This window comes from Streptomyces sp. NPDC041968 (assembly GCF_055589025.1).
Genome location: NZ_JBVJCB010000019.1, coordinates 53,821 through 108,075, shown reverse-complemented (window position 1 = coordinate 108,075; position 54,255 = coordinate 53,821). Strand labels below are relative to the sequence as shown.

The 54,255-nt window shown below is 73.0% G+C and carries 58 protein-coding genes, 1 pseudogene and 1 riboswitch (2 of these 60 cut by a window edge); of the genes and pseudogenes, 36 read left to right on the top strand and 23 right to left on the bottom strand.

Going from position 1 to position 54,255, the window contains the following annotated elements:
- From ACZ6EG_RS33260 to ACZ6EG_RS33225, 8 genes are all read left to right on the top strand, one after another.
- On the top strand, positions 1-360 hold the final stretch of the coding sequence (locus ACZ6EG_RS33260) for a DUF881 domain-containing protein (protein WP_391969479.1). It extends 477 nt beyond the left edge of the window; 360 of the gene's 837 nt are visible here — the last part of the coding sequence; its start codon lies off the left edge, out of view; the stop codon is at positions 358-360.
- A complete protein-coding gene (locus tag ACZ6EG_RS33255; protein ID WP_003977440.1) occupies positions 357-689 on the top strand; it encodes a small basic family protein in 333 nt (110 codons plus the stop codon). Before ACZ6EG_RS33260 ends, ACZ6EG_RS33255 begins: the two co-directional genes overlap by 4 nt.
- 5 nt (positions 690-694) lie before the next feature.
- Positions 695-1,564, top strand: a complete 870-nt coding sequence (locus ACZ6EG_RS33250; protein WP_391969478.1) for a DUF881 domain-containing protein — start codon at positions 695-697, stop codon at positions 1,562-1,564.
- A 481-nt stretch (positions 1,565-2,045) separates the two neighbouring features.
- Positions 2,046-2,582, top strand: a complete 537-nt coding sequence (locus ACZ6EG_RS33245; RefSeq protein ID WP_053127846.1) for an FHA domain-containing protein — start codon at positions 2,046-2,048, stop codon at positions 2,580-2,582.
- A 43-nt stretch (positions 2,583-2,625) separates the two neighbouring features.
- Positions 2,626-3,363, top strand: coding sequence for a transcriptional regulator FtsR (gene ftsR / locus ACZ6EG_RS33240; RefSeq protein ID WP_391969477.1), 738 nt, complete (start codon positions 2,626-2,628; stop codon positions 3,361-3,363).
- Positions 3,364-3,447: 84 nt separating this feature from the next.
- A complete protein-coding gene (locus tag ACZ6EG_RS33235; protein ID WP_356606246.1) occupies positions 3,448-3,921 on the top strand; it encodes a bifunctional nuclease family protein in 474 nt (157 codons plus the stop codon).
- Positions 3,922-4,114: 193 nt separating this feature from the next.
- Entirely contained in the window at positions 4,115-4,798 is a 684-nt protein-coding gene (locus ACZ6EG_RS33230) for a MerR family transcriptional regulator (protein ID WP_391969476.1), read from the top strand.
- Between the two features lie 52 nt (positions 4,799-4,850).
- Positions 4,851-6,329, top strand: coding sequence for a DNA polymerase IV (locus tag ACZ6EG_RS33225; RefSeq protein WP_469610221.1), 1,479 nt, complete (start codon positions 4,851-4,853; stop codon positions 6,327-6,329).
- Between the two features lie 25 nt (positions 6,330-6,354).
- Here the strand turns inward: ACZ6EG_RS33225 and ACZ6EG_RS33220 are convergent, their stop codons facing one another.
- A complete protein-coding gene (locus ACZ6EG_RS33220) occupies positions 6,355-6,738 on the bottom strand; it encodes a PRC-barrel domain-containing protein (RefSeq protein WP_383637457.1) in 384 nt (127 codons plus the stop codon).
- Between the two features lie 138 nt (positions 6,739-6,876).
- Positions 6,877-6,972, top strand: a riboswitch (glycine riboswitch).
- 178 nt (positions 6,973-7,150) lie between these two features.
- Here ACZ6EG_RS33220 and gcvP point away from each other — a divergent pair.
- Positions 7,151-10,036 (top strand): aminomethyl-transferring glycine dehydrogenase, encoded by a 2,886-nt coding sequence (gene gcvP, locus ACZ6EG_RS33215; RefSeq protein WP_469610218.1) that lies wholly within the window; start codon positions 7,151-7,153, stop codon positions 10,034-10,036.
- A gap of 59 nt (positions 10,037-10,095) precedes the next feature.
- Here gcvP and ACZ6EG_RS33210 read toward each other — a convergent pair whose 3' ends face one another.
- The 7 genes from ACZ6EG_RS33210 to ACZ6EG_RS33180 form a co-directional block, all read right to left on the bottom strand.
- Positions 10,096-10,515, bottom strand: coding sequence for a TOBE domain-containing protein (locus ACZ6EG_RS33210; RefSeq protein ID WP_391969473.1), 420 nt, complete (start codon positions 10,513-10,515; stop codon positions 10,096-10,098).
- A 27-nt stretch (positions 10,516-10,542) separates the two neighbouring features.
- Entirely contained in the window at positions 10,543-11,637 is a 1,095-nt protein-coding gene (locus ACZ6EG_RS33205) for an ABC transporter ATP-binding protein (protein WP_391969472.1), read from the bottom strand.
- Entirely contained in the window at positions 11,634-12,521 is an 888-nt protein-coding gene (locus ACZ6EG_RS33200; RefSeq protein WP_391969471.1) for an ABC transporter permease, read from the bottom strand. Before ACZ6EG_RS33200 ends, ACZ6EG_RS33205 begins: the two co-directional genes overlap by 4 nt.
- Complete coding sequence (gene modA, locus ACZ6EG_RS33195) at positions 12,518-13,306, bottom strand: molybdate ABC transporter substrate-binding protein (protein ID WP_469610244.1); 789 nt, start codon at positions 13,304-13,306, stop codon at positions 12,518-12,520. Before modA ends, ACZ6EG_RS33200 begins: the two co-directional genes overlap by 4 nt.
- 254 nt (positions 13,307-13,560) lie before the next feature.
- The gene (locus ACZ6EG_RS33190; protein WP_469610214.1) at positions 13,561-13,956 is read right to left on the bottom strand and encodes a TOBE domain-containing protein; all 396 of its coding nucleotides are present in this window, start codon (positions 13,954-13,956) and stop codon (positions 13,561-13,563) included.
- 336 nt (positions 13,957-14,292) lie between these two features.
- On the bottom strand, positions 14,293-14,496 hold the full coding sequence (locus ACZ6EG_RS33185; protein ID WP_053127824.1) for a DUF5999 family protein: 204 nt from the start codon (positions 14,494-14,496) through the stop codon (positions 14,293-14,295).
- Positions 14,497-14,782: 286 nt separating this feature from the next.
- Positions 14,783-15,367, bottom strand: a complete 585-nt coding sequence (locus ACZ6EG_RS33180) for a hypothetical protein (protein ID WP_469610210.1) — start codon at positions 15,365-15,367, stop codon at positions 14,783-14,785.
- 567 nt (positions 15,368-15,934) lie between these two features.
- Between ACZ6EG_RS33180 and ACZ6EG_RS33175 the strand changes: the two genes are divergently transcribed.
- Together ACZ6EG_RS33175 and ACZ6EG_RS33170 are read left to right on the top strand one after the other, a co-directional pair.
- Positions 15,935-17,452: a glutamate-cysteine ligase family protein gene (locus ACZ6EG_RS33175; protein WP_356606266.1), complete on the top strand. Its 1,518-nt coding sequence runs from the start codon at positions 15,935-15,937 to the stop codon at positions 17,450-17,452.
- A 112-nt stretch (positions 17,453-17,564) separates the two neighbouring features.
- Positions 17,565-18,392 (top strand): CPBP family intramembrane glutamic endopeptidase, encoded by an 828-nt coding sequence (locus ACZ6EG_RS33170; protein ID WP_391969468.1) that lies wholly within the window; start codon positions 17,565-17,567, stop codon positions 18,390-18,392.
- A gap of 57 nt (positions 18,393-18,449) precedes the next feature.
- Here ACZ6EG_RS33170 and ACZ6EG_RS33165 read toward each other — a convergent pair whose 3' ends face one another.
- Positions 18,450-19,259, bottom strand: coding sequence for a PhzF family phenazine biosynthesis protein (locus ACZ6EG_RS33165; RefSeq protein WP_391969467.1), 810 nt, complete (start codon positions 19,257-19,259; stop codon positions 18,450-18,452).
- 195 nt (positions 19,260-19,454) lie between these two features.
- On the opposite strand from ACZ6EG_RS33165, the gene ACZ6EG_RS33160 reads away from it, so the two are divergent.
- The 4 genes from ACZ6EG_RS33160 (at position 19,455) to ACZ6EG_RS33145 (ending at position 23,226) form a co-directional block, all read left to right on the top strand.
- Complete coding sequence (locus tag ACZ6EG_RS33160) at positions 19,455-20,120, top strand: PadR family transcriptional regulator (RefSeq protein WP_391969466.1); 666 nt, start codon at positions 19,455-19,457, stop codon at positions 20,118-20,120.
- Positions 20,121-20,424: 304 nt separating this feature from the next.
- The gene (locus ACZ6EG_RS33155) at positions 20,425-20,964 is read left to right on the top strand and encodes a Clp protease N-terminal domain-containing protein (protein WP_391969465.1); all 540 of its coding nucleotides are present in this window, start codon (positions 20,425-20,427) and stop codon (positions 20,962-20,964) included.
- A gap of 106 nt (positions 20,965-21,070) precedes the next feature.
- Positions 21,071-22,075: an EamA family transporter gene (locus ACZ6EG_RS33150; protein ID WP_391969464.1), complete on the top strand. Its 1,005-nt coding sequence runs from the start codon at positions 21,071-21,073 to the stop codon at positions 22,073-22,075.
- Positions 22,076-22,263: 188 nt separating this feature from the next.
- Complete coding sequence (locus ACZ6EG_RS33145) at positions 22,264-23,226, top strand: DMT family transporter (protein ID WP_391969463.1); 963 nt, start codon at positions 22,264-22,266, stop codon at positions 23,224-23,226.
- Positions 23,227-23,373: 147 nt separating this feature from the next.
- Here the strand turns inward: ACZ6EG_RS33145 and ACZ6EG_RS33140 are convergent, their stop codons facing one another.
- Positions 23,374-24,060: a pyridoxamine 5'-phosphate oxidase family protein gene (locus tag ACZ6EG_RS33140; protein ID WP_469610202.1), complete on the bottom strand. Its 687-nt coding sequence runs from the start codon at positions 24,058-24,060 to the stop codon at positions 23,374-23,376.
- A gap of 35 nt (positions 24,061-24,095) precedes the next feature.
- On the opposite strand from ACZ6EG_RS33140, the gene ACZ6EG_RS33135 reads away from it, so the two are divergent.
- Positions 24,096-25,433 carry an aminotransferase class I/II-fold pyridoxal phosphate-dependent enzyme gene (locus tag ACZ6EG_RS33135; RefSeq protein WP_469610199.1) on the top strand — a complete coding sequence of 446 codons (1,338 nt, stop codon included), beginning with the start codon at positions 24,096-24,098 and terminating at the stop codon, positions 25,431-25,433.
- Between the two features lie 143 nt (positions 25,434-25,576).
- Here ACZ6EG_RS33135 and ACZ6EG_RS33130 read toward each other — a convergent pair whose 3' ends face one another.
- Positions 25,577-26,548 (bottom strand): DMT family transporter, encoded by a 972-nt coding sequence (locus ACZ6EG_RS33130; RefSeq protein ID WP_391969460.1) that lies wholly within the window; start codon positions 26,546-26,548, stop codon positions 25,577-25,579.
- A gap of 75 nt (positions 26,549-26,623) precedes the next feature.
- On the opposite strand from ACZ6EG_RS33130, the gene ACZ6EG_RS33125 reads away from it, so the two are divergent.
- Positions 26,624-27,526: a LysR family transcriptional regulator gene (locus tag ACZ6EG_RS33125; RefSeq protein WP_391969459.1), complete on the top strand. Its 903-nt coding sequence runs from the start codon at positions 26,624-26,626 to the stop codon at positions 27,524-27,526.
- Positions 27,527-27,561: 35 nt separating this feature from the next.
- Here ACZ6EG_RS33125 and ACZ6EG_RS33120 read toward each other — a convergent pair whose 3' ends face one another.
- Together ACZ6EG_RS33120 and ACZ6EG_RS33115 are read right to left on the bottom strand one after the other, a co-directional pair.
- Positions 27,562-28,029 carry a pyridoxamine 5'-phosphate oxidase family protein gene (locus tag ACZ6EG_RS33120; RefSeq protein WP_391969458.1) on the bottom strand — a complete coding sequence of 156 codons (468 nt, stop codon included), beginning with the start codon at positions 28,027-28,029 and terminating at the stop codon, positions 27,562-27,564.
- On the bottom strand, positions 28,026-28,520 hold the full coding sequence (locus tag ACZ6EG_RS33115) for a Rieske (2Fe-2S) protein (RefSeq protein WP_469610194.1): 495 nt from the start codon (positions 28,518-28,520) through the stop codon (positions 28,026-28,028). The genes ACZ6EG_RS33120 and ACZ6EG_RS33115 overlap by 4 nt, the downstream gene beginning before the upstream one ends.
- A 191-nt stretch (positions 28,521-28,711) precedes the next feature.
- On the opposite strand from ACZ6EG_RS33115, the gene ACZ6EG_RS33110 reads away from it, so the two are divergent.
- Together ACZ6EG_RS33110 and ACZ6EG_RS33105 are read left to right on the top strand one after the other, a co-directional pair.
- Positions 28,712-29,473 (top strand): HipA family kinase, encoded by a 762-nt coding sequence (locus ACZ6EG_RS33110; RefSeq protein ID WP_391969456.1) that lies wholly within the window; start codon positions 28,712-28,714, stop codon positions 29,471-29,473.
- Positions 29,470-29,853: a DUF3037 domain-containing protein gene (locus tag ACZ6EG_RS33105; protein WP_383637393.1), complete on the top strand. Its 384-nt coding sequence runs from the start codon at positions 29,470-29,472 to the stop codon at positions 29,851-29,853. Before ACZ6EG_RS33110 ends, ACZ6EG_RS33105 begins: the two co-directional genes overlap by 4 nt.
- Before the next feature lie 28 nt (positions 29,854-29,881).
- Here ACZ6EG_RS33105 and ACZ6EG_RS33100 read toward each other — a convergent pair whose 3' ends face one another.
- Complete coding sequence (locus ACZ6EG_RS33100; protein WP_391969455.1) at positions 29,882-30,667, bottom strand: hypothetical protein; 786 nt, start codon at positions 30,665-30,667, stop codon at positions 29,882-29,884.
- A 271-nt stretch (positions 30,668-30,938) separates the two neighbouring features.
- On the opposite strand from ACZ6EG_RS33100, the gene fabG reads away from it, so the two are divergent.
- The 5 genes from fabG (at position 30,939) to ACZ6EG_RS33075 (ending at position 35,735) form a co-directional block, all read left to right on the top strand.
- Positions 30,939-31,700, top strand: a complete 762-nt coding sequence (gene fabG, locus ACZ6EG_RS33095; RefSeq protein WP_391969454.1) for a 3-oxoacyl-ACP reductase FabG — start codon at positions 30,939-30,941, stop codon at positions 31,698-31,700.
- Between the two features lie 36 nt (positions 31,701-31,736).
- Positions 31,737-32,498 carry an SDR family oxidoreductase gene (locus ACZ6EG_RS33090; protein ID WP_053127785.1) on the top strand — a complete coding sequence of 254 codons (762 nt, stop codon included), beginning with the start codon at positions 31,737-31,739 and terminating at the stop codon, positions 32,496-32,498.
- A gap of 208 nt (positions 32,499-32,706) precedes the next feature.
- Complete coding sequence (locus ACZ6EG_RS33085; RefSeq protein WP_469610187.1) at positions 32,707-34,293, top strand: ABC transporter substrate-binding protein; 1,587 nt, start codon at positions 32,707-32,709, stop codon at positions 34,291-34,293.
- Positions 34,294-34,377: 84 nt separating this feature from the next.
- Positions 34,378-35,061 carry a uracil-DNA glycosylase gene (ung, locus tag ACZ6EG_RS33080; protein WP_366767574.1) on the top strand — a complete coding sequence of 228 codons (684 nt, stop codon included), beginning with the start codon at positions 34,378-34,380 and terminating at the stop codon, positions 35,059-35,061.
- 131 nt (positions 35,062-35,192) lie between these two features.
- Positions 35,193-35,735, top strand: a complete 543-nt coding sequence (locus ACZ6EG_RS33075) for a hypothetical protein (RefSeq protein WP_391969452.1) — start codon at positions 35,193-35,195, stop codon at positions 35,733-35,735.
- A gap of 682 nt (positions 35,736-36,417) precedes the next feature.
- Here ACZ6EG_RS33075 and ACZ6EG_RS33070 read toward each other — a convergent pair.
- On the bottom strand, positions 36,418-36,930 hold the full coding sequence (locus tag ACZ6EG_RS33070; protein ID WP_391969451.1) for a DinB family protein: 513 nt from the start codon (positions 36,928-36,930) through the stop codon (positions 36,418-36,420).
- Positions 36,931-37,174: 244 nt separating this feature from the next.
- On the opposite strand from ACZ6EG_RS33070, the gene ACZ6EG_RS33065 reads away from it, so the two are divergent.
- The gene (locus ACZ6EG_RS33065) at positions 37,175-38,080 is read left to right on the top strand and encodes a Gfo/Idh/MocA family protein (protein ID WP_391969450.1); all 906 of its coding nucleotides are present in this window, start codon (positions 37,175-37,177) and stop codon (positions 38,078-38,080) included.
- Here ACZ6EG_RS33065 and lnt read toward each other — a convergent pair.
- A complete protein-coding gene (gene lnt, locus ACZ6EG_RS33060) occupies positions 38,004-39,578 on the bottom strand; it encodes an apolipoprotein N-acyltransferase (RefSeq protein ID WP_391969449.1) in 1,575 nt (524 codons plus the stop codon). The two genes, ACZ6EG_RS33065 and lnt, sit on opposite strands and share 77 nt — an antisense overlap.
- 182 nt (positions 39,579-39,760) lie before the next feature.
- Between lnt and ACZ6EG_RS33055 the strand changes: the two genes are divergently transcribed.
- Positions 39,761-40,510 carry an SDR family NAD(P)-dependent oxidoreductase gene (locus ACZ6EG_RS33055; protein WP_391969448.1) on the top strand — a complete coding sequence of 250 codons (750 nt, stop codon included), beginning with the start codon at positions 39,761-39,763 and terminating at the stop codon, positions 40,508-40,510.
- Positions 40,511-40,582: 72 nt separating this feature from the next.
- Here the strand turns inward: ACZ6EG_RS33055 and ACZ6EG_RS33050 are convergent, their stop codons facing one another.
- The 3 genes from ACZ6EG_RS33050 to ACZ6EG_RS33040 form a co-directional block, all read right to left on the bottom strand.
- Positions 40,583-40,762 carry a hypothetical protein gene (locus ACZ6EG_RS33050; RefSeq protein ID WP_391969447.1) on the bottom strand — a complete coding sequence of 60 codons (180 nt, stop codon included), beginning with the start codon at positions 40,760-40,762 and terminating at the stop codon, positions 40,583-40,585.
- Positions 40,763-40,825: 63 nt separating this feature from the next.
- Positions 40,826-41,701 (bottom strand): undecaprenyl-diphosphate phosphatase, encoded by an 876-nt coding sequence (locus ACZ6EG_RS33045; RefSeq protein WP_391969446.1) that lies wholly within the window; start codon positions 41,699-41,701, stop codon positions 40,826-40,828.
- Between the two features lie 243 nt (positions 41,702-41,944).
- Positions 41,945-42,724 (bottom strand): TVP38/TMEM64 family protein, encoded by a 780-nt coding sequence (locus tag ACZ6EG_RS33040; protein WP_356606320.1) that lies wholly within the window; start codon positions 42,722-42,724, stop codon positions 41,945-41,947.
- Between the two features lie 49 nt (positions 42,725-42,773).
- On the opposite strand from ACZ6EG_RS33040, the gene ACZ6EG_RS33035 reads away from it, so the two are divergent.
- From ACZ6EG_RS33035 to ACZ6EG_RS33025, 3 genes are all read left to right on the top strand, one after another.
- Positions 42,774-43,496 (top strand): DNA alkylation repair protein, encoded by a 723-nt coding sequence (locus ACZ6EG_RS33035; protein ID WP_391969445.1) that lies wholly within the window; start codon positions 42,774-42,776, stop codon positions 43,494-43,496.
- A 270-nt stretch (positions 43,497-43,766) separates the two neighbouring features.
- The gene (gene tuf, locus ACZ6EG_RS33030; RefSeq protein ID WP_361010085.1) at positions 43,767-44,957 is read left to right on the top strand and encodes an elongation factor Tu; all 1,191 of its coding nucleotides are present in this window, start codon (positions 43,767-43,769) and stop codon (positions 44,955-44,957) included.
- Between the two features lie 228 nt (positions 44,958-45,185).
- Complete coding sequence (locus tag ACZ6EG_RS33025; protein ID WP_469610240.1) at positions 45,186-45,977, top strand: spermidine synthase; 792 nt, start codon at positions 45,186-45,188, stop codon at positions 45,975-45,977.
- A gap of 39 nt (positions 45,978-46,016) precedes the next feature.
- Here ACZ6EG_RS33025 and ACZ6EG_RS33020 read toward each other — a convergent pair whose 3' ends face one another.
- Positions 46,017-47,042 carry a DUF8017 domain-containing protein gene (locus ACZ6EG_RS33020; protein WP_469610177.1) on the bottom strand — a complete coding sequence of 342 codons (1,026 nt, stop codon included), beginning with the start codon at positions 47,040-47,042 and terminating at the stop codon, positions 46,017-46,019.
- A gap of 148 nt (positions 47,043-47,190) precedes the next feature.
- Between ACZ6EG_RS33020 and ACZ6EG_RS33015 the strand changes: the two genes are divergently transcribed.
- On the top strand, positions 47,191-47,628 hold the full coding sequence (locus ACZ6EG_RS33015; RefSeq protein ID WP_356606913.1) for a DUF4442 domain-containing protein: 438 nt from the start codon (positions 47,191-47,193) through the stop codon (positions 47,626-47,628).
- A 107-nt stretch (positions 47,629-47,735) separates the two neighbouring features.
- Positions 47,736-48,359 carry a DedA family protein gene (locus tag ACZ6EG_RS33010; RefSeq protein ID WP_469610236.1) on the top strand — a complete coding sequence of 208 codons (624 nt, stop codon included), beginning with the start codon at positions 47,736-47,738 and terminating at the stop codon, positions 48,357-48,359.
- Positions 48,360-48,453: 94 nt separating this feature from the next.
- On the opposite strand, the gene ACZ6EG_RS33005 is transcribed toward ACZ6EG_RS33010, so the two are convergent.
- A complete protein-coding gene (locus ACZ6EG_RS33005) occupies positions 48,454-48,990 on the bottom strand; it encodes a gamma carbonic anhydrase family protein (RefSeq protein WP_391969498.1) in 537 nt (178 codons plus the stop codon).
- Between the two features lie 107 nt (positions 48,991-49,097).
- Between ACZ6EG_RS33005 and ACZ6EG_RS33000 the strand changes: the two genes are divergently transcribed.
- From ACZ6EG_RS33000 to ACZ6EG_RS32990, 3 genes are all read left to right on the top strand, one after another.
- Positions 49,098-49,901 carry an acyltransferase gene (locus ACZ6EG_RS33000; protein WP_391969442.1) on the top strand — a complete coding sequence of 268 codons (804 nt, stop codon included), beginning with the start codon at positions 49,098-49,100 and terminating at the stop codon, positions 49,899-49,901.
- Between the two features lie 127 nt (positions 49,902-50,028).
- On the top strand, positions 50,029-50,601 hold the full coding sequence (locus tag ACZ6EG_RS32995; RefSeq protein WP_391969441.1) for a helix-turn-helix domain-containing protein: 573 nt from the start codon (positions 50,029-50,031) through the stop codon (positions 50,599-50,601).
- Between the two features lie 43 nt (positions 50,602-50,644).
- A complete protein-coding gene (locus ACZ6EG_RS32990; RefSeq protein ID WP_356606353.1) occupies positions 50,645-51,202 on the top strand; it encodes a YbaK/EbsC family protein in 558 nt (185 codons plus the stop codon).
- 35 nt (positions 51,203-51,237) lie between these two features.
- On the opposite strand, the pseudogene ACZ6EG_RS32985 reads toward ACZ6EG_RS32990, so the two are convergent.
- A pseudogene (locus tag ACZ6EG_RS32985) lies at positions 51,238-52,457 on the bottom strand (4-hydroxybenzoate 3-monooxygenase).
- 170 nt (positions 52,458-52,627) lie between these two features.
- Positions 52,628-53,035: a CoA-binding protein gene (locus tag ACZ6EG_RS32980; protein ID WP_356606357.1), complete on the bottom strand. Its 408-nt coding sequence runs from the start codon at positions 53,033-53,035 to the stop codon at positions 52,628-52,630.
- A gap of 250 nt (positions 53,036-53,285) precedes the next feature.
- Between ACZ6EG_RS32980 and ACZ6EG_RS32975 the strand changes: the two genes are divergently transcribed.
- On the top strand, positions 53,286-54,023 hold the full coding sequence (locus ACZ6EG_RS32975) for a hypothetical protein (RefSeq protein WP_469610171.1): 738 nt from the start codon (positions 53,286-53,288) through the stop codon (positions 54,021-54,023).
- A gap of 67 nt (positions 54,024-54,090) precedes the next feature.
- Positions 54,091-54,255 carry the 5' portion of a YigZ family protein gene (locus ACZ6EG_RS32970; RefSeq protein WP_391969438.1) on the top strand. Its footprint extends 462 nt past the window's final position, so only the first 165 of its 627 coding nucleotides appear in the window; its start codon is at positions 54,091-54,093; its stop codon lies beyond the right edge, outside the window.

Here is a 54,255-nt window from a genome sequence, read left to right as displayed (position 1 = left end):
GGCCGGGTGCGGGACCGGGACATGCAGCGCGTCGTCAACGGGCTCTGGGAGTCGGGAGCCGAGGCCGTCTCCATCAACGGGCAGCGCCTGACCGCGCTGTCGGCGATCAGGGCCGCCGGTGACGCGATACTGGTCGACAACAGGCCGCTGGTGCCGCCGTACACGGTGCTCGCCGTGGGGGACGGGGAGCGGCTCGCCAGCCGGTTCCAGGACAGCGCCGACGGGCTCTACCTGCACGCCCTGCAGGAGAACTACGGCATCCGGACGGCCATCTCCGCCGCGGACGACCTCAAGCTGCCCGGCGCACCGAGCGTGATCGTACGTACAGCACAGCCGATAACCGAGAAGGGCACATCGTGATCGCCGTACTGGGCCTCGTCGTGGGAGTCGTGGCCGGCCTGTTGGTCCGGCCGGAGGTGCCGGCGGCCGTCGAGCCCTACCTGCCGATCGCCGTCGTGGCGGCGCTGGACGCCGTCTTCGGTGGTCTGCGGGCCATGCTCGACGGCATCTTCGACGACAAGGTCTTCGTGGTGTCGTTCCTGTCGAACGTGGTGGTGGCCGCGCTGATCGTGTTCCTCGGTGACAAGCTGGGCGTGGGGGCCCAGCTGTCCACCGGTGTCGTCGTCGTCCTCGGTATCCGCATCTTCTCCAACGCCGCGGCCATCCGCCGCCACGTCTTCCGGGCGTGAGGCCGATGAGCGACCAGGACGAGCAGAACACGAACCGGCTGCGCAGAGAGCTGCCCGACGAGGTACCGCCGGCGCGGAACGCCGAGGAGGCGCCGGCCGGTGACGCGTCGGACGGTCCGCGGGCGGAACGGCAGCATGGGCCCCGGGCGGGGCTGACCGGCAGGCAGCGACTGGTGAAGGGGCTGTGGCCGCCGCGCCTCACCCGAGCCCAACTCATCGTCGCGCTGCTGCTGTTCGGGCTGGGCTTCGGCCTGGCCGTGCAGGTGGCGTCGAACAGCGACGGCGACAGCGCGCTGAGAGGAGCGCGTCAGGAGGATCTGGTCCGCATCCTCGATGAACTGGACGACCGTACTCAGCGTCTTGAAGACGAGAAGCAGGGTCTCGAGCAGCAGCGCGACGAGCTGGAGAACAGCTCCGACCAGGCCGAGGAGGCCCGGAAGCAGACGCTCGAGAAGGAGCGGCAACTCGGCGTCCTCGCGGGCACCGTGGCCGCGCAGGGGCCCGGCATCACGGTGACGATCGAGGACACGAAGGGGACGGTCGAGGCGGACATGCTGCTCGACGCGGTGCAGGAGTTGCGTGCGGCGGGCGCGGAGGCGATCCAGGTGAACGGTGTGCGGGTCGTCGCCGGAACGTACCTCACGGACGCCGACAAGTCCGTGACCGTCGACGGGAACAAGATCAACGCGCCCTATCGTTTCCAGGTCATCGGCAAGCCGCAGGACCTCGAACCGGCTCTCAACATTCCTGGAGGAGTGGTGCAGACTCTGGAGAAGGAACAGGCCACCGTCACCGTCGAGCGGTCGGACAAGATCGTCGTGGACGCCTTGCGAGCAGCGAAGCGGCCTGACTACGCTCGGTCGTCCTCCCGGTGAACCAGTGGTGCATGGGGGACGTCCGGCCAGGGCATGAGGTTGCGGGGGGTCGGCGCACCGATTGGGTGGTGCGTGGTGGAAACTGTCTGGTGCAGACGGACGTTGTGAAGGTGTCCGGGTCGGTCAGTAGGTTCAGTCAGGGTTCGTCCTGCCCCACGGGCGGGTCTGTTTCGGTCAAGGGGAATCGCCCGTGAAGTTGTTTGCGAAGTTGTTCGGCAAGAGCGCGCGAGAGGGCAGCGACAACGCGACCGCGCGCCATCGCGCACAGCCCGACGCGGAGGGCCGACGCCCGATGTTCCGGGACCAGGTGGGTCCGGGTGGGGACATTTCGGGTGGTCAGGGCGCGGCGTCTGTTGACCCTGCACAGTCCGGCGGCATAGGTTTCGGGCAACCGTCAACCTCAGGTACGGGTGGAGGGTTTCCCCCCGGCCCGTACGCGTCGAACGCCCCGGCGGGGCAGCCGCGGCAGGAGGATCCGTCCATGTCGGCCCTGGTGTGCACGAGGTGCGGTAACCGCAACGCGGAGAACAGCCGCTTCTGCTCCAACTGCGGTGCGCCGCTGCGTGCCGGGGCGGTCCCGGAGCGTGCGTCCGAGACGACCTCCACGATCTCCATCTCCGGCCTGGAGGCGTACGACGCCGAGGTCACCGGCCAGACCGCGGTCCCGGCGCTCTCTCCCGAGGCGCAGGCGGCCGTCGACGCGCTGCCGCTGGGCTCCGCGCTCCTGGTGGTGCGCCGTGGGCCGAACTCGGGCAGCCGCTTCCTGCTGGACGGCGAGCTGACCACCGCCGGACGTCATCCGCAGAGCGACATCTTCCTGGACGACGTGACGGTCTCCCGCCGGCACGTCGAGTTCCGCCGCAGTCCGGACGGATCGTTCACGGTGGCCGACGTCGGCAGCCTGAACGGTACGTACGTCAACCGCGAGCGCATCGACCAGGTCGCCCTGTCGAACGGCGACGAGGTGCAGATCGGCAAGTACCGGCTGGTCTTCTACGCGAGCCAGCGGGGTTACTGACCCGCCCCCGGGCCCCGGCCCGGGGAACCTCCAGGGAAGGTCCATGCTTCATACACCGAGCGGCGGTGCCGGGCACGGCGCCGCCGCCGCGGACAGTGGGCTGATGAGCATCGGCACGGTGCTGAACGCGCTGCGTGACGAGTTCCCCGACATCACCATCTCCAAGATCCGGTTCCTGGAGTCGGAAGGGCTCGTCGAGCCGCGGCGGACGCCGGCCGGGTACCGCAAGTTCAGCGCCCACGACGTCGAGCGCCTGGGCCAGGTGCTGCGCATGCAGCGCGACCACTACCTGCCGCTGAAGGTGATCCGCGAGCATCTGGACGCCATGGAGCGCGGCGAGGCCGTGCCCCTCCCCTCCCTGGGCAGGCAGCGGGACCCGGAGACCGCACCTGAGCAGACCGACGGACCCACGGCCGCCAGGATCGGGCGGGACGAGCTGCTCGTCGCGGCCGGCATCGGCGACCAGGAACTGAAGGAATGGGAGTCCTACGGGCTCGTCGCTCCACTGGCCGACGGGGCCTACGACGCCGAGGCGGCCACCGTCGCCTCGCTGGTGGTCGAACTGGGACGGTTCGGGATCGAGCCGCGTCACCTGCGGGTCATGAAGGCCGCCGCCGACCGGGAGGCGGGCCTCGTCGACCAGGTGGTCGCGCCGCTCAGACGCCACCGCAACCCCCAGACCAGGGCACATGCGGAAGCCCGTACCAAGGAGCTGGCGGGGCTGGCGGTGAGGCTGCACGCGGCGCTGGTGCAGAGCGCCCTGGGCGTGCGGCTGCCCTGAAACGGACGTGCTCCGAGAGCCGGATCACCCGCTCGATCCCGGCCCGACTACCCAAAGGTCCCGGGCACGGCCTAGGGTTGCTGTGTGAACGAGCTCGATGTCGTAGGTGTCCGGGTCGAGATGCCCTCCAACCAACCGATCGTGCTGCTGCGCGAGGTGGGCGGCGACCGCTACCTTCCCATCTGGATCGGGCCGGGGGAGGCGACGGCGATCGCCTTCGCCCAGCAGGGGATGTCCCCCGCGCGGCCGCTGACCCACGACCTGTTCAAGGACGTGCTGGAAGCGGTCGGCCAGGAGCTCACGGAAGTGCGCATCACCGACCTGCGGGACGGGGTCTTCTACGCGGAACTGGTCTTCGCCAGCGGTGTCGAGGTGAGTGCCAGGCCGTCCGACGCCATAGCGCTCGCGCTGCGCACCGGAACGCCGATCTACGGCAGTGACGCGGTGCTCGACGACGCGGGCATCGCCATCCCGGACGAGCAGGAGGACGAGGTCGAGAAGTTCCGCGAGTTCCTCGACCAGATTTCCCCGGAGGACTTCGGGACCAGCAATCAGTGAGCCGTGCGAGGCGGAGGTGGTGCGCGGTGTCACGCGGCCCCTTTCAGGCACATTCGGCTAGCCTTTCCCCGTGTCGGGGCACGCGAAACCACTCTTAGGGTGATTATCACTCGGCGTGCCGAGTGTGGCGATCGTTGACGCACCCTTGGTGACTGCCTACCTTCGAGGAGGCAGGTCAAGGACGGAGGTCGGCGTGAGAATCAGCGGCGACGGTACGGCTGGGGGTGGCCCCGGGCACAGCCTCGGGGAGAGTGGACCGTACCCTCCCCCGGGCTCTCGGCTCCGAGCGAGCGCGAGGTATCCCCAGCAGGGCGGCGCGGCCGACCCGGCTCCGCAGCGGCCGGCCGCCGTGCCGAGCAGCGGAGGGGCGACGTCCATGGCGTCCGAGCAGATCGGCTACCGCGGGCCGACGGCCTGCGCGGCCGCCGGAATCACCTACCGGCAGCTCGACTACTGGGCCCGCACGGGTCTCGTCGAGCCCAGTGTGCGGCCCGCGCACGGTTCCGGGACGCAGCGTTTGTACAGCTTCCGCGACGTCGTCGTGCTGAAGATCGTCAAGCGCTTCCTCGACACCGGGGTGTCCCTGCAGAACATCCGCACCGCGGTCCAGCACCTCAGGGAGCGCGGCTTCCAGGACCTGGAGCGGATGACGCTGATGAGCGACGGCGCCACGGTCCACGAGTGCACGTCGCCCGACGAGGTGCACGCCCTGCTCCAGGGCGGCCAGGGCATCTTCGGGATCGCCGTGGGAGTGGTGTGGCGGGACGTCGAGAGCGCGCTGTCGCAGCTGCACGGGGAGCGCGTGGACACGGGGGAGACCCTCGTCGGGCACAATCCGGCGGACGAGCTGGCGCGGCGGCGCAACCGGGCGGTCTGACCGGCGCCACCGCCGCAAGGCAATGTCAGTGGCGTAGGGCAGCATCGGAGATGTGAGAACCGCGCCCACCATCCTGCACCTCGACATGGACGCCTTCTTCGCCTCGGTGGAGCAGGCGTCCAAGCCGAGCCTGCGCGGGAAGGCCGTGATCGTGGGCGGCCTCGGGCCGCGCGGGGTGGTCGCCACCTGCTCGTACGAGGCGCGGGTCTTCGGCGTGCACTCGGCGATGCCCATGGGCCAGGCCCGGCGGCTGGCGCCCCACGCCGCGTATCTCGTGCCGCGTTTCGAGCTCTACCGGTCGATCAGCGAGCAGGTGATGCGGCTGCTGCGGGCCCTGTCGCCCCTCGTGGAGCCGCTGAGCCTGGACGAGGCGTTCGTGGACCTGGAGGCCGGCGGGGCGGCCTGGGACGAGGCGTCGGCGCGGCTGGCCGGTGCGCAGCTGCGCACGGACATCCGCACCTTCACCGGCCTGACCGGATCGGTGGGACTCGCGGCGTCCAAGATGCTCGCCAAGATCGCCTCGGAGGAGGCCAAGCCCGACGGACTGGTCGTGATCCGGCCGGGCACGGAGCGGGCCATGCTGGAGCCGATGTCCGTGCGGACGCTGCCCGGGGTGGGGCCGGCCACCGGCGACCACCTGCGGCGCGCCGGGATCACCACGGTCGGCGAGCTGGCGGAGGCGGGCGAGGACGAGCTGGTGCGGCTGCTGGGCAAGGCGCACGGGCACGCGCTGTACGCCATGGCCCTGGCCCGCGACGACCGGCCCGTCGTGTCGGAGCGGGAGACGAAGTCGGTGTCGGTCGAGGACACCTACGACGTGGACATCCACGACCGGGTGCGGGTCGGGGTGGAGGTGGGACGGCTGGCGGAGCGGTGTGTGCGGCGACTTCGCGGGTCCGGGCTGGCCGGACGGACGATCGTGCTCAAGGTACGAAGGTACGACTTCTCCACGCTGACGCGCTCCGAGACCCTGCGCGGGCCCACGGACGATCCGGCGGTCGTGCGCGAGGCGGCGGCCCGGCTGCTGGACTCGGTGGACACCACGGGCGGTGTACGGCTGCTGGGGGTGGGCGTCAGCGGGCTGGCCGACTACACACAGGAGGACCTGTTCGCGCAGGCGGCCGGGGACCGGTCCGGGGAACTCGCCGAGGAGCCCGAGCCCGCCGAGGAGCAGCGGCCACCGGCGCCCGCCGAGCGCCGGTGGCCCTCGGGGCACGACGTGCGGCACGCGGAGTACGGGCACGGGTGGGTGCAGGGCAGTGGGCTGGGGCGGGTCACCGTGCGGTTCGAGACGCCGTACTCGGGGGCCGGGCGGGTACGGACCTTCCCGGTGGACGACCCGGATCTGACACCGGCGGATCCGCTGCCGCTGGTCCCGGCCGGGCCTGCCGGGACTGCCGGGTCTGCCGGGACTGCCGGGTCTGCCGGGCCGCGAAGACGGGGGGACGCGGAGGCCGCGCCCGCCGATTCGGCTCCGGGGACCGGGGCGGGCGGCGGTTCGTCGGACCGCGAGCGTCCGGCTCCCGGTTAGCGGCGGGGTCCGGGGGGCGGGACGGTCAGCTCTCTTCCTTGCCCTGACCGGCCAGCTTGCCGAAGTCGCGGTCGGGGAGCGGGGCGGGCGCGGGTGCGGCCACGTCCAGACCGTAGTGGTGGTAGAGCTGCAGTTCCTGTTCCGGCGAGAGGTGGCGGCCGACACCGAAGTCGGGGGCCTCCTTGATCAGCGTCCGTTCGAAGGGCACCCGCAGGGCGCCCTCGACCAGTTCGCTCGGCTCCAGGGGCACGAAGGCGTCCCTGCTGAACAGGCCGGTGCGTATGGCCGCCCACTCCGGGACGCCGGTCGCGTCGTCGAGGTAGACCTCGTCGACGGTGCCGATCCGGGTGCCGTTGCGGTCGAAGGCCTTGCGGCCGATCAGGTTCCGCGGGTCGATGTCAGTACGCACGGGGCCCTCCACTTGGTCGCACTGGGATCGCACACCAGCCGCCGAATCATCCGTAAGTACTACAAAAGGGCACAAAGGGCGGGACGGCCACTCGAAGGTCCGTGCGGCGAGCGCGCTGGTACGCTGGCAAATGGCTGCTGACCCCGTGCGGGAGAGTCCTCCGGACACCTCCGGAGGCGCCGAAGGAGCAAATCCTCCCCGGAATCTCTCAGGCTCACGTACCGCATGGACGAGGTCACTCTGGAAAGCAGGGCGGGTGTCGACGGCTTCCGCTCTCACCGACGGTGAAAGCCGGGTGGAGCCCTCGGGCCGCCCCGGTGAAGCTCTCAGGTCGAGATGACAGAGGGGGAGGCCGTTCGGGTACCCGCGCCGTGGTGCCCCTCGAAGGTCGTCAGACCAGGAGGCCTCCGCAATGACCGCCCCTCGCATTTCGCTCTCCGAGCTCGAACAGGCCGCGCCGTTCGAGCAGCGCCACATCGGCCCCGACGACGAGGCCCGGGCCAAGATGCTCGCGCAGGTCGGCTACGGCTCGCTCGACGAGCTGACGGCCGCCGCGGTGCCGGATGTGATCAAGAACGCCGACGCGCTGGACCTGCCGGGCGCGCGCTCCGAGGCCGAGGTGCTGGCCGAACTGCGTTCGCTCGCCGACCGCAACCAGGTCCTCGACTCGATGATCGGCCTCGGCTACTACGGCACCTTCACCCCGCCGGTCATCCTGCGCAACGTCATGGAGAACCCGGCCTGGTACACGGCGTACACCCCGTACCAGCCGGAGATCAGCCAGGGCCGCCTGGAGGCGCTGCTCAACTTCCAGACGACGGTCGCCGAGCTGACCGGCCTGCCCACGTCCGGAGCCTCGCTGCTGGACGAGGGCACCGCAGCCGCCGAGGCGATGGCGCTGTCCCGGCGCATGGGCAGGAACAAGAAGGGCCTCTTCCTCGTCGACGCCGACGCGCTGCCGCAGACCATCGCCGTGATCCAAACCCGCGCCGAACCGACCGGTGTCGAGGTCGTCGTCGCCGACCTGAGCGAGGGCATCCCGGCCGAGGTCGCCGAGCGGGAGATCAACGGTGTTCTGATCCAGTACCCGGGCGCCTCCGGTGCCGTCCGCGACATCAAGCCGGTCATCGACCGGGCGCACGAACTCGGTGCGCTCGTCACCGTCGCCGCCGACCTGCTCGCCCTCACCCTGCTGACGTCGCCCGGTGAGCTGGGCGCGGACATCGCCGTCGGCACCACCCAGCGCTTCGGCGTGCCGATGGGCTTCGGCGGTCCGCACGCCGGCTACATGGCGGTGCACGAGAAGTTCGCGCGCAGCCTGCCTGGCCGCCTGGTCGGCGTCTCCGTGGACGCCGACGGCAACAGGGCCTACCGCCTCGCCCTGCAGACCCGCGAGCAGCACATCCGCCGGGAGAAGGCCACCAGCAACATCTGCACCGCGCAGGTGCTGCTCGCCGTCATGGCCGGCATGTACGCCGTCTACCACGGCCCCGAGGGGCTGCGGGCCATCGCCCGGCGCACCCACCGGTACGCCACGCTCATCGCGGCGGGCCTCACGGCCGGCGGCGTCGAGATCGTGCACGGCGCCTACTTCGACACGGTGACCGCGCGGGTGCCCGGCCGCGCCGCCGAGATCGTCCACGCCGCCCGCGAGAACGGCATCAACCTGCGTCTCGTCGACGCCGACCACGTGTCCTTCGCCTGCGACGAGACCACCACGCGCGCCCAGGTCGGCGGCGTGTGGAACGCCTTCGGCGTCGAGGGCGACATCGAGTCGCTGGACGCGGCGACCGAGGAGGCGCTGCCCGACGCGCTGCTGCGCACGGACGACTTCCTGACCCACCCCGTCTTCCACCAGCACCGCTCCGAGACGGCGATGCTGCGCTACCTGCGGCGCCTCGCCGACCGGGACTACGCTCTGGACCGCGGCATGATCCCGCTGGGCTCGTGCACCATGAAGCTCAACGCGACCACCGAGATGGAACCGGTCACCTGGTCCGAGTTCGGCGCGCTGCACCCGTTCGCGCCCGCCGAGCAGGCGCAGGGCTACCTCACCCTCATCCGCGAGCTGGAGGAGCGGCTCGCCGAGGTCACCGGCTACGACAAGGTCTCGCTCCAGCCCAACGCCGGGTCACAGGGCGAGTTCGCCGGCCTGCTCGCCGTACGCGGCTACCACCGGGCCAACGGCGACGACCAGCGCACCGTCTGCCTCATCCCGTCCTCCGCGCACGGCACCAACGCCGCCAGCGCGGTCATGGCCGGCATGAAGGTCGTCGTCGTGAAGACCGCCGAGGACGGCGAGATCGATGTCGAGGACCTGCGCGCCAAGATCGAGCAGCACCGCGACCAGCTGGCCGTGCTCATGATCACGTACCCCTCGACGCACGGCGTGTTCGAGGAGCACGTGGCCGACATCTGCGCCCAGGTGCACGAGGCCGGCGGTCAGGTCTACGTGGACGGCGCCAACCTCAACGCCCTCGTCGGCGTCGCCAAGCCGGGCCACTTCGGCGGCGACGTCTCGCACCTGAACCTGCACAAGACCTTCTGCATCCCGCACGGCGGCGGCGGCCCCGGCGTCGGCCCCGTGGCCGTACGGTCGCACCTGGCGCCGTACCTGCCCAACCACCCGCTCCAGCCGGCGGCCGGTCCGCAGACGGGCGTCGGCCCGATCTCGGCGGCGCCGTGGGGCTCGGCCGGCATCCTGCCGATCTCGTGGTCGTACGTCCGGCTGATGGGCGGCGAGGGGCTCAAGCGCGCCACGCAGGTGGCCGTGCTGTCCGCCAACTACATCGCCAAGCGCCTGGAGCCGCACTTCCCGGTGCTGTACACCGGCCCCGGCGGGCTGGTCGCGCACGAGTGCATCATCGATCTGCGCCCGCTGACCAAGGCGACCGGTGTCAGCGTCGACGACGTGGCCAAGCGGCTGATCGACTACGGCTTCCACGCGCCGACGATGTCCTTCCCGGTGGCCGGGACGCTCATGATCGAACCGACCGAGTCCGAGGACCTCGCCGAGCTGGACCGGTTCTGCGAGGCCATGATCGCCATCCGTGCGGAGATCGAGAAGGTCGGCTCCGGCGCCTGGTCCGCGGACGACAACCCGCTGCGGGGTGCGCCGCACACCGCCGGTGCGCTGGGCGGCGCCTGGGACCACGCGTACACGCGCGAGGAGGCCGTCTTCCCGGCCGGGGTGTCCGCCGCCGACAAGTACTGGCCGCCGGTGCGCCGCATCGACCAGGCCTTCGGCGACCGGAACCTGGTCTGCTCCTGCCCGCCGCTGGACGCCTACGAGGACTGAGTCGTGCCGGGAGGCCCCGTCCAGCCCGCGTGAGGGTCTGGGCGGGGCCTCCCTGCGTGTCAGGCGGTCGCCAGCGACACCTCGGTCGACTTGACCAGCGCGACGACGGGAGCGCCGACGGACAGCGACAGGTCGTCGGCGGCCTCCCTGGTGATCGCGGCGGTCAGTTCGGCGCCCTCGACGGCCACCCGGACCGAGGCCATCGCCTCGCCGGCGGTGAGGGCGGTGACCGTCCCGGGCAGCCGGTTGCGGATGGACAGGCCGTCGACGCGGCCGATGGCCAGGGCGACCTCCGTCGACTTCACCAGGGCGCGGACGGCGGACCCGGCGACGAGGGAGAGGTCGTCGGCGGCGTCGCGGGTGATCGCCGCGGTGAGGTCCTGACCGCCGGAGAGGCGGACCCGGACCGTCGCCATGGCCTCGCCCGGCGTGACGGCCGTGACGGTGCCGGTGAGTTGGTTGCGGATGCTCAGGCTCATGCGGGCCAACGTAGCCCGGCGAGGCCCTTACGCCGGGTATGCGTGCGTCTGCGTCGCCTTGACCGTCGCCCACACCGGTGCCCCCGGGTGGAGGCCCAGTTCGGCCGCGGCGACCGTGGTGACGTCCGCGGTGAGCGCCAGCTCCCCGGTGAGGTCCACGCGGATCCGGTCGCCGTGCGTCTCCAGACCGGCGACCTCGCAAGGCCACAGATTGCGGGCGCTGGAGCCGGTGGGGCGCTCCGCGTACAGGGTCACGGCGCCGGGCGGGAACGCCACGAAGACGGGACCGGAGAGGTCCTCGGTGGTGGTGACGGCGGGGCCGGCGTCGAACCGCACGGTGTGGCCGTCGGCGGTTCCGCGGTAGAGGTTGAGGCCGACGAGGCGAGCGATGTAGTCCGTCCGCGGGCGGCGGGCGATGTCCGCCGGGCCGCCTTCCTGGACGACCTTGCCGTCCTCGACGACGACCAGGCGGTCGGCCAGCACCATGGCGTCCAGCGGGTCGTGCGTGACCAGCACGGCGACGGCCTCGAACTCGGCCAGGTGACGGCGGAGCTGGGCCCGCACCTCCAGCCGGGTCCGGGCGTCCAGCGCCGCGAGGGGCTCGTCCAGCAGCAGCAAGCGGGGGTTGGTGGCCAGGGCGCGGGCGAGCGCGACGCGCTGGGCCTGGCCCCCGGAGAGACGGCGCGGTTTGGCGCCCGTCTGGTCGGCGAGGCCCATGCGCTCCAGCCACACGGTGGCCCGCGCCCGCGCCTCCGCCTTGCTCGCGCCCCGGCAGCGCGGCCCGAAGGCGACGTTGTCGAGAGCGGTGAGATGCGGGAAGAGCAGGTAGTCCTGGAAGACCACGCCGACCGGGCGGGACTCGGGTGGCGTGCCGTCGAGCGGGGCGCCGTCGAGGTGCAGCCGGCCGCCCGTGAGCGGTTCCAGGCCGGCGAGGGCGCGCAGGGCGGTGCTCTTCCCGGCGCCGTTGGGGCCGAGCAGGGCGACGACGTCGCCGGGTGCGGCGGTGAGCGCGACGTCCAGGCGGAACGTGCCGCGGTCCACCACGAGCCGGGCGTCGAGGCCGCCGCGGGGCGCCTGCCCGCCGGTGGGTTCCATGGCGGCCCGTTCCTCGGTGTCGGTCATGCTGTCCTCATCCAGCGGTCCCGGAGGCCCGCGAGTACGGCGATGGAGACGGCCAGCAGCACCAGGCTGAGGGCGATGGCCGCCGCCGGGTCGTTCTGCAGCGCGAGGTAGACCGCCAGCGGCATGGTCTGGGTCCGGCCCGGGAAGTTGCCGGCGAACGTGATCGTCGCCCCGAACTCGCCCAGCGCCCGCGCCCACGCCAGGACGGCGCCCGCCGCGATGCCCGGCGCGATCAACGGCAGCGTGATGCGGCGGAACGCGGTGAATCGGGAGGCGCCCAGCGTCGCGGCGGCCTCCTCGTAGCGGGGGTCGGCGGCGCGCAGGGTCCCCTCGACGCTGATGACCAGGAACGGCAGGGCCACGAAGGTCTCCGCGAGGACGACGCCCGTCGTCGTGAACGGCAGGGTGATCCCGAACCACGCGTCCAGCCACTGCCCGATGACGCCGTTGCGCCCGAACGCCAGCAGGAGCGCCACGCCGCCCACCACCGGGGGCAGCACGAGGGGGAGCGTCACCAGCGCCCGGACGAGGCCGCGGCCCGGGAACTCGGTGCGCGCCAGCACCCAGGCCAGCGGCACGCCGACGACCAGGCTCAGCGCGGTCGCCGACGTGGCGCACAGCAGCGACAGGCGCAGCGCCTGCCACACCTCGGGGCTGGTCAGCTGGTCGGGCAGGCTGCGCCACGGTGCCCGCACCAGCAGGGCGATCAGGGGCAGCAGCAGGAACGCCAGGCCGACGAGGGCGGGCAGCAGCAGGGGCACCGGTACCGTGCGGGTCCGTCCGCGCCGGCGAGGGCGTCGGGGGCCGCCCTCGAGGGTGTCGGACGCCGTTCCGCCGCTTCCGCAGGGCTCGGCCGGGGCGGACGGGGGCGCGTGCTTCGTCACGGCGTGCGGAACCCGGCCCCGGTCAGCACCCGCTGCCCCTCGGCGGACTTCACCAGCTCGATGAAGGCCTTCGCCGCGGCGGCGTTGGGAGCGTCCTCGAGGAGGGCGATCGGGTAGTCGTTGACGGCCTGGGCCGCTTCGGGGAAGGGCACCCCGGTCACCTTGCCACCGGCCGCCTTCACATCGGTCTTGTAGACGAGGGCGGCGTCGGCCTCCTTCAGTTCGATCTTGGTGAGCGCGGACTTGACGTCCTGCTCGTAGGAGACCGGCGTGAGGTCGAGACCGCCCGCCTCCAGGGCCTTTCGCGCCGCGGCACCGCACGGCACCGTCGCGTCGCACAGCACGACCTTGAGCCCGGAGGCGGTGAGGTCCTTCAGGGAGGCGATCCGGTCGGGGTTCCCGGGCAGGGTCGCGATCTCCAGCTCGTTGCGCACGAAGGTGGACGGGGCCGCGGCCGTGGCTCCGGCGTCGGTGACGGTGGCCATCGTCTTCGGGCTGGCCGAGGCGAACACGTCCGCCGGGGCACCGCTGGTGATGCTGGCGGCGAGGGTGTCGCTGCCGGCGAAGTTGAACGTGACCTCGGTGCCGGGGTGCCGCTTCTCGAACGTGTCGCCGAGCGCGGTGAAGCTCTCCTTCAGCGAGGCGGCGGCGAAGACGGTGACCCGGCCGGAGACCGGTGCGGCGGACGACGACGCGGAACCGGCCGAGTCCGAGGCCGGGTCCGAGCCGGAGGACGACGAGCAGGCGCTCAGGGCCAGCAGCACGGCAGTCCCCGCACCGCTCATCCGCAGGGTCCGGCGGACACGGCGGTTCCCGCGCACGGAACGGGTCTTCACGGGGCCACTCCCTCGGTCTGCTGAGGCAGGAGTACGACGGGACGGGGCCGGGTGCCGGGCCGCGTCGGGCTCCTCGTTGCGCCGATCATACTTCCGCATCTGCGAGGCAGAAGTCTCTTGTCGTATCGCATGAGCGAGGCAGGGAGCGGTTGAGGCTCGCATGTGCGTTGATACGACGTGACCGGCGCGGTGCGGGTGGTGCGTCAGGTCCTGTCGATATGGACGTTCGTCGACTTCACGCGGGCCGTGGCCTCCATGCCGACCTCCAGGCCGAGTTCCTCCACCGCCTCCCGGGTCAGCAGGGAGACCAGCCGGTGCGGGCCGGCCTGGATCTCGACCTGGGCGGCCACGTCCCCGAGCTTGATCGCGGTGACGATGCCGGGAAAGGCGTTGCGGACCGAGGTGTACGAGGTCTCGTCGCCGGTGTCGTCCGAGCGGGCGAGATCGACCGAGAACGCGGCCAGGTCCCGTCCGTCGACGAGGCGGCGGCCGGCCTCGTCGCGGTGGGTGGTGATCCGTCCCGCGTCGGCCCAGCGGCGGGCGGTGTCGGGGCTGACGCCGAGCAGCCGCGCTGCCTGGCCGATCGTGTAGGACTGCATGCCGGTCACGATAGGCCGCAGGCAAGGGGCGACGGGTGCGGGGGCGGCCGGGGCCGGGCCGGTCAGGCCGGTCCGGCGCAACGTGCCGGGCTGTGCCGTCGCGGCCATCGGTGACGACTTCACGCCGCTGCTCGACCGGACCGGCACGAGAGCGTGTCTCGGCGACGGGAATGCCGCCGGGCCCGTACCCGGAGGGCTGAGTTCACCGCGACCGCACGGGGCGCCACGCGGTGTGACCGACCCCGGACACGCGTGGGGGCCGGTGCGCGGACAGGTCCGCGGGCCGGCCCCGGGAAGTGCGCCGGGCGGAGCGGTGCCACACCGCCCGGCTGTTGCTCAGGCGGCGGTCATCAGGCCCGCGCCGACAGGGCGGTGCGGGGCGATGACCTGGCCGTCCGGCAGGAGCTCACCGGTGTCCTCGAACAGGACGACGCCGTTGCACAGCAGGCTCCAACCCTGCTCCGGGTGGTGCGCCGCGAGGCGGGCGGATTCCCGGTCGGCGGAGTCGGCTGAAGGGCACGGTGGCTGGTGCTGACACATGAGTGGGGTCTCTCGGTCTGTGAGGTCGGGTGAGTGCGCTGTCTTGTCTGTCCCGCGGCGTGAAGCGTCGTTCATGGCCGCCCCCCGTTGTCCAAGTCGGTCCGAACCCAGTGTTGCCCTACGGGCCTCGATCCGCAGGGATTTCGCTGCACCGCTTCTCACAGGTTCATGACGCGTCACCCGCGCGGACGGTTCATCCCAACTGCACTGTCACTTCGGATGGTTCGGCATGGCCGGATGGGGCTAGTCCGCGCGGGTGGGTACGGGTGGGTGGGTGAGGGGTGGGTCAGGCGGGGGAGCGCAGCAGCCGGGTCGGCGTCACCCGGTGCGTGAGGACCGGCAGCAGCTCGGCGACCCGGTGCGGGCGGTGGGCCGCGATGCCGGGCGGCGCCGGCGCCAGCGGGACCAGCAGGTCGGTGGCCGCGGGGTGGCCGGCGGCGGCGTCGGCGGTGCGGTCGCCGTGCAGCCAGAGCGTGAGCATGTACAGCCCGGGGACCGACAGCAGGCGTGGCTGGTAGGACTGGGGCACCGACTCGGCCTGGCGCAGCGCGAGCTCGGTCGAGGCGACGTAGGGGCCCTCGAAGAAGTGCGAGAACGCCCAGCCGTCGGGGGTCAGCATGGTCTCGGCCGCCGCCACCGCGCGGTCGCCGCAGCGGATGAGGAACCGCCATCCGGTCAGCCGCGTGACCGCCACGCCCTCCGCCGTGATGTGGTCCAGGACGTGGACGGGCAGCGGAAGTTCGGGAGTGACGGGTCCCTGGGCGCCGAGCAGGGAGGGAGTTCGGGCCTCGCGCACCGCGGTGGGGGAGGAGAGGGCGGTGAGAACGGAGCGCAGGGCGGGCGCGGGGGCCGGGAAGACATGCAGGGGCATGATGGGTCGCCTCTCATTCGAAGGCACGGTGGCGCGAGGGCGGAGCGGGGCGGACGACGCTGTCGGCTCACGAGGGCTGGGAGGCAGGGGCCGGCGTCCGGGAACCGAGATGTGGGTGAGGCCTGCCGAGCGTCAGACTCGACGGCAGGATCCATCGACCGTTGGCGCCGGTCTTCCGCCTCGTTCGCGGAGTTTATACGACATGTGTTCAGACTGTGTTTCGGCTAGCCGATTCCGGCAACACGAACAAGGTTGCATTCGGTCGTCGATATGCGGGAATCCTCCGGATTTCGTGCCGGGTGTGCGACGCTGACCTCGGGAAATGCTCACCGAGCGGTCGGCCAATTGTCATCGGCTTTTTTCACGAGTTCGCGGACGAGTTCGCGGACCTGGAAACTGCTCGGCGTGCCATGCCTCGTGAATGTGCCACCGGTCACATCGGCACAGCGTAGCGGGTACCGGGCCCGTGCGGGGACGTTATCGATCGCTTCGGCGGGGCATCATCCCCCCTGACCCGGCCGCCGGAGGCCGGGTCTTCGACTCACCGCTCCGAGAAGGGACGCTTCCATGGGGGAGAAGGTCGTGGCAGGTCAGTTCGACCTGTCCGATCGCCAGCGCTACCGCGAGAAGCTCCAGCGGTGCCTGACGGGACTGGAGCGACTCCTGGCGGAGAAGCGGTTCGACCGTCCCAAGAACCTGATGGGGCTGGAGATCGAATTGAATCTCGTGGGCGCCGACGGCATGCCGAAAATGTTGAATGCGCAAGTCCTCGAACGTATCGCGAGTCGTGACTTCCAGACGGAACTCGCCATGTTCAACCTGGAAGTCAACATCGCCCCGCACCGACTGGGCGGCCGGGTGTTCGACCGCCTCGCGGAGGAGATCCGCACCTCGCTGTCCTACGCGGACCGCAAGGCAGGCGAGGTCGACGCGGCGATCGCGATGATCGGTATCCTGCCGACCCTGGACCGGGACGACCTGGTTTCCTCGAACCTGTCCGCCGTCGACCGCTACGCCCTGCTCAACGAGCAGATCGTCGCCGCCCGCGGCGAGGACTTCACCCTCGACATCGAGGGCGTGGAACGCCTGACCTGTACGAGCAAGTCCATCGCGCCGGAGGCCGCCTGCACCTCCGTGCAGCTGCACCTCCAGGTCACCCCGGACCGCTTCGCGGACGTGTGGAACGCGGCCCAGGCGGTCACCGCCGCGCAGATCGCCGTCGGTGCCAACGCGCCCTTCCTGTTCGGGCGCGAACTGTGGCGCGAGTCGCGGCCACCGCTGTTCCAGCAGTCCACCGACACCCGCCCGCCCGAGCTCCAGGCCCAGGGCGTCCGGCCCCGCACCTGGTTCGGGGAGAGGTGGGTCACCTCCGCGTACGACCTGTTCGAGGAGAACCGGCGCTACTACCCGGCCCTGCTGCCGATCTGCGACGACGAGGACCCGCTGGAGGTCCTGGACGCGGGAGGCGTGCCCTCGCTCTCGGAGCTGGTCCTGCACAACGGCACCGTCTACCGCTGGAACCGCCCCGTCTACGACATCGCCGACGGCGTCCCCCACCTGCGCGTGGAGAACCGGGTCCTGCCCGCGGGCCCCACCGTCACCGACGTCATCGCCAACGCGGCCTTCTACTACGGGGTGGTGCGCGCGCTCGCCGACGAGCCCCGGCCGATCTGGACCCGGCTTCCGTTCGAGGCCGCCGCCGCCAACTTCGAGGCCGCCTGCCGCCATGGCATCGACGCCCGCTTCGAGTGGCCCCGGCGCGGGAGGCTGGGCGGCACCACGGAGGTCGACGCCGCGGTCCTCGTACGGGAGGAACTGCTGCCGCTCGCCGAGGCGGGGCTGGACGCGTGGGGCGTGGAGCCCGCCGACCGGGACCTGTATCTCGGGGTGATCGAGGAGCGGTGCCGCCGCCGGGTCAACGGCGCGTCGTGGCAGGCGGCCACGTTCCACCGAGGGCTGGAGGCGGGGCTGTCCAGGGACGCCGCGCTGGCCGCCACGACCCGCCGCTATTGCGAACTCATGCGTGAGGGCGACCCCGTACACCTCTGGCCGGTGGGACTGCCGGAACCGGCGCCCCTGGGCTGAGTTCGCGCGGGAGGGTGCCGTGACGCCACGGCACCCTCGAACCCCGCCCCCGCCGCACGCCGCCGCATACTGATCGGGCAAGCTGTGACGTCCCAGCTGGAGACAGGTGTGCATGGCGGAGGCGGGCCCGGTGGACGATTCGTTCCCTCAGAAACCAGTTCCCGGGGGGCCGGTCGCCGGCGAGGGGCTCTCGCGACGGACCCTCCGTGACGAGACCCTGCTGGTCCTGGCCCTGTCCCTCGGTGCCAGCGGGGTGTCCGCCCTCATCAGCTTCATCGGCTCGGTCACCCGCCCCGGCGGGCTCAAGGACCAGGCGGCCACGCTCAACGCCTCCGCCGCGCCCGGCCGTCCCTGGCTGGACCTGGCCTGGCAGCTCTTCGGGATCACCACGGCGCTGGTCCCGGTCGCCCTCGTCGCGCACTTCCTGCTCCGTGAGGGGCGCAGCCTGCGCACGCTCGGCTTCGACCGCGCCAGGCCCTGGCCCGACCTGGCCCGCGGGGCCGCCGTCGCGGCGGTGATCGGCAGCACCGGCATCGCCTTCTACCTGGCGGCCCGGGGACTCGGCTTCAACCTCACCGTGGTGCCCGAGGCGCTGCCGGACGTGTGGTGGAAGTACCCCGTCCTGATCCTCTCGGCCCTCCAGAACTCGGTCCTGGAGGAGGTCATCGTCGTCGGCTACCTGCTGCGCCGGCTCGACCAACTCGGCTGGAGCCCGGGCGCGTCGCTGGCGGCCAGTGCGGTGCTGCGCGGCTCGTACCACCTCTACCAGGGCATCGGCGGCTTCATCGGCAACATGGTGATGGGCGTCGTATTCGTCTGTCTGTACCGCCGGTGGGGGCGGGTGGGCCCGCTGGTGGTGGCACACGCACTGCTCGACATCGGTGCCTTCGTGGGCTACGCGCTGCTGGCCGGGAAGGTGGACTGGCTGCCGACGGCGTGACGGGAGGGAGGGGCGCGGGGAGCCCTCGCACCCCTCCCTCCCCGCTGGGCGGTACAGCTAGGCCAGCAGGTCGCCCTCGATCACCGTCACCGCGCGCCCGCTGAGCAGCGTGCGGTCACCGCGCAGTTCCGTGCGGACGCGCCCGGAGCGGGGCGAGGCCTGGAGCCCGGTGAGGTCGGGGCGGCCGAGGCGCTCGGACCAGAACGGTGCGAGGGCGGTGTGCGCGCTGCCGGTCACCGGGTCCTCGTCGATGCCGACGTTCGGGAAGAAGCAGCGGGAGACGTAGTCGTAGCCGCGTGCCGGGTCGTCCGCCCGCGCCGTGGCGATGATGCCGCGGGCGGAGTGGGCGGCCAGCGCCTTGTGGTCCGGGGCCAGGCCGTGCACGGTCTTCTCGTCGGCGACCTCGACCAGCAGGTCACCGAGGTCCGGCCCGGTGTCCAGGACCGCGCGGGGCTCGGCGCCCAGGGCCCCGGCGACGCCCGTCGGCGCCTCCACGGGGGTGAGCGGCGCGGTGGGGAAGTCCAGGGTGGTCGAGCCGTCCTCCCTGGGCGTCGCGACGAGGACGCCGCTGCGCGTGGCGAACCGCACCGGCCCCTCGTGGGCGCCGGTGGTGTGCAGCACGTGGGCCGCGGCCAGCGTCGCGTGGCCGCACAGGGCGACCTCGGTGACCGGGGTGAACCACCGCAGTGCCCAGTCGGCCTCCCCGCCCTCCGGCAGGGGGTGCGCGAACGCGGTCTCGGCGTGGTTGACCTCCAGGGCGACCTTCTGGAGCCGTTCGTCGTCCGGGAAGGCGTCGAGGAGCAGGACTCCGGCGGGGTTGCCGGCGAAGGGCCGGTCGGTGAAGGCGTCGACGATTCGGATACGCATGCCGCGACGCTAGACGCTCCGCGACGCACCAGGCCAAGGCCAATCCGCGAGTGCTGGACCGGATGGACCGGATTCCGCACGGACCGGCCCTGACGTCCGGTGCTTGCCGCGCGATAGTTTCCGATATATCGTTGAGGCATCGCGATCGATACGCGATGGTCTACGACAGATCAGAGATCGAATGGAGTGATGACGATGCGTACCCACGGATACGAGCGTGGACACGGTGGACGCGGCCGCGGAGAGGCTGGTCCCGGCGGCCCCTTCGGGCGCGGCGCCTTCGACGGCTTCGACGGCCGGCGTGCGGCCTTCGGTCCCTTCGGGCCGGGCGGTCCGGGCGGTGGTCCCGGCGGCCCCTTCGGGCCCGGCTTCGGGCACGGCGGCCCCTGGGGCGGCCGTGGTCGCGGCGGGCCCAGGGGGAGGGCGCGGCGCGGCGACGTACGGGCCTCGATACTGGCCCTCCTGAAGGACCGTCCGATGCACGGCTACGAGATGATCCAGGAGATCGCCGAGCGCAGCGGCGGGGCGTGGAAGCCCAGCCCCGGGTCGGTGTACCCCACCCTCCAACTGCTGGAGGACGAGGGTCTGATCGCCAGTGAGAGCGAGGGCGGCAAGAAGCTGTTCGCCCTCACCGAGGCGGGCCGCACCGCGGCCGAGGAAGGCCCCGAAGCTCCCTGGGAAGAGGCCTCGCGGGGCGTCGACTGGGAGGCGCTGAACGACATCCGGCAGGCCGGCTCCGGGCTGATGGAGGCCTTCGGCCAGGTCTGGAAGACCGGCAGCAAGGAGCAGCGGGAGAAGGCGCTCGCCGTCATCGTCGATGCCCGCAAGAAGTTGTACCTGATCCTCGCCGACGAGGACTGACCCGGCACAGGCCGGGCCGAGGTGCCCCGCGGAGCGATCCGCGGGGCACCTTTCGCCTAACGGCGTCCTCGGCCGGCCCGCCGCCGTGTCGCCGGCGCGTCGATGAGACCCCACGCGCGCGGGAGGGCGTTCTCGTCATGGCGGTGCCCGGCGGGCGGCAAGCCGACGCGCGGCCGACGGGACGAAACGGCTTGATCTCATCCGTAAGGAGGAGATTCCGGCCGCGCGGGTCCACTCTGCGTGGGACGCCGAAATGCTTCCCCTCGGGGATGACCCGATCGGGCGGGACTGGTGAGCTGAGGGAGTGCAATCCCGTATCCCCCGGCAGTCGGCCGGCGAGCAAGGCGGCCGAGGCCCGGACGGCGCCGACGTCGATGCCCGGTTCAGCGCGGAACTGGCATCGGTGATCTCCGGCGCCCGCCGCAGGGCGGTGCGGGACGGCGACCGGCACATCGACACGGCGCACCTGCTGCACTCCCTCCTGGAGTACGACCCGCAGGCACGTGCCCTCCTCGGCGAGGGGCCGCAGGTCGCGCGCCTGCTCGGCTACCTCGTGCAGCGCAGCATCGGCTACGGCCTGCGCTGGCAGGGCAGCGTCGAGGACTCCGGGGCCCTTCTCCGGGCGACCGGCGCGGCCGGATTCTCGCCGCTGGCCTCCGCGGTCCTGGAGGACGCCTGCGCCCGCGCCGCCCGCCGCGGAGCCGACCGGGCCGTCGGTGTCGACCTGCTCGCCGCCCTCGTCGCGGACCCGCGGACGCGGGCCGTGGAGGTGCTGGGCCGCGCCGCCGTGGAGCCGCGTGCGGTACTGGCCCGCGCGGAGGAGCACCGCGAGCCGACGCCCTGACCCTCGGGCCCCGGGGCGCTGACCGGCGGGTCGTCGGCGTCCTGGACGTCCAGTCGGTGAGACAGGTGTCATCAAGGGTGACGGTCATGTCGTCCCCTGTCATCATGTGCCGGTGCATACGACAGACAGCGCTCACGGCAGCCGCTCAAGAGGCACCGGGCTCGCTCTCGCCCTCGCCTCCGCGGTCGCCTTCGGAGGGTCCGGGGTCGCGGCCAAGCCGCTGATCGAGGCGGGACTCGACCCGCTCCACGTGGTCTGGCTGCGGGTGGCCGGCGCCGCCCTGGTGATGCTGCCGCTCGCCGTGCGCCACCGTGCGCTGCTGCGCAGCCGTCCCGGCCTGCTCGCCGGATTCGGGCTGCTCGCCGTGGCCGGTGTCCAGGCCTGCTACTTCGCCGCCATCTCCCGTATCCCCGTGGGCGTCGCACTGCTCGTCGAGTACCTGGCGCCCGCCCTGGTGCTCGGCTGGGTGCGGTTCGTGCAGCGGCGGCCGGTGACACGGGCCGCGGCGCTCGGCGTGGTCCTCGCGGTCGGTGGCCTCGCCTGCGTGGTGGAGGTCTGGTCGGGGCTCCGCTTCGACGCCCTCGGACTGCTCCTCGCGCTCGGCGCCGCCTGCTGCCAGGTCGGCTACTTCGTCCTGTCCGACCAGGGCAGCGACGCCGGTGAGGAGGCCCCCGACCCGCTCGGTGTCATCGCCTACGGCCTGCTCGTCGGGGCCGCGGTGCTCACCGTCGTCGCCCGCCCCTGGAGCATGGACTGGTCCCTGCTCGCGGACACCGCGCCCATGAACGGCACCCCCGTCGCCGCCGCGCTGCTGCTGGCCTGGATCGTGTTCATCGCCACGGTCCTCGCCTACGTCACCGGCGTCGTCGCCGTCCGCCGTCTCTCGCCCCAGGTCGCCGGCGTGGTGGCGTGCCTCGAAGCGGTCGTCGCGACCGTCCTGGCCTGGGTCCTGCTCGGCGAGCACCTCTCCGCCCCGCAGATCGTCGGCGGTGCCGTGGTCCTCGTGGGTGCCTTCATCGCCCAGTCGTCGACGCCCGCGAAGGGCTCCCCCGAGCCACTGGCCGGGGGCGGCCCCGAAAGGGAGTTGTCCGGCCGGGGAACCGCGGCCTAGGGTGCTGATCATGCATTCCGACGCACTCGTCCTCCCGCCTCCGGCCGCCTGAGGCGGGCCCCCTCGACCAGCCCGGCGCGCTGTCGCCGGGCCGCAGGACGCTGCCCGCAGACGCAGTCCCCGCGCCCCCGGTCCTTCCGGGGCCGCTTCGAACTCCCGCGCCTCGTGCGCGTCTGCGGAGAGAACTCGTGTCGAATGCCTTCACCGGCCTGCCCGTCGGGCGTGGCCTGCTGTATCTGATCGTCGCCGGTGTCGCCTGGGGCACCGCCGGGGCCGCCGCCTCGCTGGTCTACCGGGCCAGCGACATGGGGCCCGTCGCCCTGTCGTTCTGGCGCTGCGCCATCGGACTGGTGCTGCTGCTCGCGGTCCGTCCGCTGACCTCCCGCCGTCCGCGTGGCGGGGTCCGAGCGGTCCGCGAACCCCTCGCCCGCAGGGCGCCGCGAGCCCTCGTCACCGGCCTGGGCCTCGCGGTGTTCCAGACCGCCTACTTCGCCGCGGTGCAGTCCACCGGCCTCGCCGTGGCCACGGTCGTGACCCTGGGCGCCGGCCCGGTGCTGATCGCGCTCGGCGCACGCCTCGCCCTCGGGGAGCGCCTGGGGTGGGGCGGAACCACCGCCGTGCTCGGGGCGCTCGCCGGGCTCGGGGTGCTCGTCCTCGGCGGCGGCGCCGCGAGCGTGCGCCTGTCGGGGGTGCTCCTCGCCCTGCTGTCCGCGGCCGGGTACTCGCTGATGACCCTGCTCACCCGCTGGTGGGGCCGCGACGGCGGGACGGACGCCGGGAGCACGTCCGTCGGGGCGTTCGCCGTCACCAGTGCCTGCCTGCTGCCGCTCGCCCTGGCCGAGGGGCTGGTGCCGCACACCGCCGAACCGGCCCGGCTCCTGTGGCTCCTGGTGTACGTCGCGGCCGTTCCGACCGCTCTCGCCTACGGGCTCTACTTCGCCGGAGCCGCCGTCGTCCGGTCCGCGACCGTCTCCGTGATCATGCTCCTCGAGCCGGTCAGCGCGGCAGGGCTCGCCGTCCTCGTGCTGGGCGAGCATCTCACCGCGGCGACGCTGGCGGGCACGCTGTTGATGCTCGTCTCGGTCGCCGGGCTCGCGGTGGCGGAGGCGAGGGAGGCGAGGGAGACGCGGACGCGGCCGGCGCCGGTGTGACCGGGAGGTCGATGGGGTGGTTGCGGGGCCTCTCGTGGAGAGGCCCCCGGCCCGGTGACGGCCCGGTGACGGGCCGGTGCGGCGTCCGGACGGTCACCGCCGCCACCCCGGCGGCCTATCCCGGCGTGTACCGGGAGCGGACCGGCGTCACAGGGCCGACAGGTAGCCGGGCAGCACGGTGCCGCGAGCCAGGCCCGGATCGGCGACCGGGGCGTCGTAGCCCTTGCGGAGCGGGAGCAGACCGGCCCAGTGGGGGAGGGCGAGGTCCTCGGCTTCGTCGTTCACACCGCCGGTGCGCAGCTTGGCGGAGACCTCGTCCAGGTCCAGGCGGATCACGGCGGTGGCGGCCAGCTCCTTCTTGTCGGCCGGCCGGGAGTCGGCGGAGCGGCCGGGGACGACGTGGTCGACCAGCGCGTCCAGCGCCGTGCGCTTCTCCTGGGGGTCCGTCACGTCGTACGCGGTTCCGTGCACGACGACCGACCGGTAGTTGATCGAGTGATGGAAGGCCGAGCGGGCCAGCACCAGCGCGTCCACGTGCGTCACCGTCAGGCACACGGACAGGCCCGGGTCGGCCGCGCCCGTCATCCGCAGCGGCCGGGAGCCCGTCGAGCCGTGCACGTAGAGGCGCTCGCCCACCCGGGCGTAGAGCGTCGGGAGGACCACCGGGGCGCCGTCGCGGACGAAGCCGAGATGGCACACGTAGCCCTCGTCGAGTATCGAGTGCGCCAGTTCCTTGTCGTAGGACGCCCGGTCGGCGGAGCGGGTGGGGACGGTGCGGTCGGTGGGCGGGTAGGTGGTGCCGGGCTGCGACGGCGTCCGTGTGGTCCCCTGCATGGCGCTCTCCATTGTACTAGTGCATAATCTGCTTTGTGCTAGGAGAGTATCGGGTCACGGGCCGGGGCGCAGCGGAGATTTCGGCGAGCATCGAGCGCGCGGTGGGCGCCGGTGAGTTGGAGCCGGGGCAACCGCTGCCGCCGATGCGGGAGTTGGCGCAGCAGTTGGGGGTGAACCCGAACACGGTCGCCGCCGCCTACCGCACCCTGCGCGAACGCGGGGTCATCGAGACGTCCGGGCGGCGGGGCAGCAGGGTGCGCGCGACCCCCGCCACCACCGGGCGCGAGTTCATCCGGGTGGAGGTGCCGGAGGGTGCGCGCGACGTGTCCGACGGCAATCCCGACCCGGCCCTGCTGCCGGCCCTGGGCCCGGCGTTCGCCGCCGCGGCCGAGCAGGGTGACCGGGAGCCGGTGCTGTACGGGGATGCGGCCGTGGAGCCCGAACTGCTGCGCATCGCCCGGGCCGAACTGGACGCGGACGGGGTGCCGGACGGGCCCGTGGCCGTCACCTCCGGCTCGCTGGACGCCATGGAGCGCGTGCTCGCGACCCACCTCAGGGCGGGTGACGCGGTCGCCGTCGAGGATCCCGGCTGGGGCAGCCTCCTCGACCTCGTCCCCGCGCTCGGCCTGCGCGCGGTCGCCGTCGGCGTCGACGACGAGGGGCCGCTGCCCGACGACGTACGCCGGGTCCTCGCGGCCGGCGCCCGGGCCCTGGTCGTCACCGACCGGGCGCAGAACCCGACGGGTGCCGCGGTGAGCGCCGCGCGGGCGCGTGCGCTCAGGGCCGTGCTGAGCGAGTACCCCCGGACGCTGCTGATCGAGGACGACCACGGTCACCGCATCGTCGACCTGCCCCTGCACGCCCTCGCCGGTACGACCCACCACTGGGCCTTCGTCCGCTCGGCCGCCAAGGCCTACGGCCCCGACCTGCGGCTCGCCGTGCTGACGGGGGACGCCGTCACCCTCGACCGGGTGCGCGGGCGGCAGCGGCTGGGCCCCGGCTGGGTCAGCCGCATCACCCAGCGGGCCGTGGCCCGGTTGTGGGCGGACGGCTCGGTGGACCCGCGCGCGGTGGCGGCGGCGTACGGGCGGCGCCGGGAAGCCCTGCTCGCCGCGCTCGCGGAACGCGGGGTCGCCGCGTACGGGCGCAGTGGCATGAACGTGTGGGTTCCCGTGCCGGACGAGACCGGGGCCGTCGCCCGGCTGCTGCACGCCGGCTGGGCGGTGGCGCCCGGCGCCCGCTTCCGGCTGACCGCACCGCCGGGGGTCCGGATCACCGTCTCGACGCTGACCGACGGCGACATCGGGCCGCTGGCGGACGTGGTCGCGGAGGCGGTGAGGGCGCGGACGGGGCGGCTCCGGAGCCACGTGTGAGCTGCGCTCGCCGGCGAGCCGGGCCGGGACGGGGACGGGGACCGGCGCGGGTCTCGCGGGGCGTGGCCGGTCGTGCGGGGCGGCTGGATCGAGGGCGTTCGTAGCGCGGCTGGTCGTGCGGGCCGCCGGAAGCCGCCGCCCGCCTACGTCGGGGTCTTCTCGCGCTCCGGCCTGCGGAGGGCCCGGCGCGCCGGGCCCTCCGTGGAGGTCCTGGGCCGCGACTGGGTGAGGGCCGCGCCCGCGAGGACGATCACCGCGCCGAGCGGCGTCGACCAGGACAGGGACTCGCCGAGGAGGGTGACGCCCGCGGCGGTGGCGATGACCGGGGTGAAGTACGTGACCATCTGGGCCGTCGTCGGTCCGACCTCGGCGACCAGGTCGTACTGGATCAGGAAGGCGAGCCCCGTCCCGAGGATGCCCAGCGCCGCGACCGACAGCAGCGGAAGCACCGGGAAGCTGCTCGGCACCGACGTGAACAGCGGTGTCACGGCGGCCAGTTGCACCGTGGCCAACGACAGCTGGGCGCCGGCCAGGGAGAGGTGGGAGTGGCTGGAGCCGGCCAGCGTGCGACGGACGTAGATCCAGCCGACCGGATAGCTGAGCGAGGCCAGCAGTGCCAGGGCCGTGCCCGTGACGTCCAGGCCCTGGAAGCCCTGCCAGACACCCAGCACCGTCAGGACGCCGAGGAAACCGATCCCGAGGCCGGCCACCCGCCGCCGGGTCGGACGGTCCTCGGAGAGGGCGACCAGCGACAGGGCCATGCCCCACAGCGGCGAGGTCGCGTTGCAGATGCCGGCGAGCGAGGAGGGGATCGTCAGCTCCGCGAAGGCGAACAAGGAGAACGGCAGCGCGTTGAGCAGGAACCCCGCGACCGCCAGATGCGCCCAGGTCAACGCCCCGCGCGGCAGCCGCTCCCGCTTCACGGCCATCGCCGCGACGACCACCGCCGTGCCGAACACCAACCGCCCCAGCGTGACCTGGAACGGGGCGAAGGCCTCGGTCCCCACCTTGATGAAGAGGAAGCTGAAGCCCCAGACCAGGGAGAGCAGGCCGAAGCGCAGCCGCCAGTCGACGGCGCGGCGGACTGCGGGGGAGGGCGTGACCGGGGTACTCATGCGGACCACGATGGCGCACCCCGTCTTCGTAGCACAATCGAGATTTCGCGCGGAGTACCTCGTAGTATTGCTTACATGTTGAACCTGGAGCGCCTGCGCACCCTCGACGCCCTGGCGCGGCACGGCTCGGTCAGCGGTGCCGCCGCGGGCCTGCACATCACCACCTCCGCCGTCTCCCAGCAGATGGCCAAACTGGAGCGCGAGGCCGGGCAGCGCCTGCTCGCCAAGAACGGCCGGGGCGTGCGGCTCACGGACGCCGGGCGGCTGCTCGCCGAGCACGCGGCCCGCATCCTCTCCCAGGTCGAGCTGGCCCAGGCCGACCTGGAGGCGCAGCGCGGCCAGGTGGCGGGCGAACTGAGGCTCTCGGCGTTTCCCACGGCCGCCCGCGGCCTCTTCCCGGCGGCGCTGTCCGCCCTGCGCGCCGAGCACCCCGCCCTGCGCATCCGCTCCTGCGAGCTGGAGCCCGAGCGCGGCATCGCGGGCGTGGTGCGCGGGGACCTCGACCTGGCCGTCGTACTCGACTGGTACAACAAGCCGATGCCGCTGCCCGACGGGCTGGTCAAGGCGCAGCTCCTGGACGATCCCGCCGACGTGGCCATGCCGGCCGGGCATCGGCTGGCGGGCCGGGACGAGGTGGACCTCGCCGAGTTCGCGGACGACGAGTGGATCACCTGGGGAGAGGGCGAATTCTGCCACGAGTGGCTGATGTTCACCCTGCGCTCGAAGGGCATCGAGCCGGTCGTCGGTCACCGCGCGGCCGAGACCCACACCCAGCTCGGGCTGGTCGCCGCGGGACTCGGTGTGTGCATCGCCCCGCTGCTCGGACGCCATCCGGTGCCGGCCGGGGTGGTCACCGCGCCGCTGCGGCAACGGGTGCGCCGGCACGTGTACGTCGTCTGGCGCGCGGACGCCGACCGCCGCCCGTCGATCCGGGCGGCGGTGGAGGCGTTGCGGGCGACGGCGGGAGGGCTCCGCTGACGGTCGGCGTGCGGCTCGCGCGCCGGGCCTACCGCCTACCGCGCGGCGAGCTTGCGGAAGTCCCAGGAGACGACCTTCTCGGGCGTCAGCCGCAGCCAGGCGTGACGGCCGTCGTGCGGCATCTCGTCCAGCCCGAAGTTCTTGCGGGCGAAAAGCGTCTCCGGGACGTCGAGTTCGGCGCACAGCTCGCCCCCGCGGGGCACCTCACCGACGAACTCCACCCGGCCGGACAGCTCCGCGCCGCGCAACTCGTCGTACGCCTCCCCGGTGTCGATCACGACGGCCACCCGGGGGTCGCGTCGCAGATCCGTCCAGCGCCGACTGCGCACGACCGAGTACCACCACATCGCGGAGCCGTCCCAGGCGAACCAGAGCGTGCTCACGTGCGGGGCGCCGTCGGCCGAGACCGTGGCGACCCGGCAGGTGCGCTGGACGGTGAGGAACGCGTCCAGCTCGCCCGGGGTCATCATGATCTTCCGGCCCCGGCGCTGGGGGACGGTCACCCGGCCAGCCGGATCGAGTCCCCGCTGACCGTGATCTGCACGGCCGGCAGCGGCTCGCGCGCCGGACCGCTCTGCACGCTGCCGTCGGTGATGGAGAAGTTGCTGTTGTGGCAGGGGCAGTTGATGACGCCCTCGGACACGCTCTTCACGGCGCAGCCCTGGTGGGTGCAGGTGGCGGAGAAGGCCTTGAACTCGCCCGCCGCGGGCTGGGTGACCACCACTTTCTGATCGGCGAAGACCTTGCCGCCGCCTTCGGGGATGTCCGCGGTCGCCGCGAGCGCCGCGCCGGCACCGGCGTCGTCGCCGCCCGAACCGCCGCCGTCCGCCGCCTCGGCGGAGGGAGCCGACGGCGCGGCGCCGGTGTCGCTCGACGCGTCGTCGTCGGACCCGCCGCAGGCGGTCAGCGCGACGGCGAGCCCCGCCGCTCCGGCCGCGGCCACGACGGTACGACGAGCCGGTCCGGCTGCGGGGTGGAACGATGCGCTGGTCATGCTGGGTCCCTTCCGGGGTGGATGCGTGATGATCTGCCGAGAGGTACGGGCCCGGTGCACATGCTGTTCAGACCGTGCCGAGATGCTGTCGTCCCGGCGGTCGGACGGGCGTAAACCACAGCTGTCGATCAGCTGTCGACCGGGCCCCGCCCGAGGCCCGTGCCGTCCCACCCCGCCGGTAGCCTGGGGCGATGCTCAAGGAAGTCATCGCGACCCGCTACATCACGCCGTTGCGTGAGGGCGGTTCGCTGCCGGGCCTGGTCGAGGCCGACGACCTCGGGACCTACGTCCTGAAGTTCACCGGCGCGGGACAGGGCCGCAAGACGCTCGTCGCCGAGGTGGTCTGCGGGGAACTCGCCCGGCGGCTGGGCTTCCGGGTGCCCCGCCTGGTGACGGTCGGTCTCGACCCGGTGCTGGGGCTCGGCGAACCCGACCAGCAGGTGCAGGACCTGCTCAAGTCGAGCGGTGGCACCAACCTCGGGATGGGCTTCCTGTCCGGCGCCCTCGGCTTCGACCCGCTCGCCTTCGAGGTGAGCCCGGAAGAGGCCGGGCGGATCGTGTGGTTCGACGCGCTGGTGAACAACGTCGACCGGTCCTGGCGCAACCCCAACCTGCTGAGGTGGCGGGGCGAGGTGTGGCTCGTCGACCACGGCGCCACCATGATCTGGCACCACCACTGGCCCGGCGCCGAGACCTCCGCCGCCCGGCCCTACGACGCCTCGGACCACGCCCTCGCGCGCTTCGCCCCGGACGTACGCGCGGCCGCGGCCGAGCTGGCCCCGCTGGTCACCGAGGAACTCCTCGCCGACGTGACCGCGGAGATCCCGGACGTCTGGCTGTCGGACGAGCCCGGCTTCGCCACGCCCGACGCACTGCGGCGCGCCTACGCACGCCCCCTGCTCGACCGGGCCGCCACCGTCCACGAGCGCGTACAGGTGGAGGGGCACCGATGAGCGACCGTCACGTCTTCGAGTACGCGCTGCTGCGCGTCGTCCCCCGGATCGAGCGCGGGGAGTGCGTCAACGCCGGGGTGCTCGTGTACTGCCGGGCCCGTTCCTACGTCGGGGCCCGCACCCACCTCGACGAGGCCCGGCTGCTGGCCCTCGACCCGCACGTGGACCTGCCCGGCGTGCGGGCGGCGCTGCGTGCCGTCGAGAGCCTGTGCACCGGCGGGGACGCGGCGGGCCAGGCGGCCGGTGACGATCCCGGCCGCCGTTTCCGCTGGCTGATCGCTCCCCGCTCCACGATCGTGCAACCGGGCCCCGTCCACACCGGCCTCACGGCCGACCCGGCGGCCGAGACGGAACGGCTCCTCGACCTGCTGGTGCGCTAGGCCGGCGTGGGGTCCCGCGGACCCGGGGTCACACCCGTCGGCGGCGCCTGACCACGAAGGCGGTGGCGAGCGCGGCGCTCGCCACACAGCCCAGGCCGATGCCGAGGTCCCAGTCGCTGGGCCCGGTGCCCGACGAGCCGCCCAGCCCGCCCCGGGTGCCGAGCGTCGGTGCCACGGTCGGTGAGGTCGTGGGAGCGGGTACGACGGGGGTCCGCGTCGGGGTGGCCACCGGGGCCGGGGTGGTGGGAGCGGGACGCGGCTTGGAGGTCGCGGAGATCGTCGGGAGCGAGTCCCGCCGCGGGGGCGCCCCGCCGACGGAGCCGCCGGCCTGCCAGGCGGCCCCGTTCCCGCCCTGGTCGGCGTGACCCTGGTCGGTGGGCCCCTGGCCGAGCGGGCCCTCGTCGGGTCGGCCCCCATCGGTTCCGCCCTGGCCCGCGCCCTGGCCGGAGCCCGTTCCGTCGACGCCGCCCTGACCCGGGCGGAACTCGTCGAGCCCGCTCTGGTCGAGGGGGCCTTCGTCGGTCCCGAACCCGTCGAGGCCGCCCTCGGCGAGCGGATCTCCCGAGAGGCCGTCCGGAGCGAGGCCGTCCGGAGCGAGACCGTCCGGGGAGAGCGAGCCCGGGGACAGGGCGTCGGGGGCGAACGGGTCGGGGGCGAACGGGTCGTCACCGGGGACAAGGGCGACGACGGGCGGGTGCGCCCTCAGCTGGGCGGGATTCCAGGAGCTCGGCTCCTGGGCGTGTGCGGGATCGGCCAGCGGCACGATCGCGGCGATCGCGACGGCTATGCCTGCGGCACCGGTACGACGGCGCATGGACGCCTCCTTTCCGGCCACGAGTGGCTCGAGCTCCGACGCTAGGGCGCCGGTGGCGCGGGGGCCCGCAGCGGTGGGCCGAACGGGTGGGCCGGGCACGGCGACCCACCCGGGACCCCGGGTAATGGATCACACCGGTCCGGTGTCCCGTTGACACCGGGTGCCAGGGCTTCTAGCGTCACGTCTGCGGAAGGTACTAAGCGGTCGCTCACCACCGGGCGGCCCGCGGAGCTCCGCATGGGCCGCATCCCCAGGACGAGGAGAAGCAGCAATGTCCACCACTGAGCACCGGGTCGCCGTCGTCACCGGAGCCGCGCGCGGCATCGGTGCCGCCACCGCCGTACGACTGGCCGCGGAGGGCCGCGCCGTCGCCGTCCTCGACCTCGACGAGGCGGCCTGCAAGGCCACCGTGGAGAAGATCACCGCGGCCGGCGGCAAGGCGATCGCGGTCGGCTGCGACGTCTCCGACGAGGCGCAGGTCGAGGCGGCCGTCGCGCGGATCGCCGAGGAACTTGGCGCGCCGACGATCCTCGTCAACAACGCGGGCGTACTGCGCGACAACCTGCTGTTCAAGATGAGCGTCTCCGACTGGGACACCGTCATGAACGTGCACCTGCGCGGCGCCTTCCTGATGTCCAAGGCCTGCCAGAAGCACATGGTGGACGCCGGCTTCGGCCGCATCGTCAACCTGTCCTCGTCCTCGGCGCTCGGCAACCGGGGCCAGGTCAACTACTCCGCCGCCAAGGCCGGTCTGCAGGGCTTCACCAAGACCCTCGCCAAGGAGCTCGGCAAGTTCGGCGTCACCGCCAACTCCGTCGCCCCCGGCTTCATCGCCACCGAGATGACCAAGGCGACCGCCGACCGCGTCGGCATGGGCTTCGACGACTTCAAGGCCGCCGCCGCCACGCAGATCCCGGTGGCGCGCGTCGGCGAGCCCGAGGACATCGCCAACGCCATCGCCTTCTTCACCGGCGAGGCCGCCGGCTTCGTCTCCGGCCAGGTGCTGTACGTGGCCGGCGGACCGCTCGACTAGGGATCGCGGAGACTAGGGAACCTAGGGACCACTGACATGACTGAACTCCCCGGACTCTCCGGCAAGGTCGCGCTCGTCACCGGCGCCAGCCGCGGCATCGGCTACGGCGTCGCCGAGGCGCTCGTCGCGCGCGGCGACCGCGTCTGCATCACCGGACGCAACGAGGAAGCCCTCAAGGAGGCCGTCGACAAGCTCGGCTCCGACCGGGTCATCGGCGTCGCGGGCAAGGCGCACGACGAGGCCCACCAGGCCGTCGCCGTCGAGCGCACGATGGAGGCCTTCGGCCGCGTCGACTTCCTGGTCAACAACGCCGGCACCAACCCGGTGTTCGGGCCGATCGCCGACCTCGACCTGAACGTCGCGCGCAAGGTCTACGAGACCAACGTGATCTCTGCCCTCGGCTTCGCCCAGCGCACGTGGCACGCCTGGCAGAAGGACAACGGCGGCGCGATCGTCAACATCGCCTCGGTGGCGGGCCTGTCGCCCTCGCCCTTCATCGCCGCCTACGGCGTCAGCAAGGCCGCGCTGATCAACCTCACCGCGCAGCTCGCGCACGAGTTCGCGCCCAAGGTGCGGGTCAACGCGATCGCCCCGGCCGTCGTGAAGACCAAGTTCGCCGCCGCCCTGTACGAGGGTCGCGAGGAGGAGGCCGCCGCGGGCTACCCGCTGGGCCGGCTCGGCGTCCCCTCCGACATCGGCGGCGCCGCCGCGTTCCTCACCTCGGCCCAGTCCGACTGGGTCACCGGGCAGACGCTGGTGGTCGACGGGGGCATCTTCCTGAACGCCGGCGTGGCCTGATACCGACGCTCACCGAGCCGCAGGGACACCGACGAGCACGGGCGCCGTCTCCACGGACGGCGCCCGTGTCCGCGTTTCGAGATCACCGGGGCCATGACAACGTAGTCATCGCCAAATGATCAAAACCCCTGTTCAGAAGGGGGTTCAGGGGGCGAGGTGCTGCGGTATGGTCTGCCGACCTTGGTACGGCGGATCGAGGAGCGTGCGCGTGTTCAACCGGAAGCGAGGCCTGCGGCGGGTCGCGGCCATCGTGTCCATATCGTCGCTGGTCACCGGATGCGGCATCCTGTCGTCCGACAGCTCGGACGACGAGGGGCCCATCGTGGTCGGCACGACCAGCGCTCCCAGCACCCTGGATCCGGCCGCCTCCTGGGACGGCTCCTGGGAGCTGTTCCGCAACGTCTACCAGACGCTGCTCAGCTACCCGGGCGGTGCGACCGAGCCCCAGCCCGACGCCGCGGAGAAGTGCGCCTTCACCGACACCTCCAGCCAGGTCTACCGCTGCGAGCTGCGCGAGGGCCTGACCTTCTCCAACGGGGACCGACTGGACGCCCGGGCGGTCAAGCACTCGATCGACCGGATCAAGAAGATCAACGTCAACGGCGGTCCCGCGGGCCTGTTGGGCACCCTCGAACGGGTCCAGGCGCCGAGCGAGCGCGAGGTGGTCTTCCACCTCGGAAAGCCGGACGCGACCTTCCCGTTCGTGCTCGCCACCCCCGCCATGTCGATCGTCGAACCCGGCGGCTACCCGGCCGACGCGCTGCGCGAGGACGGCAAGGTCGTCGGCTCCGGCCCCTACGAGCTGCGGTCGTACACGGACGGCGAGCGTGCCGAACTCGTCCGCAACGACCGCTACGAGGGCTTCGCCGAACGCCACAACGACGCGGTGACCGTGCGCTACTTCAAGGACTCCGCCGGCATGGTCAAGGCGCTGCGCGACGGGGACATCCAGGTCACCTACCGGGGGCTCGCGGCCGACGACGTCATCTCCCTGCAGGGCAAGGCCAGCAAGGACGAGAACCTCCAGCTGGTGGAGGGGAGCGGGACGGAGATCCGCTACCTCGTCTTCAACCCCGAGGACCCCTGGGCCGGCCGGAAGGAAGTGCGCCAGGCCATCGCCCAGGTGATCGACCGCGCGGCCATCGCCCACAAGATCTACCGGGACACCGTCGACCCGCTGTACTCGATGGTCCCCAAGGGCCTCACCGGTCACACCACGGGCTTCTTCGACGACTACGGCGACCCCAGCGTCCCCAAGGCCCGCAAGATCCTCGCCGAGGCCGGCATCACCCGGCGCGTCCCGCTCACCCTCTGGTACACCACCGACCGCTACGGCTCGGAGACGGCGCAGGAGTTCGGCGAGATCAAGCGTCAGCTGGAGGCCTCCGAGCTGTTCGAGGTCACGCTCGAGAACCGGCCGTGGAAGACGTACGTAGCCGGCTACCAGAAGGGGGAGTACCCGGTCTTCGGCCGCGGCTGGTCCCCCGACTTCCCGGACGCGGAGAACTTCATCGCGCCCTTCGTCGGCGAGCAGAACGCGCTGGGCACGCCCTACCTCGCACCGGAGATCACCGGTGAGCTGCTGCCGCGCTCGCGCCGGGAGAGCGACCGCGCCAACGTGGAGAAGGACTTCGAGCGGGCGCAGCAGATCCTGGTGGACGACGCCCGGCTGCTGCCGCTGTGGCAGGGCAAGCAGTACGTGGCGGCAAGTGCGGACATCTCGGGCGCGGAAGGGGCCATGGACCCCTCGACGATCATGATGATGTGGCAGCTGTACCGGAAGACCAGCTGGTAGACGCCGGCAGCGGCTCCCGATGTCAGTGGTCGCCGGTAGATTTTCTGAGGACCGGAAGCGACCGCACAGCGTAAGGAAGTTGACGTGACCGACATCGCCATGCTGCCCGAGTCCTGGCGCGAGGTGCTGGGGGGCGAGCTGCAGCAGCCCTACTTCAAGGAGCTGGTGGAGTTCGTCGAGGAGGAGCGGGCGAACGGCCCCGTCTACCCCCCGCGCGAGGAGGTCTTCGCCGCCCTGGAGGCCACGCCGTACGACCGGGTCAAGGTGCTGGTCCTCGGACAGGACCCGTACCACGGCGAGGGGCAGGGTCACGGCCTGTGCTTCTCGGTCCGGCCGGGCGTCAAGGTGCCGCCCTCCCTGCGGAACATCTACAAGGAGATGCACGCCGAGCTGGACACCCCGATCCCGGACAACGGCTATCTCATGCCCTGGGCCGAGCAGGGCGTCCTGCTGCTCAACGCGGTGCTCACGGTGCGGGCCGGCGAGGCGAACTCGCACAAGGCCCGCGGCTGGGAGCTGTTCACCGACGCGGTGATCAGCGCGGTGGCCGACCGGACCGACCCGGCGGTGTTCGTGCTGTGGGGCAACTACGCGCAGAAGAAGCTGCCGCTCATCGACGAGACGCGGCACGTGGTCGTCAAGGGCGCGCACCCCTCGCCGCTGTCGGCGAAGAAGTTCTTCGGGTCCCGTCCGTTCACGCAGATCAACGAGGCGGTGGCAAAGCAGGGCCACGAGCCGATCGACTGGACCATCCCGAACCTGGGCTGACCCGCCGCTCGGACCGGTCGGGCCGCTCGGACACCGGGCCGCCCGCGCGCGTCACGGGCCGCCTGACCGGCATTTCCGGCAGGTGCGGTTAGCGTCGTCGGGGACAGCCGACGACGGGCACGGAGGACGCGGTGGCCAAGGGACAGGAGCAGACGGCGCCGGACGCCGTGCTGACGCGGATCGGGCAGGTCGTCATGCTGCACCACGCGGGCGACCGCGAGGAGGCCCGGCTCCGCTTCCTCGGTCTGTGGGCCGAGATCGGCGAGCACGGCGACCCGCTCCACCGCTGCACCCTGGCCCACTACCTGGCCGACACGCAGGACGACCCGGGGGACGAACTGGCCTGGGACCTGCGGGCGCTGTCGGCCGCCGAGGAACTCACCCGGGACCGGACCGCCGACCGGAGAGAGGGCGCGCTCGCCGCGCGTGCCCTCTACCCGTCGCTGCACCTGAACCTGGCCGCCGACTACGACCGGCTCGGCCACCGTGAGGCCGCCCACCTGCACCTGAGGCGCGCCCGCGGCGCCGCGCAGTCCCTCGCCCCCGACCGCTACGGGGAGGGAGTGCGCGCGGCCATCGACCGGCTGGAGTCACGGCTGGCCGCGTCCGGCCCCGCCACGGACGGACCCGAGCGTCCCGACGGAGGATGGGGACCTCCGCGGCAGCGCCCCTGACCCGGCCGGACCGGACCGACCCCGCCCGACCGGTCGTACCGGTCGTACCGGTCGTTCTGGCTGTGGTTGGGCTCAGCGTCCGTACGTCTGCTCGCAGATGACCGCCTCCGGGCTGCCGGGCCGCCACCCGCCGTACTTCCTGCCGAGCGAGCACACGTCCGTGTTCCCGCCGGTGTCCACCGCGGGCGACCGGGGGACGGAGGGGACGCCGGCGCGGGGCCGTTCCGGCGGGCGCGCCCGCTTCGGTGCCGCTGGGCGGGCGGGCCGCGGCTGTTGTCCGGCGCCGGCGGCCGGCGGCTGCCGCCGCGGCGGGGCGGCCGGGGACGTCGCGCGACGCGGTGCCCCGGACGCGCGGTCGGGGGCCCGGGAGGGTTCGGTCATCCCCAACGCCTCCCGGGCCGGGGCCTGCACGACGCGCGGCCCGGCCGGGCCGTCCGGGCGTGGCCCGGACGAGCGGGCGCCGTCCGCCGAAGGGCCGGCCGGGGCCGGACCGTGGACCGTCGTACAGCCGGCCAGGGCCGAGACGGCCATGGTCACCAGGAGCGTTGCGGTGGTCGTCGTTCGATGCACCCGCGCCACTCTGGCGGTTGGGGCCCCGGCCGCGGTGCCGGACGAGCGGAGTGTGCCTCGCACGGGTGATCTCAGGCCCCGTACGGAGGCCCGGGGGCCGCCGGGGCTGACGTCACTCCCCGGTGGTGCCGTCGAGGCATTCGCGGATCAGGTCGGCGTGCCCGTTGTGACGGGCGTACTCCTCGATCATGTGGGTGTGGATCCAACGCAGGCTGGGCCGTGCGCCGGTGCGCCGGTGCTTCCCGCGGGACAGGTCGTCGAGGTGGAAGCCCGCCGCGTTGCGCCGGGCGGCCTCGATCTCCGCCTGCCAGCCGGCGTACGCCTCCTGCCAGGTGTCGTCCTCGGTCAGGTGGAACTCACCGTCGGGGTCCTCGTCGGAGTAGTGGAGGGGGCCCGCGTCCTCGTCCGCGAGGACCCGGCGGTACCAGCTCCGCTCCGTCTCCGCCGCGTGCCGCACCAACCCCATGAGGGACAGGTTCGAGGGAGCCACGGCGGCCGTCCTCAGCTGGGCGTCGGTGAGACCTTCGCACTTCAGGGCGAGGGTCTGCCGGTGGTACTCCAGCCAGCCCTCCAGCATGGTGCGTTCGTCGGCGTCGAAGGCGGGTTCCAGGCGATTGGTCGTCATGTCTGCATCCTCGTGCACGCTACGTCGTTCCACGAGGGGTTTTCAGCCGCCGGGCAGGCGGTCCAGAACCTCCGGCGGGTCGGCGCGCACCTCGATGCCGTCCCCGTCCCGCCCTCGCCGCCGCCCGTGCCGGACCGGTCCCCTTGCCGCGGGTCTTCTCCCGGTAGCGCCGCCGGGCGTCCCCCGCGGCCCCCGTATGCTTCCCAGCACACCCAGGTCGGCTAGCGTCAGAGGAGCACATCCCGTGAAGGTCGGCTGCATCGGACTCGGTGACATCGCGCAGAAGGCCTATCTGCCGGTACTCGGCGCTCTGCCCGGGGTCGAGCTGCATGTGCAGACCCGCACCCCCGCGACACTCGCCCGCGTCGCCGACAGCCTCCGCCTCCCGGACGGCCGGCGCCACGGCGACCTCGGTTCACTGATCGCCGAGGGCCTCGACGCGGCCTTCGTGCACGCGCCGACGGCCGTCCACCCCGAGATCGTGACGCGGCTGCTGGAAGCCGGCGTCCCCACCTACGTCGACAAGCCACTCGCCTATGAACTCTCCGACTCCGAGCGCCTGGTGGCCCTCGCCGAGGCACGGGACACCAGCCTCGCCGTCGGATTCAACCGGCGCCACGCCCCCGGCTACGCCCAGTGCGCCGAGCACCCGCGCGAGCTGATCCTCATGCAGAAGAACCGCACGGGGCTGCCCGAGGAACCGCGCACGATGATCCTCGACGACTTCATCCACGTCGTCGACACCCTGCGCTTCCTGGTGCCCGGCCCGGTCGACGACGTGACCGTGCGCGCCCGCGTCGAGAACGGCCTGCTCCACCACGTCGTGCTCCAGCTCGCCGGGGACGGTTTCACCGCGCTCGGCGTCATGAACCGGCTGAGTGGATCGGCGGAGGAGATCCTGGAGGTCTCCGGCCAGGACACCAAGCGCCAGGTGGTCAACCTCGCCGAGGTCATCGACCACAAGGGCCAGCCGACCGTGCGGCGGCGCGGCGACTGGGTCCCGGTGGCCCGCCAGCGCGGGATCGAACAGGCGGTGCTCACCTTCCTCGACGCCGTGCGGGCGGGCAAGGTGCTCAGCGCCCGGGACGCGCTGGAGACCCATGAGCTGTGTGAGCGGGTGGTACGGGCGGTGCGGGAGCGTTCCGCCTGAGCCGCACCGCCCGTACGCCCTCGGCGGCGGCCCAGGCCGCCAGGATGAGCAGCGCCGCGTGCTGGGTCCAGTCGCCGAAGCGGACGTAGGGCGTGCTGCCGTGCGTGAGCGGCACCTCGTAGACGCGCGAGGCGCTCGCGCCGGTGCCGAGCCACGAGCCGATCCGGGTGCCGTTCGCGTCGTAGACGGCGGAGACCCCGGTCAGGGTCGCGTGCACCATCGGCCGGCCGGTCTCGGCGGCGCGCAGCGCGGCCAGCGAGGCGTGCTGCTCGGGCGCCCAGGTCTGCTGGAACGTGGACGTGGACGACTGGGCGAGCAGCACCTCGGCCCCGTCGGCGGCCAGTCGGCGGCTCATGTCCGGGAACGCGCTCTCGAAGCACACCATCGGCCCGATCCGCAGCCCGCCCCCGACGCTCATGACGGTCTGCTCGGTGCCCCGTCTGCGGTCCTCGCCCGCCGCCTCGCCCACGGAGGTGGCCCAGCCGAGCAGAGAGCGGGCCGGGACGTACTCCCCGAACGGGACCAGCCGCATCTTGTCGTACCGGTCGCCGGTCGGGCCGTCGGGACCGACGAGCACCGAACTCTTGTAGATGCCCGGCTTGTCGGAGCGGCGGGCGTCCACGTTGACCAGGATGTCCGCACCGGTCTCCCGGGACAGCGCGGCGAGCCGCCGCGCCAGGTCGCGCCGGTCGTCCAGGTCGAAGCCGACGCTGCTCTCGCCCCAGACGACGAGGTCGAGGTCCCGCCCGGTCAGGCCGCGGGTGAGCTGCTCCTCGCGGTCGAAGCGCCGGTCGGCGCTGTCCGCCCCGGCGACGACACCGGGCTGCACCACGGCGATCGCGGCCCGCTCGTCGGTGTCGGGACGCGGTGACCAGACCCAGGCCGCGGAGGTGGCGGCGGCGGTGGCGAGGAGGCCGGCGAGGGCGGGGGTCCGGGCCCGGCGGACGGCGACGAGCACGGCGAGCGCGACGTTGACGGACACCACCAGGAAGCTCAGCAGCCACACCCCGCCCACCGAGGCGAGCCGCAGAGCCGGCGCCACCTGCCACTGACTCGCGCCGAGCACGCCCCAGGGGCCGCCTAGCCCCTCCCAGGAACGGACCAGCTCCACCGCCAGCCACCCCGAGGGCAGCACCACCAGCGCCGCCCCGGCCCGGCGGAGCGAGGGCGCCCCGCCCAGCATGCGGCGCACGAGCCAGCCCCACGGTGCCCAGAGTGCGCCCAGGAGCGCGGCGATGACGAAGGTGAACACGTGCAGGTTGGGCAGCAGCCAGTGGTGCATGGCCAGCATGAACCCGAAGCCGCCGCACCAGCCGTCGTACGCGGCCCGCCTCCCGCCCGGCGCGGTCCGGGCCAGCAGCAGCCAGGGCACCAGGGCGACCCAGGCCCACCACCACAGCGCGGGCCCCGGAAAGGCCAGTACGGGCAGGGCGCCGGCGAGCACGGCGGTGCCCGAGCGCCGCCACGGAGAGGCCGTCCAGTGGTCGAGCGTCTTCATAGGCGCCTCCCTACCCCGTGGTCCTTTCAGTGTGCGCTCTCGACGAGGGCGGATTGCAGTTGATCACATGGGGTGACCGCTTCCGGGGAAGCGGGGCCTCCCTTAGGATGATCGATGATCGATCAAAGAGGGTGGCGGTCCGTGGTCGGGACAGGTCATCCGATCCTCTGCGGGAGGTACTCATGGAGCGTACGGAGCGTCCCGTCACGGTGGTCACCGGCGGAAGCCGGGGGATCGGCGCGGCCACCTGTCTGCGTCTCGCGGCGGACGGGCACGACCTCGTGGTGGGCTACGCGCGGGATTCGGCCGCCGCGGAGGCGGTCCTGACCGGGGTGCGCGAGGCGGGCGGACGGGGCGTCGCCGTGCGGGCGGACACCTCGGTCGAGGCCGACGTCGAGCGGCTCTTCGAGGTGGCCGAGGACCGGCTCGGGCCGGTGACGGGGCTCGTGAACAACGCGGCGGTGACCGGTCCGCTCGGGCGCCTGGCGGACAGCGACACCGCGAACCTGCGCCGCGTCCTCGACGTCAATCTGCTCGGCGTGCTGCTGTGCGCCCGGCGGGCGGCCCAGCTGATGTCCGCGCGGGGGAGCGGGGTGATCGTGAACGTGTCCTCGGGCGCGGCGACCATCGGCAGCCCCGGCGAGTACGTCCACTACGCGGCCACGAAGGCGGGCGTCGACGCCCTGACCCTGGGCCTGGCCAAGGAGCTGGGCCCGGACGGTGTCCGCGTCAACGCCGTCGCGCCGGGGGTCGTCGACACCGGGATGCACGCCGCGATGGGCGACCCGGAGCGTGCCGGGCGGATGGGAGCGGCCGTACCGCTGGGCCGCGCGGGGCGGGCCGAGGAGATCGCCGCGGCGATCTCCTGGCTGATGTCGGCGGACGCGTCGTACACGACGGGGACGGTGGTGCGGGTCGCCGGCGGACGCTGACGCCGGGCCCGGGGGAGGAGGGGCTCAGGTCTCCGGGTGCCGCCGGCCGACCGGCGGGGAGGCCCGGGCCGGTCAGGCCGCCTCGATGACCTCGCCGCGGATCGCGGACGCCCACTCGACCACCAGCAACTCGTACTCCACGCGCTCCTGCGCCGACAGGGTCCCGCCCGCGCGCCGCCACAGCGCGCGGATCTCGTCGTTCAGCTCCGCGGCGGACCGCACGGAACCAGGAGTCAAGGAATCGGGGGACATGCGGAACAGCGTAGGGCCAAGCGCTGACAGTGCGCTACCGGACGGCTACGGAAGCGGGCGCGGTCAGCCGGCGGACTCCGCGGCGTGCGGGCTGAGGACGCCCGCCGTGACCAGGATGATGATGAGGATGCCGAGGGCGATGCGGTACCAGACGAACGGCATGAAGCTCTTGGTCGAGATGAACTTCATGAACCAGGCGATGACCACGTAGCCCGTGGCGAAGGCGATGACCGTCGCGAACAGCGTCGGCCCCCAGGACACGTGGTCGCTCTCCATCGCGTCCTTCAGCTCGAACAGGCCGGAGGCGAGCACCGCCGGGATGGCGAGCAGGAACGAGTACCGGGCCGCCGCCTCGCGCCGGTAGCCCATGAAGAGCCCGCCGCTGATGGTGGCGCCGGAGCGGGAGACGCCGGGGATGAGGGCCGCCGCCTGGCAGAGGCCGTAGATCAGGCCGTCCCGGACCGTCAGGTTCTCCAGTTCCTTGCGCTGCTGGGGCGCGCGGTGCCGGCCGCCCTTCTCGTCCCGGGCCGCCCGCCGGTCCGCGATACCGATGATGACGCCCACGACGATCAGCATGGTCGCCGTGATCCGCAGGTCCCGGAACGGTCCCTCGATCTGGTCCTTCAGGGTCAGGCCGAGCACACCGATCGGGATCGAGCCGACGATCACGAGCCAGCCCATGCGGGCGTCGGGGTCGCGGCGCATCGACTTGTCGGTGAGCGACCGCGTCCACGCCGCGAGGATCCGCCCGATGTCCTTGCGGAAGTAGATGAGCACGGCGGCCTCGGTGCCGATCTGGGTGATCGCCGTGAAGGCCGCGCCCGGGTCGTGCCAGCCGGAGAACGCCGCGGTCAGCCGCAGGTGCGCGCTGGAGGACACGGGGAGGAACTCGGTCAGCCCCTGGACGAGTCCGAGGATGAGGGATTCAAACCAAGACATGAGGTTACGGAGTCCAAGTGCCGATCGAGAAACGGTCGATGGACACACCGCACCGCCGTGCGCGGTGATCAGGGTCTGGCGTGCCGAGGGGCAGCGTAGCGCCCCAAAGTGAAGATCGGCCCACAGGGGTGGAGGGGCTCCCGCGCGCGGTCGGACCGGTTGCTTCGCGGCCGGCGCGACCGCGCGCACCGACCGCCGGCGCCGGGTCCGGGGGCGACGGGCGTGCCCCGGTCGGCGTCCGCGTCAGTGGCCGCGCAGCCGGTGCCGCTTGCGCCAGGCCACCGCGGCGCCCGCCAGCCCCGGCAGGGCGATGCAGGCCAGCGCGATGAGGAAGGCCGGCGACGTGGGTGTCGAGGCGCGGGCCCCGGCGACGACGTAGGCGGCGGTGTTGGGGATGGAGCCGAGGGCCGTCGCCAGAAGGAAGGGCAGCAGTCCCATCCGGGAGACGGCCGCGCAGTAGTTGGCGGCCGCGAAAGGCACCCCGGGGAACAGCCGCGCCGCCAGCATCGAGCGGAAGCCGTGCCGGCTGAGCTGTCCGTCCGCGGCCTTCAGCCACTTGCCCCGCAACAGCGGGCGCAGCGCCTCCTGGCCCAGCACCCGGCCGAGGCAGAAGGCGATCCCGGCGCCGAGCACCGTCCCCGCCAGCGCCGACGCGAGACCCAGCTGCGAGCCGAACAGGGCACCGGCGGCCAGGTTGAGCAGGGGCCGGGGCACGAAGGCGACGGTGCACAGCCCGTACGCCACCGCGTAGGCGAGCGCCGCCGTGGCTCCGCCGAGCTGTGGTGGCCAGCCGTCGGTCAGCAACTCCTGTGGCCGGAACAGCAGGACCGTCGTCGCGGCCGAGGCCAGCAGGGCGAGGAGCAGGGAGAGCCGGGACCACGGGGAGAGCAGCACTCTCGTCACACGGGCGGCGAGGCCGGTCGGTGCGACCGGCCCGCCGGCTGTGGCGACGGCGAGCTCCGTTGCGGTGGCCCGGGGAGAGACCGTGGCGGTGCCCCCAGAGCGGGTGGTGGCATCGAGCATCCGGTGACACTAACCGACAAATGTGTGTGATCGCCGTATGGTGCGTCTCATGAGCGTCACAGCCAAGGGAGTTCCGGACGTTCCGCACAGTCCGCTCGCCGACACCGTGGTGGAGCGGCTCACCACCGTGTACGCCGCCGCGGCCGATCCCGAGCGGGCCGCGACCCAGCGGGCGTACATGCGGAACGTGGCTCCCTTCCTGGGCCTGACCTCCCCTGATCGGCGCACGCTGTCCCGTACCGTCCTCGCGGGGGTGCCCCGCCCCGACGAGCGGGACCTCGCCGCGGTCGCCCTGCGCTGCTGGCGGCTGCCCGAGCGGGAGTACCAGTACTTCGCCGTGGACCTGCTGCGCCGGCATGTGACGAACTGCTCTTCCGGTTTCCTGCCGGTGGTCCGGCATCTGCTCACCACGGTGCCCTGGTGGGACACCGTCGACCTGCTCTCCGCGCACGTGGTCGGCGGCCTGGTCGCGGCCGATCGCGGGCTCACGGCCGAGATGGACGCCTGGGTCGGGGACCCGGACCCCTGGCTGGTCCGGGCGGCCCTGCTCCACCAACTCCGCTACAGGCAGCGCACCGACACCGACCGGCTCTTCGGATACTGCCTGCGGCGCGGCGGCCACGAGGACTTCTTCGTCCGCAAGGCCATCGGCTGGTGCCTGCGCGAGTACGCCAAGACGGACCCGGACGCCGTCCGCACGTTCGTGGCGGAGAACGAGCGGCGCCTGGCACCGCTGTCCGTACGGGAAGCCCTGCGGACCATCGGACGGTAGCGGACCTGGGCGGTCGACCAACTCCCGCGCCGCGAAAACCGTTCGACGCGGGGCGGGACCTCGGCGATGATCGGCGTCATGTTCCGGTACGCCTTCCACCTCGCAGCATCCGCGGTCGCGGATGCCCCGAAGGCTGCCGTCCTCTCCTTCACCGCCGTGGTCGACGGCGCCCGAAGCTGACCCTCCCCGGATCGTCCGGCGGACCCCGCAGGGGGAGGGTCGGCCGGTCACCGGGGTCCCACCACCGCCACGAGGCTTCGAGGTAGCGCCATGTCCAAGACGGCGTACGTCCGCACCAAACCGCATCTGAACATCGGCACGATGGGCCATGTCGACCACGGCAAGACCACCCTGACCGCCGCCATCACCAAGGTCCTCGCCGAGCGCGGCGCCGACGGCACCACCCGGTACGTCTCGTTCGACCGGATCGACCGGGCTCCGGAGGAGTCGGCGCGCGGCATCACCATCAACCTCGCGCACGTCGAGTACGAGACCGACACCCGCCACTACGCCCACGTGGACATGCCGGGTCACGCCGACTACGTCAAGAACATGGTCACCGGCGCGGCCCAGCTGGACGGGGCGATCCTGGTCGTCTCCGCGCGGGACGGGGTCATGCCGCAGACGGCCGAACACGTCCTGCTCGCCCGGCAGGTGGGCGTCGACCACATCGTGGTCGCGCTCAACAAGGCGGACGCCGTCGAGGACGGCGAGGACGCGGAGCTGGCCGACCTGGTCGAGCTGGAGGTGCGGGACCTGCTCACCGCGCACGGGTACGGCGGTGACGCCGTGCCCGTCGTCCGGGTCTCGGGGCTGAGGGCGCTGGAGGGCGACCCGCGGTGGACGGCGTCCGTCGAGGCGCTGCTCGACGCCGTGGACACCTACGTGCCTGTGCCCGAGCGGTACCTGGACGCGCCGTTCCTGCTGTCGGTGGAGAACGTGCTCACCATCACCGGCCGCGGCACGGTCGTGACCGGCGCGGTCGAGCGCGGCACCGTCCGCGTCGGCGACCGCGTGGAGGTTCTCGGCGCCCGCGTCGACACGGTCGTCACCGGCGTGGAGACCTTCGGCAAGCCGATGGAGGAGGCACAGGCCGGCGACAACGTGGCGCTGCTGCTGCGGGGCGTGGCCCGCGACACGGTGCGGCGCGGGCACGTGGTCGCCGCCCCCGGCAGTGTGGTGCCCGGTCGGCGCTTCACGGCGCGGGTGTACGTGCTGTCGGCGCGTGAGGGCGGGCGGTCGACGCCGGTCACCACGGGGTACCGGCCCCAGTTCTACATCCGGACCGCGGACGTGGTCGGGGACGTGGACCTCGGTGAGGTGGCCGTCGCCCGGCCCGGGGACACCGTCACGATGACGGTGGAACTGGGCCGGGACGTGCCGTTGGAGGCCGGTCTGGGGTTCGCCGTCCGTGAGGGCGGGCGCACCGTGGCGGCGGGGACCGTGACCGCCGTGGCGTGAAGGAGGCCCGGGGCGCGGGGCGTCGGGGGTCCGTGGCGTGGAGGTGGCCGGGGCGCGGGGCGTCACGGGTCCGGCGTGGTGGCCGGGCTCGCGGCGGCGCCGCCTCGGCCGGGCGCCCACCCCGGCCGCCCCCGGCCGGGGTGGGCGCCCGGCCCCGGGCACAATCAGAGGGTGAACGACGAAGCCGTACCCGTCAGCCGCGTCACCGACCACGGCACCGCGAAGCTCATGCCCGACGTCGACCGGAGGCGGGCCTGGCTGCTCACCGTCGACGGGGCCCCGCAGTCGTACGTCGACCTGGACGAGCCGGAGCACCTGGAGTTCGAGTACACGCGCCGGCTCGGCCACGTCCTGGACACGGTGGCCGAGCCGGCGCGGGCGCTGGACGTGCTGCACCTCGGCGGGGGCGCGATGACCCTTCCCCGGTACGTGTCACGGACCCGGCCGGGCTCGCGGCAGGACGTCGTGGAGGCCGACCGGGCCCTGCTGGACCTGGTCGCCGAGCACCTGCCGCTCCCGGACGGCGCCGGCGTCACCCCGCACGGTGCCGATGCCCGCGCCTGGCTGGAGGCCGCCCCCGCCGACTCGGCCGACGTCCTGGTCGCCGACGTCTTCGGAGGCTCCCGGGTGCCGGCCCACCTGACCTCCGTCGGCTACGCCCGCGAGGCGGCACGGGTCCTGAGGGCCGACGGCGTGTACGTGGCCAACCTCGCCGACGGGGCGCCGTTCCGCTTCCTGCGGGCCCAACTGGCCGGCTTCGCCACGCTCTTCGAGGAGCTGGCGCTGATCGCCGAACCGGGTGTGCTGCGCGGGCGCCGCTTCGGCAACGCGGTCCTCGTCGCCGCGCACCGGCCGCTCGACACGGCGGCCCTGGCCCGGCGCACCGCCGCCGACGCCTTCCCGGCCCGGGTCGAGCACGGGGCGGGCCTGCGGACGTTCATCGGCGACGCGCGGCCGGTGCGGGACGAGGACGCCGAGCCGTCGCCCGAGCCTCCCGCCGGGGCGTTCGGCATCGGCTAGCCCCGGCACCGCCCGGCGGGCCGCGCGTCGTGCGGTGGCCTACGAGTCGGTCGGCGGGGCCTCCGTGAGGCGCACGGTGCTCAGGATCTTCTGCACCGTCGCCTCCGGGATCTCCTCCTTGACACCCTTGGCGCCGTAGAGGTTCCAGGTGACGAAGTCGCCCGCGCCGTTCTTGAACGCGAAGGTGATCGCCTTGCCCTCGGTGTCGCACTTGCCCTTCTTGGGCGCGCCCTCCGAGTGCGCCGTGATGACGCTGCCCTCGATGCCGGAGGTCGTGGTGTACGGCTTCGGCTTGCCGTACTTCACGCTCTTCTTGTCCGGCTCGGTGAACCCGCCGTAGATCCACCACGGCACCCGCGTCTCGGCCGCCTGGGCGGCGTCCTTGGCGCCGCTCTCCCCGCGGGTGCCCGCGGTGGCGAGGGAGGTGCTCTCCTTGCGGCCGTCCTTGTTCTCGTCGGTGGTGCACCACTCGGACTTCAGGTAGGCCGGGGCGGTGACGGTGGTGCGCTCGGTCTTGCCCTTCTCCTCCCACTCGAAGCCGACGCTGGTGTCCGTGCTGTCGATCTCCCAGTCCGCGGGCACGTCGAACATGGTGCCGAAGCGGGGGTTGGCGACGACCTTCCAGCCGTCGACGGTCGCCTTCAGTCCGTCGCCGCCGCGCGGGTTGTCCTCGCCACCGGAAGCACTCGGGTCGGTGGAGGGGGTCTCGGACTTGTCCGCGGAGGCGCTCGCCGACGGCTTGCCGTCCTTGCCCTTATCCGCCTGGTCGTCCTTGTCACCGCCCAGCACCAGGAACCCGGTGACGCCGGCGGCCACCACCACGGCGAGCGCCGCGACGATCGCGACCACCTTGGTCCGGTTGCCGCCACCGCCGCCGCCACCGCCCACGGACGGCTGCGGAGTCGTCGGGGGCTGCGGAGCGCCCCACTGCTGCTGCCCGTACGGGCCGGGCTGCTGCTGGTAGCCGGGCTGCTGGTACGGATTCGGCTGCTGGTACCCCGGCTGCTGGTACGGATTGTTCTGCGGGTTCTGCTCGCCCCCGGGCGGCTGCTGTCCTGGCCACATGAGCAGTCACCCTAATGCCGCCCAGGACACGATTCGGTCACCGGGCCTTGTCAGGGACGTACCGAAACCGTGGACGGGGGCGATCCTCGCGGAGGCCTGGCCCCCAGTTGCTACTCGTGGGTAACCTGCTGCCATGAGCGCAGATCAGATGTCGATCGGCGAGTTGCTCGCCGCCACGGTGCCGATGGTCAGGACCCTGAACCTCGAGTACCTGGAGACCACTCCGGAGAAGGCCGTACTGGCCCTGCCGGACCAGAGCGAGTACCGCAACCACGTCGGCGGACCCCACGCCGGAGCCATGTTCACGCTCGGCGAGTCCGCGAGCGGCGCGATCGTGCTGGCCGCCTTCGGGGACCAGCTCTCCCGGGCGGTGCCGCTGCCGGTCACTGCGGAGATCGCCTTCAAGAAGATCGCGCTCGGCCCCGTCAAGGCCACCGCGACGCTGGGCCGCCCCGTCGCCGACGTGGTCGCGGAGCTGGACGCGGGCAGCCGCCCGGAGTTCCCGGTGAGCGTCGCCATCCAGCGTGAGGACGGCGCGGTGACCGGCGAGATGACCGTCATCTGGACCCTGCGCCCCAACGGCTGACACCCGGTGAACCGGTAGGCTTCCCGGGTCGCCCGATCGAGGCGACCCGGGAAGCGGCGCGAGGCCCACCCGGGACCCAGCAGGGATGCGAAGCGGAGGGTGTGGCCTTGCACGTCCAGGAGTGGCTCGACACGGTGCCCGCGGCGGCCGTGTACGCCGTGGTCGGACTCGTCATCGGTCTGGAGAGCCTGGGCATCCCGTTGCCGGGCGAGATCATCCTGGTCTCGGCGGCCCTGCTGTCGTCCCAGCACGGCGGCGTGGACCCGCTGGTCCTCGGGGTCTGCGCCAGCGCGGGCGCGGTGATCGGCGACTCCGTCGGGTACGCCATCGGCCGCAAGGGCGGCCGGCCACTGCTGGCCCGGCTGGGCCGCAGGTTCCCCAGGCACTTCAGCGAGGGGCACATCGCCACCGCCGAGCGCTCCTTCCAGAAGTGGGGCATGTGGGCCGTCTTCTTCGGCCGCTTCGTCGCCCTGCTGCGCATCTTCGCCGGCCCGCTGGCCGGTGTGCTGCGGATGCCGTACTGGAAGTTCCTGATCGCCAACGTCCTCGGCGGCATCGTCTGGGCGGGCGGCACCACCGCGGTCATCTACTACGTCGGCGTCGTCGCCGAGTCCTGGCTCAAGCGGTTCTCCTGGCTGGGCCTGGTGCTCGCCGTGGCCATCGGCGTGACCTCGATGCTGGTCCTGAAGAGGAAGGCGAAGAGGGCGCAGCCGCTCGCCACCGCCGAGTAGCGGCGCGCCCCGGAGAGCCCGGCGAGCAGCGGTGCGCGCCGCGGGGCGCGGTCCGCGCCGGTCCGCCGTGCGGGGCCCGGCCGAGGGACCTCCGCTACGAGCGCTCTCCCACCGCGGCCCGGTGCTCCACGGCGAGGGCCGCGTACATGGTGCCGTTCAGCGTGACCCCCTGGCGCTCCTCCTCCGTCAGCTCCCGCCTCACCTTCGCCGGCACCCCCGCGACCAGTGAACCCGGGGGCACCCGCATCCCCTGCGGGACCAGGGCCTGGGCCGCGACCAGCGAACCGGCGCCGATCACCGCGCCGTTGAGGACCGTGGCGCCCATGCCGATCAGGCAGTCGTCCTCGACGGTCGCCCCGTGCACCACGGCGTTGTGCCCGACGGAGACCCGCTCACCGACGGTGACGGGGAAGCCCGGGTCGGCGTGGAGCGTGCAGTTGTCCTGGATGTTGCTGCTCGCGCCGACGGAGATCCGCTCGACGTCGCCGCGCAGCACCGCCCCGTACCAGACGCTCGCCCCCGCGTGCAGCGTCACGTCCCCCACGACCGAGGACGTCGGCGCCACGAAGGCCTCCGCGTCCACCTTCGGCTCCCTGTCACCGATGCCAGTGATCAGCGCCTTCTGCGTCATCATCGCCTCCTGCTCGGGTGATGTACGGCACCGTACGCCACCCGGTGGGGTGAAGATCACAGCACTCCCGCTCCGTGCCCGCACCGCACGCCCACTACCGTGAGCGGGTGCCGAAGCGCAAGAACACGTATCCGTCCTGGCGAAGCCGCCTCGCGCAGCGGGCCGTCCACGCGGGCTGGGCCTGGGTGCAGCGCACCGGCTCCGTCACCGCGGCGCACCCCGGCCGCTTCCGCTTCGGCGCCCTGGGCACGGGCACCAGGCTGGCCTTCCCGCTCGGCACAATCTTCGGCGAGCCCTGGATCCACGTGGGCGCCCACTGCATCATCGGCGAGCAGGTCACCCTGACCGCCGGCCTGATGCCGGACCTGGACCTCGGACCCGAGCCGATCCTGCGCATCGGCGACGGGGTCGTCCTCGGGCGCGGCAGCCACGTCATCGCGGACACCACGGTCAGTATCGGCAGCGACTGCTACTTCGGCCCGTACGTCTACGTCACGTCCACCAACCACTCCTACGACGATCCGCACCAGCCCATCGGCAAGCAGTGGCCCAGGATGGACCCGGTGGAGATCGGCCCCGGCTGCTGGGTCGGCACCGGCGCGGTGATCCTGCCCGGCGCGCGGATCGGACGGAACGTGGTGGTCGCGGCCGGAGCCGTGGTCCGGGGCGCGGTGCCCGACCACTCCGTGGTGGCGGGCGCGCCCGCGCGTGTCGTACGGCGCTGGACGCCCGAGGAGGGCTGGCAGCCGCCACTGCGCACGCCGGCCCCGGTGCCGATCCCCGACGGGGTCACGCCGGGAGAGCTGCGCGCCCTGTCGCGGCTGGACGACGAGGCGGTGGCACGCCTCGCCGAGCTGGACGACCGGGCCGGGTCGGCGGGCAGGGTCGCGGAACCGGCCGCCGAGGGCTGAGCGTTCGCCGCCCCGGCCGGTCGCCGTCGCCGCGCAGTACAGTTCGGTGAACGTTCGGGTGCATCCGACCGTAGTCCCCGACCGCACCGCGACACCCGAGAACAGTGGACAACAACCTGGACGGAACGTGGCCGACCTCGACCTGCTGACCCAGTCCCTGGCGCGCAACGTCAAGCGCTGGCGCGGCGAGCGCGGCTTCACCCTGGAGACGCTCGCCGCCCGGTCCGGCGTCAGTCGCGGCATGCTCATCCAGATCGAGCAGGCCCGCACCAACCCCAGCCTCGGCACGGTGGTGAAGATCGGTGACGCTCTCGGCATCAGCATCACCACGCTGCTCGACCGGGAACAGGGGCCCACGGTCCGCGTCGTCCCCGCGGAGCAGGCGATCCGGCTCTGGCACACCGACGCCGGCAGTTTCAGCCGGCTGCTCGCCGGCGTGGAGGCGCCCGGCCCGCTGGAGATGTGGGAGTGGCGGCTCATGCCGGGCGAGAGCAGCCCGTCCGACCCGCACCCCACCGGCACGGTCGAACTCGTGCACGTCACGGCCGGGGAACTGACCCTCACCGTCGACGGGGTGGCACACCGCGTGCCGACGGGTGCCAGCGCCTCCTTCGAGTCGGACACCCCGCACACGTACGGAAACGAGGGCGACGGGCCGATGGAGATGACCATGGCGGTCTCGGTGCCGCCCGTCCGCTGAGACGGCCGTCCGCCGCACCGCCCGCCGTTGCTAGCGTGCCGCCATGCACGCACCCATCGGGAACTTCGACAGCGCCACACCCGCCCCGGACTGCCTCGACGAGCTGACCCGCCCGGTCGCCGACGCCGTACGCCACTGGCGCGGCAGCACCCCCGCCGACCAGATCCTCTACGTCGACACCGACCCGCGATGGGCCGACACCGCCGTCTTCGTCGAGCACTACGGCCGGGAGCTGCTCGAACAGTCCGCGAACTGCGTGGTCGTCACCGGCAAGCGGGGTGGCGGCAGCACCCTGGCCGCCTGCGTGGTCCTGTCCACCACCCGGGTCGACGTCAACGGGGCCGTACGCCGCCACCTCGGGGCCCGCAAGGCCTCGTTCGCCCCGATGGACACGGCGACGGGGGAAACCGGCATGGAGTACGGCGGCATCACCCCGGTCGGGCTGCCCGGGGACTGGCCCGTGCTGGTGGACCCGGCCGTCGTCGACCTGCCGTACGTCCTCGTCGGCAGCGGACGGCGGCGCGGCAAGCTGCTGGTGCCGGGCAAGGCCTTCGCCGAACTGCCGGGCGCCGCGGTCCTGGAGGGGCTCGGCGTCGCCTGAGCGGGCGCGGGGCGCGCCGCGCGTGACGGTCGGACTCAGCCGGTGGTCCGGGCGCCGACGTACAGCTCGGCGAACGCCGCCGCCGCGACGGGCGAGTCGAACAGGCGCCGGAGGCGGGCCAGCGCGGTGCCCGCCCGGTGCGGATCGCCCGACGCCGTGCCGTGGTACAGCTCCGCGAGCCACTGCGAGAACTCCTGGTAGTCCCACACCCGGGTGAGGCAGGCGGCCGAGTAGCCGGACAGACCCGTGTCGTCGCCCCGCGCGAGGTGCTCGACCAGCCCGTCGCCGAGCAGGAAGGCGTCGTGCCGAGGTTCAGCCCCTTGGCGGCGATCGGCGCGGTGAGGTGGGCCGCGTCCCCGGCCAGGAAGAGGCGACCGAGGGCCATGGGCTCGACGACGTAGCCGTGCATGTCCAGGACCCGCTTCTCGATCAGGCGTCCCTCCTTGAGCGGCGGCGCGCCGACCGCGCCGAGCCGTTCCCCGAGCTCCGTCCAGACCCGCTCGTGCGGCCAGTTCGCCGGGTCGTCGCCCGGTGGGCGCTGGAGGTAGTAGCGGGTCACCTCGGGGCTGCGCGCCATGTGGCCGGCGAATCCGCGCGGGTGCACGCCGAAGACGACGCAGTCGGCGGACGGCGGCGCCTCGGCCAGGAGCGCCAGCCAGCCGACGCCGTAGTCGTGGCGTGCGACCCGGACCCGCCCGGACGGCAGCGCCGCCCGGCTCACCCCGCGCGCGCCGTCGCATCCCGCGACGAAGGAGGCCTCCACGGTGCGCCGTTCACCGGTCTCGGGACACCGGTACGACACCGACGGCAGGTCGGATTCCGGACCGTGCAGACGGACGTCCCGGACGCCGAAACGGATCTCCCCGCCCCGCACGTCCGCGTACTCCCGGACCAGGTCCGTGACGAGGAACTGCTGCGGATAGATGAAGTGGTGCCGGCCGGTCAGCCCGGTGTACCCGAACCGGTGGCGCTCCCCGCCGAAGCGGAACTCGCACTCGGTGTGCGCCTGCGCCCGCTCCAGCAGGGTCCGCGCCAGTCCGCGCCGTTCCAGCCCGCGTACGGCCCACTCCTCGATGACCCCGGCCCTGGGCCGGCGCTCGATGAACTCGCGGGTCTCGGTCTCCAGGACCAGGCAGTCGACGCCCGCGGCGCGCAGGATGTTGCCGACGGTGAGGCCGGCCGGCCCCGCGCCCACGACGACGACCGGAAAGCGCTGCGGAGCCCCGGAGCCGGCCGGGGGAGAGGCTGCGGTCACTCGAACAGTATGTCCGCGGCGTGCGGCCTGCGGGAACCGCACGGGCGGCGCCCGGCGCCGAGGACGCACCGGGCTTCGCGCTCCTCGCGGGCGCCGCGCTCGCCCGGGGCACCGGTGGCCGGCGCGCCCTGGTCATCTCGGTGACCGCCCGGCGGGGGCGGTCCGCCGGATCAGCCGAGCCGCGGGATCTCGATGGCCGGGCAGCGGTCCATCACCATGTCCAGGCCCGCCGCTCGGGTCCGCTCGTACGCGGCCTCGTCGAGCACCCCGAGCTGGAACCAGACCGCGCGGGCTCCCTTCGTCACCGCCTCGTCGGCCACCGCCCCGGCCAGGTCGCTGTTGACGAAGACGTCGACGACGTCCACGTCGAAGGGGATGTCCGCGAGGGAGGCGTACCCCCGCTCGCCGTGCACGGTCTCCGCCTTGGGGTGCACGGGCACGACCCGCTTGCCGAAGCGCTGGAGCACCTCGGCGACGCCGTACGCCGCGCGCTGCCGGTTGGACGACAGGCCCACCACGGCCCAGGTGTCACCCGACTCGGTGAGGATCTTGCGGACGGTTGCCTCGTCGCCGTGCACCGGCGGCCTCCTCGGACTCTGGACGACCCGCGTGTCGCGCCTTCCGGTGAGGACAACGGTGGGCGGCCCGACGGGATTCCCCGTCCGGTGCGGGTCACCCGTGGGGAGGCGTTGCCTCTCGCGGCGCGCGCTCCTCCCCTGCGGCGCGCGCGTTCCGGAGCGAGGCGCGCCGACTCCTCGGCCGCGGTGGGGCAGCGACCGCGAGCGCGCCCCTGGTGCGTCCCGCCCCCGCCCCGCCTACGCTCACCCCGTGCTGCACATCATCGACGCCCGGACCGAGGAACCCGCCCCCGCCGCTCCCGTGCGCCGGGGCCCGACCCGGGTCCAGGCGCACGTGCCGGCCCGTGACCCGGCCGGGCTGCGCGTCCTGCTCGTCGCCGATCTGCTGATCCGCGCCCTGGAACTCGACGGCACGCCCGCGTGGGCCGTGCTGTCCGGTCCGGCGGGCGAGGAGGACGGGGCACGGCTGCGGGCTCACGCGGCCGCCCTCGGCATCCGTCCCTTCGAGGCCGGCGGCACCGCCGGCTCCGGCCCGGGCGCCGGGCAGACCGTGCACGTGATGTCCGAGGGTCACGCCGCTGCCGATGACGCGACGACCGGCACGACACTCGCCGTCGCCCCGGTGGAGCCGGCCGCACCCGACCTCGCCGACCCCGACGCCCTGCGCCTCGCCCTGCTGTCGCGGCACCACCACGCGCGCGTGGAACTCGGCGCGGCCGCGGTGGACGAGGCCCGGGACACGCTCGCACGCTGGCGCCGCGCGGTCGCCCGCTGGGCGCGGCAGCCCTCGCGCCCCGTGCCGGGCGAGGTGCGCGACCGGCTGCGGGACGCCTGGGAGGACGACCTGGACGCACCCGCCGTCCTGCGGGTCCTGCGCCGCGTGGAGGAGGACCCGGACCTTCCGGACGGGGCCCGTTTCGAGACCTACGCCTACGCCGACCGCTTCCTGGGACTCCACCTCGCCCGCGACGTCGGAGCCCCGCAGTGACCGCCCGCCCCCGGCCCGGGCCGACCGTGGCGAGGGGCGGGCGCCGGTGAGCGCATAGGCTGGCGGAATGCAGGACGAGTACCGCACGGTCGCCCGCGCGGGTGTGCACGAGACAGAGATCAACCGCTCCCGCTTCCTGTGCGCCCTCGCCCCGGCCGCCACCGAGCAGGAGGCCCAGGCGTTCGTCGCCGGCGTGCGCAAGGAGCACGCGGACGCCTCCCACAACTGCTGG

What these genes read in the sequence shown, in the direction of transcription:
- ACZ6EG_RS33250 (WP_391969478.1), top strand. Translation starts at nt 695, where the DNA reads ATGAGCGACCAGGACGAGCAGAACACGAACCGGCTGCGCAGAGAGCTG.
- ACZ6EG_RS33245 (WP_053127846.1), top strand. Translation starts at nt 2,046, where the DNA reads ATGTCGGCCCTGGTGTGCACGAGGTGCGGTAACCGCAACGCGGAGAAC.
- ftsR (WP_391969477.1), top strand. Translation starts at nt 2,626, where the DNA reads ATGCTTCATACACCGAGCGGCGGTGCCGGGCACGGCGCCGCCGCCGCG.
- gcvP (WP_469610218.1), top strand. Translation starts at nt 7,151, where the DNA reads ATGACCGCCCCTCGCATTTCGCTCTCCGAGCTCGAACAGGCCGCGCCG.
- ACZ6EG_RS33210 (WP_391969473.1), bottom strand. Translation starts at nt 10,515, where the DNA reads ATGAGCCTGAGCATCCGCAACCAACTCACCGGCACCGTCACGGCCGTC.
- ACZ6EG_RS33205 (WP_391969472.1), bottom strand. Translation starts at nt 11,637, where the DNA reads ATGACCGACACCGAGGAACGGGCCGCCATGGAACCCACCGGCGGGCAG.
- modA (WP_469610244.1), bottom strand. Translation starts at nt 13,306, where the DNA reads ATGAGCGGTGCGGGGACTGCCGTGCTGCTGGCCCTGAGCGCCTGCTCG.
- ACZ6EG_RS33190 (WP_469610214.1), bottom strand. Translation starts at nt 13,956, where the DNA reads ATGCAGTCCTACACGATCGGCCAGGCAGCGCGGCTGCTCGGCGTCAGC.
- ACZ6EG_RS33185 (WP_053127824.1), bottom strand. Translation starts at nt 14,496, where the DNA reads ATGTGTCAGCACCAGCCACCGTGCCCTTCAGCCGACTCCGCCGACCGG.
- ACZ6EG_RS33180 (WP_469610210.1), bottom strand. Translation starts at nt 15,367, where the DNA reads ATGCCCCTGCATGTCTTCCCGGCCCCCGCGCCCGCCCTGCGCTCCGTT.
- ACZ6EG_RS33175 (WP_356606266.1), top strand. Translation starts at nt 15,935, where the DNA reads ATGGGGGAGAAGGTCGTGGCAGGTCAGTTCGACCTGTCCGATCGCCAG.
- ACZ6EG_RS33170 (WP_391969468.1), top strand. Translation starts at nt 17,565, where the DNA reads ATGGCGGAGGCGGGCCCGGTGGACGATTCGTTCCCTCAGAAACCAGTT.
- ACZ6EG_RS33165 (WP_391969467.1), bottom strand. Translation starts at nt 19,259, where the DNA reads ATGCGTATCCGAATCGTCGACGCCTTCACCGACCGGCCCTTCGCCGGC.
- ACZ6EG_RS33160 (WP_391969466.1), top strand. Translation starts at nt 19,455, where the DNA reads ATGCGTACCCACGGATACGAGCGTGGACACGGTGGACGCGGCCGCGGA.
- ACZ6EG_RS33140 (WP_469610202.1), bottom strand. Translation starts at nt 24,060, where the DNA reads ATGCAGGGGACCACACGGACGCCGTCGCAGCCCGGCACCACCTACCCG.
- ACZ6EG_RS33130 (WP_391969460.1), bottom strand. Translation starts at nt 26,548, where the DNA reads ATGAGTACCCCGGTCACGCCCTCCCCCGCAGTCCGCCGCGCCGTCGAC.
- ACZ6EG_RS33125 (WP_391969459.1), top strand. Translation starts at nt 26,624, where the DNA reads ATGTTGAACCTGGAGCGCCTGCGCACCCTCGACGCCCTGGCGCGGCAC.
- ACZ6EG_RS33115 (WP_469610194.1), bottom strand. Translation starts at nt 28,520, where the DNA reads ATGACCAGCGCATCGTTCCACCCCGCAGCCGGACCGGCTCGTCGTACC.
- ACZ6EG_RS33110 (WP_391969456.1), top strand. Translation starts at nt 28,712, where the DNA reads ATGCTCAAGGAAGTCATCGCGACCCGCTACATCACGCCGTTGCGTGAG.
- ACZ6EG_RS33105 (WP_383637393.1), top strand. Translation starts at nt 29,470, where the DNA reads ATGAGCGACCGTCACGTCTTCGAGTACGCGCTGCTGCGCGTCGTCCCC.
- ACZ6EG_RS33100 (WP_391969455.1), bottom strand. Translation starts at nt 30,667, where the DNA reads ATGCGCCGTCGTACCGGTGCCGCAGGCATAGCCGTCGCGATCGCCGCG.
- fabG (WP_391969454.1), top strand. Translation starts at nt 30,939, where the DNA reads ATGTCCACCACTGAGCACCGGGTCGCCGTCGTCACCGGAGCCGCGCGC.
- ACZ6EG_RS33090 (WP_053127785.1), top strand. Translation starts at nt 31,737, where the DNA reads ATGACTGAACTCCCCGGACTCTCCGGCAAGGTCGCGCTCGTCACCGGC.
- ACZ6EG_RS33070 (WP_391969451.1), bottom strand. Translation starts at nt 36,930, where the DNA reads ATGACGACCAATCGCCTGGAACCCGCCTTCGACGCCGACGAACGCACC.
- lnt (WP_391969449.1), bottom strand. Translation starts at nt 39,578, where the DNA reads ATGAAGACGCTCGACCACTGGACGGCCTCTCCGTGGCGGCGCTCGGGC.
- ACZ6EG_RS33055 (WP_391969448.1), top strand. Translation starts at nt 39,761, where the DNA reads ATGGAGCGTACGGAGCGTCCCGTCACGGTGGTCACCGGCGGAAGCCGG.
- ACZ6EG_RS33050 (WP_391969447.1), bottom strand. Translation starts at nt 40,762, where the DNA reads ATGTCCCCCGATTCCTTGACTCCTGGTTCCGTGCGGTCCGCCGCGGAG.
- ACZ6EG_RS33045 (WP_391969446.1), bottom strand. Translation starts at nt 41,701, where the DNA reads ATGTCTTGGTTTGAATCCCTCATCCTCGGACTCGTCCAGGGGCTGACC.
- ACZ6EG_RS33040 (WP_356606320.1), bottom strand. Translation starts at nt 42,724, where the DNA reads ATGCTCGATGCCACCACCCGCTCTGGGGGCACCGCCACGGTCTCTCCC.
- ACZ6EG_RS33035 (WP_391969445.1), top strand. Translation starts at nt 42,774, where the DNA reads ATGAGCGTCACAGCCAAGGGAGTTCCGGACGTTCCGCACAGTCCGCTC.
- tuf (WP_361010085.1), top strand. Translation starts at nt 43,767, where the DNA reads ATGTCCAAGACGGCGTACGTCCGCACCAAACCGCATCTGAACATCGGC.
- ACZ6EG_RS33025 (WP_469610240.1), top strand. Translation starts at nt 45,186, where the DNA reads ATGCCCGACGTCGACCGGAGGCGGGCCTGGCTGCTCACCGTCGACGGG.
- ACZ6EG_RS33020 (WP_469610177.1), bottom strand. Translation starts at nt 47,042, where the DNA reads ATGTGGCCAGGACAGCAGCCGCCCGGGGGCGAGCAGAACCCGCAGAAC.
- ACZ6EG_RS33015 (WP_356606913.1), top strand. Translation starts at nt 47,191, where the DNA reads ATGTCGATCGGCGAGTTGCTCGCCGCCACGGTGCCGATGGTCAGGACC.
- ACZ6EG_RS33005 (WP_391969498.1), bottom strand. Translation starts at nt 48,990, where the DNA reads ATGACGCAGAAGGCGCTGATCACTGGCATCGGTGACAGGGAGCCGAAG.
- ACZ6EG_RS32990 (WP_356606353.1), top strand. Translation starts at nt 50,645, where the DNA reads ATGCACGCACCCATCGGGAACTTCGACAGCGCCACACCCGCCCCGGAC.